61 protein-coding genes (1 of these 61 cut by a window edge) are annotated in these 55669 nt (G+C 73.3%); 44 read left to right on the top strand and 17 right to left on the bottom strand.

All coding sequences use genetic code 11. The features are described 5' to 3' along the window. The 14 genes from OO57_RS45405 to OO57_RS12420 form a co-directional block, all read left to right on the top strand. A protein-coding gene (locus tag OO57_RS45405) for a hypothetical protein (RefSeq protein WP_234337321.1) crosses the window boundary here: on the top strand, positions 1–45 show its 3' end. It extends 357 nt beyond the left edge of the window; only the last 45 of its 402 coding nucleotides appear in the window; its start codon lies off the left edge, out of view; the stop codon is at positions 43–45. Positions 46–175: 130 nt separating this feature from the next. After that, positions 176–1381 (top strand): MFS transporter, encoded by a 1206-nt coding sequence (locus tag OO57_RS12485; protein WP_051777370.1) that lies wholly within the window; start codon positions 176–178, stop codon positions 1379–1381. A gap of 62 nt (positions 1382–1443) precedes the next feature. After that, positions 1444–2103, top strand: coding sequence for an HAD family hydrolase (locus OO57_RS43770; RefSeq protein ID WP_051777367.1), 660 nt, complete (start codon positions 1444–1446; stop codon positions 2101–2103). Between the two features lie 137 nt (positions 2104–2240). Further along, positions 2241–2822 carry a DUF4913 domain-containing protein gene (locus OO57_RS12475; RefSeq protein WP_033252454.1) on the top strand — a complete coding sequence of 194 codons (582 nt, stop codon included), beginning with the start codon at positions 2241–2243 and terminating at the stop codon, positions 2820–2822. Further along, entirely contained in the window at positions 2819–3562 is a 744-nt protein-coding gene (locus tag OO57_RS12470; RefSeq protein ID WP_051777365.1) for a hypothetical protein, read from the top strand. The genes OO57_RS12475 and OO57_RS12470 overlap by 4 nt, the downstream gene beginning before the upstream one ends. Further along, entirely contained in the window at positions 3559–4080 is a 522-nt protein-coding gene (locus OO57_RS12465) for a type II toxin-antitoxin system RelE family toxin (protein WP_033252453.1), read from the top strand. Before OO57_RS12470 ends, OO57_RS12465 begins: the two co-directional genes overlap by 4 nt. Beyond that, entirely contained in the window at positions 4077–4736 is a 660-nt protein-coding gene (locus tag OO57_RS12460) for a hypothetical protein (RefSeq protein ID WP_324606775.1), read from the top strand. Before OO57_RS12465 ends, OO57_RS12460 begins: the two co-directional genes overlap by 4 nt. Positions 4737–4906: 170 nt before the next feature. Beyond that, positions 4907–5716: a winged helix-turn-helix transcriptional regulator gene (locus OO57_RS12455; RefSeq protein ID WP_033252451.1), complete on the top strand. Its 810-nt coding sequence runs from the start codon at positions 4907–4909 to the stop codon at positions 5714–5716. 118 nt (positions 5717–5834) lie between these two features. Further along, complete coding sequence (locus OO57_RS12445) at positions 5835–6611, top strand: DUF317 domain-containing protein (RefSeq protein WP_081973636.1); 777 nt, start codon at positions 5835–5837, stop codon at positions 6609–6611. 15 nt (positions 6612–6626) lie between these two features. Then, the gene (locus OO57_RS12440) at positions 6627–7493 is read left to right on the top strand and encodes a DUF317 domain-containing protein (protein WP_051777362.1); all 867 of its coding nucleotides are present in this window, start codon (positions 6627–6629) and stop codon (positions 7491–7493) included. A gap of 19 nt (positions 7494–7512) precedes the next feature. Then, on the top strand, positions 7513–8346 hold the full coding sequence (locus OO57_RS12435; protein WP_033252448.1) for a DUF317 domain-containing protein: 834 nt from the start codon (positions 7513–7515) through the stop codon (positions 8344–8346). A gap of 19 nt (positions 8347–8365) precedes the next feature. Continuing rightward, positions 8366–9211 (top strand): DUF317 domain-containing protein, encoded by an 846-nt coding sequence (locus tag OO57_RS12430; protein ID WP_033252447.1) that lies wholly within the window; start codon positions 8366–8368, stop codon positions 9209–9211. Then, positions 9208–9438 (top strand): LuxR C-terminal-related transcriptional regulator, encoded by a 231-nt coding sequence (locus tag OO57_RS43765; protein WP_033252446.1) that lies wholly within the window; start codon positions 9208–9210, stop codon positions 9436–9438. The genes OO57_RS12430 and OO57_RS43765 overlap by 4 nt, the downstream gene beginning before the upstream one ends. Positions 9439–9460: 22 nt before the next feature. Next, entirely contained in the window at positions 9461–9940 is a 480-nt protein-coding gene (locus tag OO57_RS12420; RefSeq protein ID WP_033252478.1) for a hypothetical protein, read from the top strand. Positions 9941–9950: 10 nt separating this feature from the next. On the opposite strand, the gene OO57_RS12415 is transcribed toward OO57_RS12420, so the two are convergent. Next, positions 9951–10214, bottom strand: coding sequence for a hypothetical protein (locus OO57_RS12415; protein WP_324606774.1), 264 nt, complete (start codon positions 10212–10214; stop codon positions 9951–9953). Between the two features lie 141 nt (positions 10215–10355). Here OO57_RS12415 and OO57_RS12410 point away from each other — a divergent pair, with 141 nt between their 5' ends. The 11 genes from OO57_RS12410 (at position 10356) to OO57_RS12360 (ending at position 15042) form a co-directional block, all read left to right on the top strand. Next, positions 10356–10757, top strand: coding sequence for a DUF317 domain-containing protein (locus OO57_RS12410; protein ID WP_106973970.1), 402 nt, complete (start codon positions 10356–10358; stop codon positions 10755–10757). A gap of 45 nt (positions 10758–10802) precedes the next feature. Further along, the gene (locus OO57_RS12405; RefSeq protein ID WP_033252445.1) at positions 10803–11213 is read left to right on the top strand and encodes a hypothetical protein; all 411 of its coding nucleotides are present in this window, start codon (positions 10803–10805) and stop codon (positions 11211–11213) included. A 118-nt stretch (positions 11214–11331) separates the two neighbouring features. After that, on the top strand, positions 11332–11691 hold the full coding sequence (locus tag OO57_RS12400) for a MarR family transcriptional regulator (RefSeq protein WP_033252444.1): 360 nt from the start codon (positions 11332–11334) through the stop codon (positions 11689–11691). A 58-nt stretch (positions 11692–11749) separates the two neighbouring features. Continuing rightward, entirely contained in the window at positions 11750–12163 is a 414-nt protein-coding gene (locus OO57_RS12395; protein ID WP_033252443.1) for a hypothetical protein, read from the top strand. Next, entirely contained in the window at positions 12160–12435 is a 276-nt protein-coding gene (locus tag OO57_RS12390) for a hypothetical protein (protein WP_033252442.1), read from the top strand. The genes OO57_RS12395 and OO57_RS12390 overlap by 4 nt, the downstream gene beginning before the upstream one ends. 46 nt (positions 12436–12481) lie before the next feature. Further along, positions 12482–12694, top strand: coding sequence for a hypothetical protein (locus OO57_RS12385; RefSeq protein WP_033252441.1), 213 nt, complete (start codon positions 12482–12484; stop codon positions 12692–12694). 86 nt (positions 12695–12780) lie between these two features. Next, positions 12781–13359 (top strand): hypothetical protein, encoded by a 579-nt coding sequence (locus OO57_RS45400; protein ID WP_063737545.1) that lies wholly within the window; start codon positions 12781–12783, stop codon positions 13357–13359. Between the two features lie 122 nt (positions 13360–13481). After that, positions 13482–13715 (top strand): MarR family transcriptional regulator, encoded by a 234-nt coding sequence (locus OO57_RS12375; RefSeq protein WP_033252440.1) that lies wholly within the window; start codon positions 13482–13484, stop codon positions 13713–13715. A gap of 26 nt (positions 13716–13741) precedes the next feature. Then, positions 13742–13972: a hypothetical protein gene (locus tag OO57_RS12370; protein WP_033252439.1), complete on the top strand. Its 231-nt coding sequence runs from the start codon at positions 13742–13744 to the stop codon at positions 13970–13972. A 37-nt stretch (positions 13973–14009) separates the two neighbouring features. Beyond that, positions 14010–14366 (top strand): hypothetical protein, encoded by a 357-nt coding sequence (locus OO57_RS12365; RefSeq protein ID WP_033252438.1) that lies wholly within the window; start codon positions 14010–14012, stop codon positions 14364–14366. A gap of 277 nt (positions 14367–14643) precedes the next feature. Beyond that, entirely contained in the window at positions 14644–15042 is a 399-nt protein-coding gene (locus OO57_RS12360; RefSeq protein ID WP_033252437.1) for a hypothetical protein, read from the top strand. A 154-nt stretch (positions 15043–15196) separates the two neighbouring features. Here the strand turns inward: OO57_RS12360 and OO57_RS12355 are convergent, their stop codons facing one another. Then, positions 15197–15970, bottom strand: a complete 774-nt coding sequence (locus OO57_RS12355; RefSeq protein ID WP_051777359.1) for a serine protease — start codon at positions 15968–15970, stop codon at positions 15197–15199. A gap of 818 nt (positions 15971–16788) precedes the next feature. Here OO57_RS12355 and OO57_RS12350 point away from each other — a divergent pair. After that, positions 16789–17334, top strand: a complete 546-nt coding sequence (locus tag OO57_RS12350) for an EF-hand domain-containing protein (protein WP_033252436.1) — start codon at positions 16789–16791, stop codon at positions 17332–17334. 66 nt (positions 17335–17400) lie between these two features. Here OO57_RS12350 and OO57_RS12345 read toward each other — a convergent pair whose 3' ends face one another. The 12 genes from OO57_RS12345 to OO57_RS12290 form a co-directional block, all read right to left on the bottom strand. Then, a complete protein-coding gene (locus OO57_RS12345) occupies positions 17401–19560 on the bottom strand; it encodes a hypothetical protein (protein ID WP_051777355.1) in 2160 nt (719 codons plus the stop codon). Continuing rightward, complete coding sequence (locus OO57_RS12340; protein ID WP_033252435.1) at positions 19557–19892, bottom strand: helix-turn-helix domain-containing protein; 336 nt, start codon at positions 19890–19892, stop codon at positions 19557–19559. Before OO57_RS12340 ends, OO57_RS12345 begins: the two co-directional genes overlap by 4 nt. Further along, a complete protein-coding gene (locus OO57_RS12335) occupies positions 19889–21013 on the bottom strand; it encodes a tyrosine-type recombinase/integrase (RefSeq protein WP_033252434.1) in 1125 nt (374 codons plus the stop codon). The genes OO57_RS12340 and OO57_RS12335 overlap by 4 nt, the downstream gene beginning before the upstream one ends. A gap of 152 nt (positions 21014–21165) precedes the next feature. After that, a complete protein-coding gene (locus tag OO57_RS12330; protein ID WP_033252433.1) occupies positions 21166–21558 on the bottom strand; it encodes a hypothetical protein in 393 nt (130 codons plus the stop codon). A 76-nt stretch (positions 21559–21634) separates the two neighbouring features. Beyond that, positions 21635–23401, bottom strand: a complete 1767-nt coding sequence (locus OO57_RS12325) for a relaxase/mobilization nuclease domain-containing protein (RefSeq protein WP_033252432.1) — start codon at positions 23399–23401, stop codon at positions 21635–21637. After that, positions 23401–24066 carry a MobC family plasmid mobilization relaxosome protein gene (locus tag OO57_RS12320; protein WP_033252431.1) on the bottom strand — a complete coding sequence of 222 codons (666 nt, stop codon included), beginning with the start codon at positions 24064–24066 and terminating at the stop codon, positions 23401–23403. Before OO57_RS12320 ends, OO57_RS12325 begins: the two co-directional genes overlap by 1 nt. Beyond that, positions 24063–24287, bottom strand: coding sequence for a hypothetical protein (locus OO57_RS12315; protein ID WP_033252430.1), 225 nt, complete (start codon positions 24285–24287; stop codon positions 24063–24065). The genes OO57_RS12320 and OO57_RS12315 overlap by 4 nt, the downstream gene beginning before the upstream one ends. An 86-nt stretch (positions 24288–24373) precedes the next feature. After that, a complete protein-coding gene (locus tag OO57_RS12310; RefSeq protein WP_033252429.1) occupies positions 24374–25330 on the bottom strand; it encodes a DUF2637 domain-containing protein in 957 nt (318 codons plus the stop codon). After that, complete coding sequence (locus tag OO57_RS12305; RefSeq protein ID WP_033252428.1) at positions 25327–25896, bottom strand: WhiB family transcriptional regulator; 570 nt, start codon at positions 25894–25896, stop codon at positions 25327–25329. The genes OO57_RS12310 and OO57_RS12305 overlap by 4 nt, the downstream gene beginning before the upstream one ends. A 105-nt stretch (positions 25897–26001) precedes the next feature. Continuing rightward, positions 26002–26709, bottom strand: a complete 708-nt coding sequence (locus OO57_RS12300; protein ID WP_033252427.1) for an ATP-binding protein — start codon at positions 26707–26709, stop codon at positions 26002–26004. Next, positions 26709–27758, bottom strand: coding sequence for a hypothetical protein (locus OO57_RS12295; RefSeq protein ID WP_033252472.1), 1050 nt, complete (start codon positions 27756–27758; stop codon positions 26709–26711). The genes OO57_RS12300 and OO57_RS12295 overlap by 1 nt, the downstream gene beginning before the upstream one ends. Before the next feature lies 1 nt (position 27759). Then, positions 27760–28089: a hypothetical protein gene (locus OO57_RS12290; RefSeq protein ID WP_033252426.1), complete on the bottom strand. Its 330-nt coding sequence runs from the start codon at positions 28087–28089 to the stop codon at positions 27760–27762. Positions 28090–28488: 399 nt separating this feature from the next. Between OO57_RS12290 and OO57_RS12285 the strand changes: the two genes are divergently transcribed. The 5 genes from OO57_RS12285 (at position 28489) to OO57_RS40965 (ending at position 33489) form a co-directional block, all read left to right on the top strand. Next, positions 28489–28938 (top strand): hypothetical protein, encoded by a 450-nt coding sequence (locus OO57_RS12285; protein ID WP_051777352.1) that lies wholly within the window; start codon positions 28489–28491, stop codon positions 28936–28938. 268 nt (positions 28939–29206) lie between these two features. Further along, entirely contained in the window at positions 29207–29752 is a 546-nt protein-coding gene (locus OO57_RS12280; RefSeq protein ID WP_051777349.1) for a hypothetical protein, read from the top strand. A gap of 5 nt (positions 29753–29757) precedes the next feature. Beyond that, entirely contained in the window at positions 29758–30969 is a 1212-nt protein-coding gene (locus OO57_RS12275) for an MAB_1171c family putative transporter (RefSeq protein WP_324606773.1), read from the top strand. Next, on the top strand, positions 30966–31583 hold the full coding sequence (locus OO57_RS12270; RefSeq protein WP_033252423.1) for a hypothetical protein: 618 nt from the start codon (positions 30966–30968) through the stop codon (positions 31581–31583). Before OO57_RS12275 ends, OO57_RS12270 begins: the two co-directional genes overlap by 4 nt. 316 nt (positions 31584–31899) lie before the next feature. After that, positions 31900–33489 carry a prolyl oligopeptidase family serine peptidase gene (locus tag OO57_RS40965; RefSeq protein WP_158715102.1) on the top strand — a complete coding sequence of 530 codons (1590 nt, stop codon included), beginning with the start codon at positions 31900–31902 and terminating at the stop codon, positions 33487–33489. On the opposite strand, the gene OO57_RS39390 is transcribed toward OO57_RS40965, so the two are convergent. Then, positions 33479–34717, bottom strand: a complete 1239-nt coding sequence (locus OO57_RS39390) for a helix-turn-helix transcriptional regulator (RefSeq protein ID WP_106973968.1) — start codon at positions 34715–34717, stop codon at positions 33479–33481. The genes OO57_RS40965 and OO57_RS39390 overlap by 11 nt on opposite strands. A gap of 257 nt (positions 34718–34974) precedes the next feature. Between OO57_RS39390 and OO57_RS12255 the strand changes: the two genes are divergently transcribed. The 5 genes from OO57_RS12255 (at position 34975) to OO57_RS12235 (ending at position 42427) form a co-directional block, all read left to right on the top strand. Next, a complete protein-coding gene (locus OO57_RS12255; protein ID WP_051777343.1) occupies positions 34975–35943 on the top strand; it encodes a hypothetical protein in 969 nt (322 codons plus the stop codon). 58 nt (positions 35944–36001) lie between these two features. Next, positions 36002–37510: an amino acid permease gene (locus tag OO57_RS12250; protein WP_033252421.1), complete on the top strand. Its 1509-nt coding sequence runs from the start codon at positions 36002–36004 to the stop codon at positions 37508–37510. Continuing rightward, positions 37507–38865: a glutamine synthetase family protein gene (locus OO57_RS12245; RefSeq protein WP_033252420.1), complete on the top strand. Its 1359-nt coding sequence runs from the start codon at positions 37507–37509 to the stop codon at positions 38863–38865. Before OO57_RS12250 ends, OO57_RS12245 begins: the two co-directional genes overlap by 4 nt. Before the next feature lie 66 nt (positions 38866–38931). Continuing rightward, entirely contained in the window at positions 38932–40434 is a 1503-nt protein-coding gene (locus tag OO57_RS12240) for a Mur ligase domain-containing protein (RefSeq protein ID WP_033252419.1), read from the top strand. Between the two features lie 82 nt (positions 40435–40516). Beyond that, complete coding sequence (locus OO57_RS12235; protein WP_033252418.1) at positions 40517–42427, top strand: glycoside hydrolase family 15 protein; 1911 nt, start codon at positions 40517–40519, stop codon at positions 42425–42427. A gap of 236 nt (positions 42428–42663) precedes the next feature. Here the strand turns inward: OO57_RS12235 and OO57_RS42455 are convergent, their stop codons facing one another. Both OO57_RS42455 and OO57_RS12225 read right to left on the bottom strand, forming a co-directional pair. Continuing rightward, the gene (locus tag OO57_RS42455) at positions 42664–43821 is read right to left on the bottom strand and encodes a helix-turn-helix domain-containing protein (protein ID WP_199811246.1); all 1158 of its coding nucleotides are present in this window, start codon (positions 43819–43821) and stop codon (positions 42664–42666) included. A 3-nt stretch (positions 43822–43824) separates the two neighbouring features. Then, complete coding sequence (locus OO57_RS12225; RefSeq protein ID WP_033252417.1) at positions 43825–44262, bottom strand: NUDIX hydrolase; 438 nt, start codon at positions 44260–44262, stop codon at positions 43825–43827. 173 nt (positions 44263–44435) lie between these two features. Between OO57_RS12225 and OO57_RS12220 the strand changes: the two genes are divergently transcribed. The 8 genes from OO57_RS12220 (at position 44436) to OO57_RS12190 (ending at position 55491) form a co-directional block, all read left to right on the top strand. Next, the gene (locus tag OO57_RS12220) at positions 44436–45221 is read left to right on the top strand and encodes a TauD/TfdA family dioxygenase (protein WP_081973631.1); all 786 of its coding nucleotides are present in this window, start codon (positions 44436–44438) and stop codon (positions 45219–45221) included. A 105-nt stretch (positions 45222–45326) separates the two neighbouring features. Next, the gene (locus tag OO57_RS40955; RefSeq protein WP_081973630.1) at positions 45327–45485 is read left to right on the top strand and encodes an FxLD family lanthipeptide; all 159 of its coding nucleotides are present in this window, start codon (positions 45327–45329) and stop codon (positions 45483–45485) included. Between the two features lie 81 nt (positions 45486–45566). Further along, on the top strand, positions 45567–48476 hold the full coding sequence (locus tag OO57_RS12215; protein ID WP_081973629.1) for a lantibiotic dehydratase: 2910 nt from the start codon (positions 45567–45569) through the stop codon (positions 48474–48476). Then, on the top strand, positions 48473–49726 hold the full coding sequence (locus tag OO57_RS12210) for a lanthionine synthetase LanC family protein (protein ID WP_033252416.1): 1254 nt from the start codon (positions 48473–48475) through the stop codon (positions 49724–49726). Before OO57_RS12215 ends, OO57_RS12210 begins: the two co-directional genes overlap by 4 nt. Before the next feature lie 13 nt (positions 49727–49739). After that, the gene (fxlM, locus tag OO57_RS12205) at positions 49740–51809 is read left to right on the top strand and encodes a methyltransferase, FxLD system (RefSeq protein ID WP_033252415.1); all 2070 of its coding nucleotides are present in this window, start codon (positions 49740–49742) and stop codon (positions 51807–51809) included. A 5-nt stretch (positions 51810–51814) separates the two neighbouring features. Beyond that, positions 51815–52999: a hypothetical protein gene (locus OO57_RS43760; protein WP_033252414.1), complete on the top strand. Its 1185-nt coding sequence runs from the start codon at positions 51815–51817 to the stop codon at positions 52997–52999. A 62-nt stretch (positions 53000–53061) separates the two neighbouring features. Further along, positions 53062–55002 carry an NUDIX domain-containing protein gene (locus tag OO57_RS40375; RefSeq protein WP_063737544.1) on the top strand — a complete coding sequence of 647 codons (1941 nt, stop codon included), beginning with the start codon at positions 53062–53064 and terminating at the stop codon, positions 55000–55002. 60 nt (positions 55003–55062) lie between these two features. Beyond that, positions 55063–55491: a hypothetical protein gene (locus tag OO57_RS12190; protein ID WP_033252413.1), complete on the top strand. Its 429-nt coding sequence runs from the start codon at positions 55063–55065 to the stop codon at positions 55489–55491. Positions 55492–55669: the final 178 nt, after the last annotated feature.

Genomic DNA, 55669 nt, shown 5'->3' with positions numbered 1-55669 from the left:
CTGGCACCGCCGCTCGGCCGCTGCCCGCGGTGCCGGATCCGGTAGCGGCTTCTACCCCGCTTTCCCCGGCCGGACCAAACCCCGCGTTCTCCGGACCCTTCTGCCCGGCAGCCGCACGAACCGGCTGCCGGGCCCGCGCGCTGCCCCGGCGCGCACGACCGAAGGACCTCCGCTCTTGAGCGCCACCCCCGCCGTGCGGGCCCAGGACAGCACCTTCCGTGCCGCCCTGGGCTCGCCGCACGTCGCCCGCCTGCTCGGCGGCACCCTGATCGGCCGCCTGCCCACCGGCATGGCGCCCATCGCGATCCTGCTGCTGGTGCGGGCCGAGCACGGCCCGCTCCCGCTGGCCGGGCTGCTCGGCGCGCTGTACGGCCTGGCAGCCGCGATCGGCCAGCCGCTGCTGGGCCGCCTGGTCGACCACCGAGGCCAGCGCGCCGTCCTGTTCGTTTCCACCCTGGTGGCGAGCACGGCGTTCCTGCTGCTGCCCGCCACCGGCCCGGTACGCCACCCGGTGCTCGCCGCGCTGGCCGTGCTGGTCGCCGGGTTGGCGACCCCGCCGCTGACGGCGTGCCTGCGGGCGCTGTGGCCCCGCGTCCTTCCCGACGCCGCTCCGCGCCGCACCGCGCTGGTGCTGGACAGCAGCAGCCAGGGCCTGGTGTTCGTGGCCGGCCCGCTGCTGGCCGCCGGTATCGCGACCGGGGCCGGAGCGCTCGCCGCGCTGGTGGCGACCGCGGCGCTGGGCCTGCTCGGCTCCGCCCTGGTCGCCACCTCCCCGCCCTGTGCCCGGTGGACGCCGAGCGCCCCGGCCGGGGGCGGGCACTGGGCGGGCCCGCTCCGGGCGCCGGGCCTTCGGGTGCTGTTCGCGGCGCTCACGGGAACCGGTGTGGCGCTCGGCGCGGTGAACGTTTTCGCCCTGTCCCTGGGTGATCGGCACCACGCCGGATGGCTGGCCGGGGTGATGCCCGCGGCCCTGTCGCTGGGCAGCGTGCTCGGCGGCCTGGCCTACGGCCGCCGGGCCTGGCCCGGCCCTCCGGCCCGGCACCTGGTGGCCGCCGCGACCGGCTTCGCCGCCGGGTGGACGGCGCTGCTGTCCGACCCGGTGCCGGCCGTCGCGCTGCTCGGGGTGCTCCTGCCCGGCAGCTTCCTCGCCCCGCTGCTGGCCGCCGCGTTCTTGACCGTCGAGCGCCTCGCGCCCGAGGACACCTCGACGCAGGCGTCCGCCTGGCTCGTCGCCTGCATCGGTATCGGCCAGGCCGCCGGCACCGGCCTGGCCTCCCTCGCCGTCGCGGCCGGGCCGCTGCCCGCCGCCCTGGTGCCGCTCGCCGGAGCGGCTGGCGCCCTGTGGCTGCTGCGGCGCTTCCACCACCTCCTGCCCGCCTGACACCTCTCTGCGAAAGAACCACCGTGAACATCACCCCTGAAGATTCAACTCCCTTCACTCCCATGCACGTTGTCTGGGACTGGAACGGAACCCTCAAGGATGACCTCGACGACCACGTCGCCGCGCTGAACGCGACGCTGCCCGCCCTCGGCGGCACGCCCGTCGACCGGGAAACCTACCGGGCCGAGCGCGTCATGCCGCTCTCGGCCCTCTACGCCCGCCTGCTCGGCCGCGAGATCACCGAACAGGAGTGGAAGTCCAGCGACGCGGCCTTCCTGGCCCACCTGCGTGCGCAGCCCGTGTGGCTCCACGGCCGCGCCGTCGAACTGCTGACGCTGGTTCAGGAGGCCGGTCATACCCAGTCGCTGCTGTCGCTGTGCCCGCACGGGACCCTGCAGCGTGAGGTCGCCGAGGCCGGGATCGGGCACTTCTTCACCCGGATCGACGGTCGCACCGGGCCCTCCGGCGGCACCAAGGCAGGCCCGCTGGCCGCGCACCTGGACGCCCTCGGCCTGACCGGACGGGAGCACCGGGTGCTGCTGCTCGGCGACTCGGCCGACGACGCGGACGCCGCCTACGCCAACGGCGCGCTCGGCGTGCTCCACAGCGGCGGCCTGCACCACCCCGACCGGCTCGCCGCCACCGGCTACCCCCTCGCCGCCACCCTCGCCGACGCCCTCGTCCTCGGCTGCCAGCTCATCCGCTACCGGCCCCTCCTCTAGCACGGACCCGCGGCCCGACCAAGCCGCCGGATCCGCGGATCCTCTTCTCACCCGCACGTCAGGAGCCCGTCCGTGAACCGCCCGATAAGACCCGCGCCGTCCACCGCCCCCGTTCGTCCTACCTCCCTGGATGTGCCATGTCCGACCCGTCCGCGGGCTCCCCCGGGCCCGAACCGATCCGTATCGCCGACGAGGACCTCGACGACCTCGCCAGCACGCTGGCGCGCACCATCGCCGAGGTCCGCCAGCACGGCGTCCTGCTCGACCGCCTCGGCGGCGACCCCGACCCGGGCGGCGCCGAGGAACCGGAGGCCGAATCCACCGACGAGGCTGAGGCCGACGGCCCGACCTCGGTGTTCATCCTGGCCATGGGCGGCGCGGAGTACGCCGCCGAACTGGCCGCCCTGGGCAACTGGATCACCCACGTGCTGCTGCCCGTCTACGGGCGCGAGATCGGCTCCACCCGGCCCTGGTGCGCGCGCTGGTACGAGCACCCGGAGGCCGTCGCCCGCCTCCACGGGCTCTGGCTGGCCTGGCAGCAGCTCACCGACGCGGAGGCCGGCCTCATCGGGCCCTCGACGTGGCACCGCGACCACCTCGACCACGCCCTGGCCCAACTCCGCTCTCCCGACGGGCCGTTCGCCGCGTGCACCACCAGTCCGTCCCGGCCCAGCCACCGCGTGCTGGCCACGCCCGACCAGCTGGGAGCCGCGGCGTGAAGGACACCGACTTCCGGCTCGACGGCCTGGTCGCTGCCGACGAGCAGAGCGCCACCGGCTACGACCGCACCTGGATCTGCAGGTACCAGACGATCTCCCAGCACGACGTGGGCGAGCGCAGCTTCATCGTCGCCTTCGACCCCTCGGCCACCTGGGATGCCCCCGACACGCCCAACCTCTTCTCCTTCGACGTCGTGCGCGACAGCGGGCAGGGGACGTTCAGCCTGCACGGCTCCGGGCACGCCACCTTCGCGTTCGCCCAGAGGTGGCTGATCAACCGCGGCTGCCCGGCGGAGGCGCTCGCGCCGATCGCCGACGTCCCCAAGCCCGCCGACGAGCTGACCGTCCGGGTCGAGGACCGCATCCGGCACTCCGGCGAGCGGCTTGCCGTCGTCGAGCGCCGGGTCATCGACGGAGGCGACGTCGAGGGCTGGAGCATCGCCGTCGACCGCCAGGACAAGGAGCTGCCCGTCCGGCTGTTCCTCGAGTCGCTCCAGCCGGACCAGTACACCTACACGGTGCGCGAGGGGGCGTTCGCTGACTGGACCGCCGTCGACGCCTGGTTGGAGGACCGCTCCACCCCCCTGCCCGAGGCGCCCGAGTACCGCCTGGACGCGGAGGCTCTGCGGACCGGCGCCGCACTCTCCCGCACCACCACCTCGCTCCCCCAGGCCGGCGCTGCTCCGAGCACGCCCGCTGTTCCCGTCAACTCCCCGCAGTCCTCCGGGAGGTCGCTGTGAGCCGCGCCAAGTTCGCCTTCGCCGCACACCCCGACGCCATCGCCGACCTGCGCCGACTGCCCGAGCCCATCCGGGACCAGGCCCTGCTGCACCTGCAGGACCTGGTCCACGGCGAGCGGGTCGCCACCCGGCTCAGCGAGCGGCTGGAGGGCTGCCACAAGATCGTCCTCGGGGCGGGCGGCGACTGGGCCAGCCACCGCCTGGTGGTGCAGTTCCGCGACGCACCGCCCGCCTCCAAGCACTCCCGCGAGGTCTACCTCGTCGCCGCCGGGGCCCGGCACGAGTACGCGGTCTACAACGCCGCCCAGAAGCGGCTGGGCCGCACCGGGCTCAACACCCCTGCACCCGACGCGGACCCGGAGCTGGCAGCCCGCGTCCGGGAAGCCCAGGAAGCCCGCGTCCAAGCCGCCCGCGCCCGCTCCCCCCGCACCGCGCACGCCCGCCGCCAGGGCGGCATCGCCTACACCTCCGCCTCGCCCGGCTTCTCCGCCACTGACGCTCCCCGAAAGGCCCGATGATGACCACCGATGCCCTGCCCAGCCGCTGCGACCTCGCCGGCTGGCTCACCGACGCCGCCCAGGCGATCGCCGGAATCCTGGTCGCCGAGTACGACACCCCGGCCAGCCGCTCCTACCTCACCCCGCTCCTCGGGCCGCTGTCCGCCGGACCCCGCGTGGTCGGCGAGCTGAACGAACGCCTGGAGGACCTGCTCGACGAGCCGCTGCCGACCACCCCCGTGGGCCTGTTCGCCCTGGCCTCCTACGCCTCCGCGCTGGGCTGGCTGACCGAGTCGCTGACCGAGCTGACCACGTCGGTCGACGCGATCTGCACCCGCGCCGGGCTCCCCGCGCTGGAGCCCGGGGAGCACCCCGTGCCCGCCCCCGCCGAAGAGGAGGGCTTCGACCACTGCTTCAACGACGCGGAGACGGCCGCGATCCGCACCGCCGCCGACGCAGCCGGGATGGAGCCCGACGCCTACGTCGACGTCCTCGTCGGCGCGCTGCGGGCCGCCGCCGCGATCACCGACGCCTGCATGGAGATCAGCAGCGGCCTGATCGAGGACGCGCAGTACATCGTCGAGGAAGCCGCCAGCGAGGTCCGGATCGGCGAGGGCCCCGGCAGCCTCCCCACCCTGGTCCGCTCCCTCCTCTCCCGCCTGGAGACGACCCAGTAAACCCCCCACCGTCCGCTGGCCAGCCCCGGAGACCGCCTCATCCACGGACGGCTCGGCACCGACGACCTCGACTCCCTTGCCGCCGTGCCTACGGAGCCCGCCCCGGTCGCGGCTCACCTCTCCCGCCCCTTCGCTTCTCCTCTCCCAGCCGTTGAACCGGAGTACCGATCATGCCCATCACTCCCCCCGCCGACCCGCAGGCCGTCGAAGCCGCCCTGCGCCGGCTCGCGCCGAACTGGACCACCGACATCGTCCGCGCCATCGCCAGGTACGGCCCGACGCTGCAGGTGCGCGAGGTCGCCGACTACGTCCCGGCGCTCAGCGAGTCCTACGCCAGCAAGCGGCTGTCCGCCATGCGCCAGGACGGCCTGGTGGTCCGCGACGACGCCTTCGACAAGCGCGCCCCGTACCGCCTGAGCGAGCAGGCGCTCACCCTCGGCCCCGTCTACCGGTCCCTGGCCCAGTGGTCGTCGGAGCACATCTCCCCGACCATGCTGGGGCGGCCCGGCCGCATCGAGGACGCGCTGCAGCGCCTGCAGCCGCTGGAGACCACCCGGATCGTCCAACTGCTGGCCGAGGGCGGCAGCATGCACTTCAGCCGGATCGCCGCGGAGTCCGGCGTCTACCGGCAGCTGATCACGCCCCGCCTCGCCCGGCTCCAGGCCGACGGCCTGGTGGTCTCGACCGGCAGCCGACACCACGGCCCGTACGCCCTGACCGAAGCGGGCCAGGCCCTCGGACCGGTCTACGCCGCCCTCCAGCAGTGGCACGACCGGCACACCGCCAACGGCCCCGCCCACGCTCCGGCCGCCAAGGTCCGCTCCCTCACCGCCCCGGCCGAAGGAGTGCAGGGCGCGCGCACCGCGGCGGCGCTGCGCCGAAGCCCGGTGCCGCCCTCGCTGTTCAGCCACGCCCCGCAGCCCCAGCCCCAGGTGCCGTACGCCGTCACTGCCGCTTCCCACCCGGCCCGCGGGAGGTGAGCGCCGTGCCCCGCCGCAGACCCGCCCACCGCCGGGCCGCCGGGTCCGCGCGCTGCCCGGGCACCGCGGTGCCCGCTGCGCGGGCCCGGCCGCCGCCGAACTCGACGAGGAACTCCCGGTGCCCTCCACCGCCCCTGTTCTCGTCCAGCCGCTGCGCCTGGCCGGGCCCGGCGACCGCCGACTGGTCACCAGCCCGCTGACCGCGGTCCACGGCTGGACCCCCGCTCCTGCTCCCGCGGATGGAACCCGCTTCACCAGCCCGTGCCGAACAGCGGTACTCACCGTGGACGGCGGCGTCGGCTCCCCCGCCGCCTGGACCGTCCACGGCCGCCACCAGCTCGGCGTCGAACCCCTGTGGCGGGCCTCCTTCAGCTCCGGTACACCCGCCGAGGTCGTCGCCGCCTTCACCACCACGCTCGCCGAGGACCTGCACACCCAGTACTACCTCCACCGGGTCGGCACTCCAGCCTCGGTCCTGGCCGACCGCGGCTGGCGCCCCTGCGACCGCTCTCCCCGGGGCTTCCACGACCAGCTCGCCCCGGACGGCTGGGCCCTCTACCGGCACCGCCTGGGCCACCAGCCGTACGACGACGAGGTCGCCCGCCTGGTCCCGCCGACGTGGAGCATGCTCGCCGGGAGCCCGCAACAGCCCTCCTGGTGTGCAGAGTTCACGATCGGCGTGCCGTTCCACCCGCTCACCCAGGCGGCTGCGGCCTTCAGCGACCCGGGGCCCGCCCTCCGGCGCGCCGACGGGATCCCGGCCCGCCACCTGGCCCGGGTGACGGTGCTGCGACGACCGTCCGTCCGCTCGACCAGCCCGCCCGTTCCCACGGAGGCGGGTCGGCCCCGCCTTCTTCCGCCGTCCCGGCCCGCGCCCGCCCCGCGGCGCCGCTAACCCTGGACTCCCACCATGCCGAACCCCACCGACCACGGGCGCGACTACCTGGTCGCTCCCCGCTTCCTCGCCAACCCCACCTACACCGGCGACGCCGCGCTGGTCCCCCTGCTGGATGCGGGCTGGACCCTGAGCCACGACGAGCTGGGCAACACCTACGTCACCGCCCCCGACTTCACCGTCCGCGTCGGCTACCTGCCCGAGGGCAACCGCGGCGACCTGTGGATGATCGCTGCCCACGACGACGTCTTCGCCCCGGCCACCTGGCAGATGCTCGTCGACCTCGCCGCCCCTCCCGAGATCGTCGCCGAGCTGACCACCGCCCTCGCCGCCGCCCACTCCGCCTCGCCCGCATCCGTGGTCCACGGCCCCACCGGCGGCTTCGGCCTCACCGGCCGCCTCCTCGACGAGCACGGCTGGCAGCAGAAAGCCAAACCCCCGCTGGCTGCCTTCCAGTCACCTGACAGGCTCATCACGCTGCACCGGCGCCTCGGACACCTGGGGCACAACGACGAGATGACCGGCGACCGGGAGCGCTGGACGTTCGTGGTCGGCCCTCCGGGACACCAGTGGTACGCCACCGCCACCTCGGACTTCCCCGACCGGTTCCTGGACACCCTCACCACCTCGATCACCAACCCCGCCCCTGTCCAGCGCTACCTGCGGCGCTCCGAACTCGCCAGGCTCCCGGCCCAGGCCACCGCAACCCCGGTGGCACCAAGCCCGCTGGAGGTCGCCCGGATGAAGGCGGCAACCTCCCGCTCCCTCTCCGTCCCGCGCACCGCACCCGCGCCGCGAGCGGGCGGCTCCGTGCTCGCCTACACCACCGCGACCCGGCCGGTCGCGCTCCCGAAGCCCGCGCCCTCCGGCCGCGCCCGCTGATCCACAACGAGGACGTGCTGTGCCCAACTCCCGTGAAGAGCACCGTGAGTACCAGGTCGCGCCCCGCTACCTGGCGAATGCCGACGCGGACGCCTCCGCGGCCGTCCGGCCGTTGTCGGACGCCGGCTGGTACCTGAGCCGCGAGGAGTCGGGGAACTTCTTCGCCGTCTCCCCCGACTTCACCGCCCGTCTCGGCTACCTGCCCGAAGGGGACTACTGCGGCCTGTGGATGCTCACCGCCCATCGTGACGTCTTCGCGCCGCCCGCCTGGGAGGTGACCCTCGAACTCGCCGCCGCCCCCGAGATCGTCACCGAGCTGACCACCGCCCTCGCCGCAGCGCCCAGTTCGGTGATGCACGGCCCCGCCGATGGCTTCGACCCCGCCGAGCGCCTCCTCGCAAACGGCTGGCGTCTGGAGACCACGCGGTGGGAGAACGTCTACCGCTCGCCCGACGGGCTCGTCACGCTGCAGCAGCAGATCGGACGCCTGGGGCACGGCGAGGAGGCGGACCGGCAGCTGGAGCGGTTCACGTTCGTGGTCGGCCTGCCCGGGCGCTGCTGGTACGCCACCGCTTGCTCGGCGACCCCCGCCTGGTTCCTGGAGACGCTCACCGCCGCGGTCACCAGCCCAGCACCCGTGCAGCGTCGCCTGCGGCCCTCCGAACTCGCGCGGCTTCCGGCCCAGGCGGTCACGACCCTGGCGGCGCCGAGCACGCGGGAGGCCGCCCGGATGAAGGCGGTAACCGCCCGCACCGCCACCGCGCCGAGGACGGGCGGCTCCGCACCTCCTGGCACCACCGCTCCCCGGGCGACGGCCTCCCCGAAGCCCGCACCCTCCGACCGCACCCGCTGACCTGCTGCAAGGACCTGCCGTGCCCAACCCCCGTGAAGAACCCCGCGAGTACCGAATCGCGCCCCGCTACCTGGCCAACGGCGATGCGGACGAGTCCCAAGCCGTTCAGGCGCTGCTGGACGTCGGCTGGGCCCGGAGCCACGACGCCGACCAGAACTTCTTCGTCACCGCGCCGGACCTCACCGCCCGCCTTGCGTACCTGCCCTGGGCCGACGGCCCGATGTGGTGGAAGATCAGCGCCGGGCCGGACGCGTTCGCGCCGCCCGAGTGGCTGGTCACCTTCGACCACAGCACCCCGCCCGAGGTCGTCGCCGACTTCACCACCGCGCTCGCCGACGCCTACGACCAGGGCCCCGACGCCTACCTGGGCGGCAGCCGAAGCAACGGGGCCGAGACAGCCCTCGAACTCCTCTCCCAGGGCTGGACGTTGGACCCCTCGACGCCGTTCCTGAGCTACCGGTCGCCCGACCGCCTCGTCCGGTTCCACTTCCAGGACAGGCTGCTGCGGCACTCCGACGAGATGGCCGGCCACACCCAACGCCTGCTGGTCGAGGTCGGCACGAGGCGATCCTGCTGGTGCGCCACCGCTTCCTCCCACCTGCCCGACCACCTGCTGCAGTCGCTCACCGCCGCCGTCACCGACCCTGTCCCGGTCCGGCGGCCCATGCGGCGCATCGACCTGGAACGCCTGCCCGCCGCCGCCACCGCAACGCCGATCGTGCCCAGCCCGCGGGAGGTCGCGCGCATCAGCGCGGCCACCTCCCGCTCGCCCTCCACGCCTTCCTCCTGCCGGACACCACCGGCCCCGGCGCCCGCCCCCTTCGGGGCGAGCGCCGCCCCGACTCCCCGAAGGAGCCTGTCTTGAGCAACCCCGAGCCCTTGCGCGGCCAGCCCCTCAGCCCCGGCGAGACCACCCTCCTGCGCTACCTCACGCAGGGCTACACCGTCGCCGGCCTCGCCCTGCGGCTGGGCACCCGCGCCGCGACCGTACGCCGCCGCGCTGAGCGCGCCCGCCGGAAGCTGGGTGCCACCACCCTCGACCACGCCGTCCAGCTCTACGCCCAGCAGCAGGCCGCCGCCCGCCCCCGCTGACCACCCCTCCTTGGAGGACACCGTGTCCGACGCGACCGCCCTCGACCACGCCGACGCGATGATCGAGAAAGCCTGGGGCCAACCGATCACCGAACTGGAGCAAGCCGCAGCGCGCGAGCCCGTGGAAGACCCCCTGCTCCGTGCCGCGATGCGCACCCGGGAGCACCTTACGGTGCTCGACAACTCCGCCGTCGTGCTCCAGAGCCGCCTGCACGCACTCACCCGGCCCGGCCGTGTGCCCGCCTTCTACGAACTCGACCGCATCACGGACACCGCGGGCTCCCTGCGAACCGCCTACGCCGAGGCCAGCACCGCCCTGAAAGCGATCCGCACCCTCGCCACCGCCCGCAGGCACACACTCGCCGCCGACGACCTGGCCGCCGAGCGGGTCCGGGCCGCCACCGCCCGCACCGCGCCCTCCCGGCCGCTGGGCCTGGCGGCCGACCGGCCCGCCCCGCCGGTGCCCGCTGCCCCCGTGCTGGGGGCGACGAACCGCCGGTAGGGCGGGGCGGTCAGTCCTCGTCCTGGTCGCGGTGGGTGCCGGGGTCGGCGGCGCCCACCGCGCGGGCCAGCTCCTCCAGCGTCAGCTCCACCCGCCGACCGTCCTGCAGGCGCTCGCGCACCACGTCCTCCTGCGTGCGCTCGGCCCCGCTCGTCGTGGGCACGGCCCACTGCCCGTCGCTGATCATGACGACGTCGCCCATCGTCCACGGCCTGCCCGCGCTGCGGAGCTTGCGCTCCAGCGCTGCCATGTCGCGCCCTCTGCCGAACTCCACTGCTGCTCCCCCCGTCGGGCCCGTGTACGGCCCCGCGCCGTAACCCTTCTTCAGCACCGCCCGAAGCCGGTTGATTCCCACTGATCCGCCGACGGCGAACCGAACTGGTCCCGGAAACGACTACGTACATCGGCACACCGCATGTCAAAGTACTCATGTCGCCGAAACCGCAGGTCAACGAAGGGATCGAACCCCCTGAGCATCTCCACCCCGAACCTCCCCGCTCCCATCGCCCCCGGTCCCGAGGACCGCTCCTGGCTCTCCAGCGACCACTGCGCGGGCCCCGTACTCGCGCTCCTGGTCGGCCTCGGCTGGCCGGTCGTCGACACCCCGGAGGCCAACGTCCACTGCACCAGCCCGGACGGACGGCTCTACGTCGGCTGGCTGCCCGAAGACCCGGACGCCTGGGCACGCGGCATCCTCTGGCGCCTCCAGGTCCGCCCCGCCCACGCCGAGCCCTGGACCCAGGAGTTCGGCCTGCACACCCCCTCCGAGGCCGTCGCCGGGTTCCTCGCCGCCCTCATCACCGCCTCCACCCGCTGACCGACCGGGCGAACACCCGCCCGACTACCCCGAGGAGAAGCCCCTTTGCCCTTCACCCGCACCATCGAGTCCGCCCTCACCGACCCCCTGCCCGAGGGCGAGGCCCCGATCGCCGGGCGCGCCGCCTATCAGGCGCTGCGCGAGCGCGGCCTGCCCTTCGTCCCCGTCCACACCGGCGGCGGCTGCTTCGCCCTGTCCCTCGCGCTCCCCAACGGGGAGGTCCTGGTCGCCGACGACGGGCAGATCGCCCACGACGCCGCCGACCACGGCGCCTGGCTCGCCTGCTTCTACGCCGCACCGTCCTCGCCCTACGACGCCGACGAGGACGACGTGACCGAGGTCTACCTCGGCGACGGCACCCTCTCCTTCGCGGACGACTGCACCGCCCTCGCCGACGCCCTCGCCCGCTGGGCCGCCGCCCGCCACGCCGACACCGGCTTCGTCCTCGCTTCCTGAGCCCTACTCACCCGCCCCCGGGTGCCCGGCCGATCCCGGGCACCCGGCCCGGCCTGCCCTCCTCCCTCCTTCCCGTCATCGTCAGCCAGGGCCCGGACCGGCCCGCCGAGAGGACCCCGTGAAGATCTCCATCGACCCGAACCGCATCCCCAGCCCGGGCATCCTCGCCATCGGCCTGTTCAACGCCTTCACCACCCACAACCCCACCGTCCTCGGACTCAGCATCTGCGTCGCCTCCAGCGGCTTGCTGCTCGCTGCCGACGACGTCCACGCGCAGGGCCTGCGCCGTGACCGGAAGGTCGTCGCCCACCTCGCCAAGCAGCCCGACGGCGCCCGCCTGCGCCAGATCGGCAACGCGCTGGACCTGCCCGACTCCGTGGTCGCCAAGTCCCTGGCCCGCCTGACCGCCGACGGCATCGTCGTGCGCGAGTACGAGGGCGAGTCCCTGCCGATGCGCTCCTACCGGCTGGCCGACTGACCCGCCCTGCTGCTCCGCCCCGGGCCGTCCGGCCCGGGGCCCACCACCCGGCAAGGAGATGCCCACGAACGCCCACCACTTCCACGACGCCGCCTTCCACCCGGTCATCGTCACCGCTTCCACCGAGCACCGCGCCAGCCGCCGCGTGCTGGCCAACCCGCTGCTGCGGATCGTCCGGGCCGCCGAGGTCCGCCCCGGCGACCTGGTCGTCTCCGCCTTCGATCCGCAACGCCCGGGCCGGATGCCCCGCAGCGGCTTCCTCGCCTCCGGCCCCTACCCGGCCGAGCCCACCGCCTTCAACCGGGCCTGCGGCTGCGGGGTGTGCGAACTCCCCGAGGTCCGGGGCCCGAACGGGACCGTCGTCCTCACCACCGGCTGGCCGTGGGACGCCTGCGACCCCTGGCCGGTCGACGAGCCCGTCCTCGTCCTCCCCCGCCTGCGCCTCTTCCCTCGACCGAACGGCACCCGATGACCGCCTACCGCGCCCCGCTGACCAACCACCACGCCGACGGCACCCCCTGCCCGCCCGAGCACAAGCACGCCGTCACCGGCAAGCCCCTGCACCCCGACTGCCCCGGCCGCTCCTACTCCCAGGCCGTCTGCACCTGCGGCACCTGGGAGTTCAGGGGCACCGGCAAGGGCTACGTCAACGACTCCCGCAGACGGCACCTCGCCACCCACCGGGCATCCGCCACCGCGCCGGGCCCGCTGGTGCGCGACGCACTCCCCTTCAGCATGCGCTGAACCCGACGCCCGCCCCTTCTCCCCTCGCCCCTACCCGGAGGTTCCCGTGCCCCACTACCTGACCGTCGAACAGCTCATCGCCGCGCTCCAGGGCCTCGACCCGCACCTGCGCGTCCGCCTCGCCGTCAACCCCGACTGGCCCTACGCCCACTTCGTCAGCACCGACGTCGTCGTCCACGACGGCATCGCCTACATCGGCGAGGACGGCCAGGACCACTACCTCCCGCCCGCCGTCACCGAACACCTCGCCTGGGCCTGACCACCCCCGCCGACCCGAACAAGGAGAACCGCATCAACTCCCACCACCCCGCCGCCCAACCGCTCGACAGCCTCGCCCTGCGCCCGATGCCCGCCGCAGTCCGCGGCGCCCTCGTCCGCAGCGCCCCCTCCGACCCCGGCCGCCCGATCGGCGTCCTGTGGCTGCCCGCCGACGCCCCCCGCCTCCCCCTCGGCCGCATCAGCCTGCGCTGGGAGCCCGCCACCCGCTCGGGCTGGGACGTCACCGCCCACCTCGGCCTCGCCACCACCGAGGTCCACCTCGCCTCCTGGCACGCCGCCCCCGACACCTGGCCCCACCTCGTCCGCCCCACCCTCCACGAGGTCACCGGCCTGTGCTCCGCCCTGGCCCTCGCCACCACCGCCCTCAACCTCGCCCTCGGCCTCCCCGAACCCGGCCCTCACCTCGACCACGACCAGGACCTCGACGAGATGGGCACCGACGCCACGCACACCGCCCTCACCGACGCCGTGAACACCCTCGCCCCGACCCACCCCGTCCGCCAGCTCCGGGAGCACCTGGACACCACCTTGACCGCCGGTGGCGTCGACTGCCTCCCGGCCCCCTGGGACGACTGGGCCGACCTCCCCCACCAGTGCCAGGGCCACCCCATCGACGCCCAGCGGTGCGACTGCCTCGACCTGTAACCGGCGCCCGCACTCGCGCACGACACGAGGCCGCCCCTGCCCACCGGCAGGGGCGGCCTCGACGCACGCCCACCCCTTCCGCCCCGCGTACCCTCGTGAGCGGACCACCGAGGAGGAACACCATGGCCGACGACCAGCAGCTCTGGGGCTACGCCGAGGTCGCCGCGCACCTGGGCATCAGCGTCGGCGCCACCCGCAGCCGCAAGAGCCGAGGCGCCCTGCCCGCCCCCGACGACGAGAGCATCCCCGACCGCCCGCGCTGGAAGCCCTCCACCTTCACCAACTGGAAGCCCCGCGGCCAGGGCTACCGCAGCGACCTCGCCGCCCGCCCCGCCACCGAACCGCCCACCGCCTGACCCTCCACGCCCTACGCTCTGCCCTCATGAGCACCTCTCCGATGCCTTCCCCGCCGTTCCCGCCGCCGGACTCCGCCGTACTGCGCGTCATCGTCCACAACGCCGTCGAGTCCGTACACTCCGGCGAGGCGAGCATCGAGGAGGCGATCCTGCACGCAGCCGTCCACGGCTGGTACGAGGGGCACATCCAGGGCGAGGACGAGTGCCCCGGCTGCGACTTCCGGGGAAAACTGCCCAAGCCGGGCCCCAGCAGCTGAAGCCCGCCGCCCGGCCAGGAAGGACCGCTTCACCACCATGCCCGACCAGTCCACCGACCCCCGGCCCCTCACCACGGCCGGCTTCGGCCTCCTTGCCGCACTCGGTGCCGCCACCGCGATCGGCGCAGCCCTCTCCCACTCCTACGCGGGCTACGCCGTCGGCCTGGTCGTCCTCGGCGCAGCCGCCCTCGCCGCGTACCGCGCCGCCCGGACCGCTGAAACCCGCACCGACCAGCTCGTCCTCCACCGACTGCGGCAGGACCCAACCCTCGACGAGCACACCCTGGCCGCCAGCCTCGGCCTTCGCCCGGCCCCCGTCCGGCTCAGCCTCCACCGGCTCTCCCGAAGCGACAGCCTCCCCCAGGCGGGAGGACCGCCGAGCGACAGGAACTGATCATCCGACAGCGAAGAGGGGCACCACCGAATCGGTGGTGCCCCTCTTCGCTGTGCTCCTATACCGGCGGAGAGTACTTATTCCGGGAGTGCGGTATTCCTCTGCTCGACTCGAACCCTGCAGGAGCCGCGAAGCCCGAGGCACAACCGGCTCACCTCTCGACAGTGGTGCCGCCGTCCGCCCGCGCAAGCCGCTTCGAAGCCGTGCTTCACCCCGCGCCGCTGAATCCTGCGGGCCGTTCAGGAGCGGTCGGCAGGATTCAGCGAAGACGCGGTCCGTGCTGATCCTGCCGGATCTGCTGCGGGCACGGCTGGACCATCTGCTGCCCGGTCCGGCAATGAGCCGGGGCTTGGCGGTGGTCGCCGGGCTCGACCTGGCGGTTCGGCGTGGTCCGCGCGGTGCGGATGGGCTGTCCGCCGCGCTGCCGGAGCTGGTCGCGGTGGGCCTGGCGCTCGGCCAGGCGGCCGGCTCGGCGAGGGTCGGTTGGCGGCGCTCCTCCGTGTGCGGCTGCCCGGGCTGGACCGCCTTGGCCGTGAGCTGGCGGCGCTCGGCGAGCATCGTGCTGACGTGTTCGGCGACGTTCTGCTGGGCCGGCGCGGCGTCGTCCAGGCGCGGCCGACCGGCGAGCCAGGACGCACTGGTCCGAGCGACGACGATGCGCAGGATCGCGGCCTGATCGGGGTTCGATGCTGCTGCCGGCCCAGACCTTTGGCGGTCTGGGCGGGCGGCAGTGCAGGTGACGACTTCTGCGTGGTCTGGTGGCCGGTACCGGGCGCGAGTGCTTGGCACCGCCGATCAGCCGTCCGGATTCGAGCCCTGCCTCGATGGCCTTACAGGCCCGGCTGCGCCGGGGCGGTGTCGGTGGCGGTGATGGTCGTATCGATCCAGGTCCTGAACTTGGCGACGTCCGTGTAGACGCCGGGTTTGCCAGGCGATGCGCAGCCGAGGCCCCAGGAAATGACTCCGACCAGGGTGTTGTCTTGGAGGAGCGGGCCGCCGCTGTCCCCATTGCAGGCGTCCATGTGCCCCTTGGGGTCAGCCGCACAGAGCATCTGGTCGGTGATGTCGCCGGGGTATGCCTTCTTGCAGGTGCTGTGGTCCAGGACAGTGACCTGCGCGTACTGCAAGCGCGCGGGGGCAGAGCCGCCTTCCTGGAGGACTCCCCAGCCCGCGATGTCCGCGACGGTTCCTGCGGGAACTGTGGCGCCGGCGGCAGGCAGGTCCGCCGGACGAAGCCCGCTCACTGCACCGTTCAGCTTGATCAGGGCGATGTCGGAGTCCATGGTTCCGGGGTTATATGCCGGGGCCTGCACGATCTTCGATGCGCTAAATGACTTGCCGTCGTGGGTGGTGGAGGACGACCCGGCGTAGATACTCAGTCCACGGCCGCCGAGGCCGTCCCCTACACAGTGGGCTGCGGTCACTGCCCAGCCGGGTTTGATCAGGGTCGCGCCACAGAAGTACTGGTTGTGGAGCCGCAGGCTCAGCATGAAGGGGAAGTCCCTGATGCTGGCGTCCTTGCCTCCGACGATGGCATGCGCCCCGGGCGCCGTCGCGAAGGTCAGCAGCAGGGCCGAGGTGAGGGTGAGGCATGCGGAATGCATCCCCCGCCACCTGGCACTCTGGGTAGTCTTGTGATTCCTCAGTGTCATGGAGTGATCATGGCATTCGACCCTCCGCCATCGAGGGGGCTTGGTCGGATCTCACCCCGACGGGCTCCTGCGACTGATCAGATGTGCGAGTTTCGGGAGAGGCCCGAACTGTGTCTGATTCGCCCCGGTCCGCTCTCGCGAAACGCTCACCGGGACCCCCGTCGCGCAGGCCAGGGCTGATCTGTTGAGAGTGACGGCGTGCTGACGGTTCGTCATGGGAAGATCCCCTGCGAGTCGGCAATGAGCCGGCCAGAAGAGGAGATGACCATGTCTGACGATAGGTCCAGCGACATCATGGACGCGGGCATCGGCCTCGCCGACTTCGAGGATGTAGCAGAAGCTCCGGAAGCAGACGAGGAAGAGGACGAGGCGTAGTCCTGTCGACTGACCCGGAGCCGCTCCGGGCACGGCCCGCACCCGCCCACTGGCGGGTACGGGCCGATCAAGTTCCGCTGCTTACCGACGAGCCAAACCCGCGCCGCGAGCGGCTGGTTGTGCCGGGCCGGGCGGGACGACCCGTCGCCGGGCTCGCCGCAGTGCCCACGGCGGCCGGTAGGCCGGGCCGGGGCCGCCGCGTGGGGGAAGCAGGCCCACAGCCGGCCCCCGCTCCACGCCGCCGGCGGGACCCCTCGTCCCCGACATGTGTTCCGAGCGTCACTCGTCGGGATGGCACCGGTGCTGTTCGGCGGGTCCGCCGGCGGCGGGGCCTCTAGCGTCGCGATCACCGCCGCCCCGTGAGCAGGGCGGCCTTGATCCGAGGAAGACGTCCCATGACGAGTGCCGTGAAGAGCCGGAAGTTCTCCAGCATGTTCGACTGGTTCGACCAGGACCAGGACGGGCAGCTCACCCAGTTGGACTTCGCGGCCACCGCGGGCGTGTTCTCCCGCGCCGCCCGAAAGGACGACCACACCAACATCCGCGCCATCCACACCGCTTTCGACCAGTGGTGGCAGCTGCTGCTGGAGCACGCCGACACCGACGCTGACGGGCAGGTGTCCCGGGACGAGTTCATCACCGTCATGGAGGACAACGTCACCACCGAGGCGCACTTCGAGCCGGCGGTCATGACGATCGCGGACGCGGTCATGAACGCCGTCGACACCGACCAGGACGGTGTCCTGAGCCTGGAGGAGTACGTCCGCCTCTACGACACCCTCGGCGTCGAACGGGAGGTCTCCACCGCCGCGTTCCGCCTCGTGGACCGCGACGGCGACGGAGTGATCAGCTTCGCCGAGTACCGGGCCGCGATCGTCGAGTTCTACCTCAGCACGGACCCCGACGCCCCCGGCAACCACCTCCTCGGCCCCGCAACCTGAAGCGCGTAGCCGCGCACCGTGCTCTGCGCTGACATCGCGGCGAGCTCAGCTCAGCGCCAGCGTCCCTCATGATGTGAAGGTCACCGTCGGCGCTTCGCCTCGGCGGGCTTCGAGATAGCTGGTCCAGTCGCGGCCACCGCGCTTGCCCCAGTGGACTGCCGTGTTGATGTGCAGGTCCAGCAGTTCGCTGATCACCGGCGCCGGGAGGTCCTGGGCGAGGGCGAGGACAGCGGTGTTGCGGGCCGCCCGGACCCCGATGCCATGGGCGACGAGCCGCTCACCGAGCCGGTGGGCGCTGACTGGGCGGCCGGGCAGTGCACCTGGGAACAGCCACTGCCGGGACAAAGCCTCGGCGTGATGCCGGGTCAGGTGACGGGGACGGGTGGCCGCTTGGGTGGTCAGCAGTCGGGCGACGGCCGGCGGCAATGGAGCCGGCTGGCCGCCGAAGGTGACGAACGCCTGGTCCCCGTCCTGGGTGAAGTCCCGCATGGGCAGTCGGGCGATGCGGGTCAGCTTGGCACCGAAGAGCAGCAGCAGCGCGCCGGCGGCGCGCACGTCGTCGGGCAGGCCCTGGTCGTGGACGCACCTGTGGAGCAGCTCCACTTGGAGGTCCTCGTCGAGGAAGGCGACCGCCTGGCTGTTGGGCATCGCGGGAACGCGGAGGTCTCCGCTGAGCTTGTGGCGCGCGCTCCAGCGCAGGAAGTCGCGCAGCCGCCGACGGGTGGTCGCCCCGCCGGTGAGCCAGCGGTCGACGTCGTGCTGGGCGGCCCGGTCGAGGGTGAGGGATTGCTCGTCGAGCCAGCGCAGGAAGGCGAGTGCGCAGCGGGCCTGTTCGCGGGCATAGGTGACGCTGGAGTCGGTGAGGCCGTGGGTGTCGGCGCGGTGACGTAGGCGGCGCAGGATCAGCCAGGTGGTGTAGGGCTGCAGCAGGTGGCGGTGTTCGGGGGAGGCGTCGGCGAGGAGGCGGTGCATCCAGGTTTCGGTGCGGGCGAGGCGTTCGTCGCGCTCAGGCAGGATCTGGTGGGTGACGAGGAGTTGGCGCAGGTGGACGGCAGCGGTTCGTCGGGGGAAGGCATCGAGGAGTTCGTGAGTGGGTTGGTGTCCGCTGGCGAGCAGTTGGCGGAGGAGGGTGGCGGAGCTGTCGGGGCGCTGGAGCCAGTGGAGGACGTTGTCGGGGCGCTCGCTGGCTTCGAGGCCGGCGATCAGCGGGGCGAGGAGGGGGCCAGTGCCGAAGTGGCGGCGCAGTTCGTCGGCACTTCGGCACCGGGCGCACTCGCCGGGCCGGCCGGGGCTGTCGGGTCCGCCGCAGCGCGGGCAGGCGTAGCGGCGGTCAACTCCGCTGCAGGGGCCGCACCGTGGTGATCCGTCCGGGGTGGTGCCGATCATGGGCTGGCGGTCGCCGCAGGCTGGGCAGGGTGTGGGGTGGCGGCGGATGAAGCCGTAGCAGGAGCTGCAGACCGGGCCGATGGGCCAGCGGGTCTTCACGTCGCGGACCTTGCCGCATCGGGCGCAGGCGGCCTGGGGGCGCGGGGCGCACGACAGGCACAGGTAGGTGCCGGTGCGTACCCCTCGGCAGGTTCGGGTCTTGCCGCAGCGCGAGCACGGCCTTCGGGGGCCGTTGTAGCAGCCGGCGCACAGGTCCGGGTGGGAGGCGCTGGCCTTGATGGCGATCTGGCGCTCCTGGTGGCAGCCGCCGCAGGTGCGCGGACTGCGGCTGTAACAGCCTTTACATACTGGGCCGTTGGCCGTGTGGGCTTTGACGGGGCGGTCCTGTCCGCAGCCCGAGCAGGGTGTGGTGGGGCGTTGGTAGCAGGTGTCGCACAGGGCGGTCGCGTCCGCCTGGCGGGCGGCGACCCGGCGCAGGCGGCCGCAGCGCTGGCAGGTCTCGCTGGAGCGGGTGGATGCGCAGGAGCGGCAGATCCGGGAGCCGTCCTCACGGCGGCCGGTCAGTGCCCTGGGCCTGGAGCAGTCCGCGCATCCGGGCACCACGGCCTCGGCGGCGCCGGCGGCGCGGAGTTCGGCCAGCAGCCGCAGCACCGTCCTCGGCAGCCGCGGGTCGCCGGCGGTGAGCCAGTCGCGGTGCTCCTTGAGGTAGGCGAGGGTGGAGCGGCCGGTGCGCGGCGCCACCGCGCCGGCCACCGCCTGTGCCACCACCTGTTCGTCGAGCAAGTGGAGTGCGGCGCTGACGAGTTGCAGCACCTCCTGGCGGGCCTCGGTGCCGTTCACGTCTGGCCGGGGCGGCGGATCGTGGTCCGCCGTGCCATCGGCGCCGGGGCTGCCGGGTCCGCTCCGCCGCCGGTGCCGGTCTTGCGGACCTGCTCGTCGACGATGACCACCTCGATCAGGTCCTGGACCCCGCAGCCCAGGATGTCGCACAGCGCGGCCAGGGTGTCCATCGACAGCCGCTGCGGCGGCTGGGTGACCAGGCGGAACACCTGCTCACGGGAGAGGTGAACTCCGCGCTCGGCCAGCTTCGGCACCAGGTCCGCGGTCTGGAACATGTCCCGCTGGGCCATCAACTGCCGCAAGTGCCAACGGAAGCCCATTTTCCTGATCACGTACCCACCTCCCACAACCCGGCGTGCCGCGCCTTGAGGGCACGCTGCACCAAACGAGTGCGGTAGTCGTCGGACACGCCCGTGTAGATCGCGGTCGTGGAAGCGTACGCGTGGCCCACCTGCTCCTGCACGAAACGCTCCGGATAGTCGAACTCCACCAGGTGTGTGACGTAGGAGTGCCGCAGGCAGTGCAGGTCCAACTCCTCCGGCAGCCCGGCCAGGCGCTGGGCCGTCTCGAACGCCTCGTCAAGGCGCCGCAGGGAGAGCCGGCCCACCCGCTCGGTCATCCACAGCGCCGGATGCTTGCCCGGTGCGAACGCGGGCCGCACCTCCTGCAGGTAGTACTCCAGTACCTCCACGATCCAGTCGAACTCCGGGACGGTCAGCACCGTGCGGCGTTTCGGCGGCCCGCCACGGGACGCCTTCCCGTAACGCACGAACAGTGCGCCCAAGCGCCTGTACTGCGGGGCTTTCGGGTTGCGCCGAAGGTCCGGAAGATCCAGGCAGCACGTCTCCTGGCGCCGCAGCCCGAAGGCATACACCGTCTTCAACGCGACCGCGTCCCGCAGCGCCGCGAGCGCCCCCTTGCGCCGACGGGCCCGGATCTCCTCCACCCGGCCGTCCGCCGCATCGAACAGCGCCTGCACCTCGTCGTAGGTCAGCGGACGGCGCCGAGGACTGCCCTCGTAATCGCTGGTGTGCCTGACGGTGTTCCACTCGTGCAGGATCTGCGCCGGCACGGTCCCGAAGAGATCCAGGCACCGCGCCGGCCACCCGTACCGGCCATCGGTCGCGTAGCCGCAGAACAGCCGCAGCGCGTCCTGGTAGCTCCGCCCCGTCGACACCGCCAGACCCTGGCGGCGCGACCGAAGGCTGTCGATGAACGCCTCCGCCTCCAACGGCGTCCACTGCCACGGATATTCGTTGGTGAACTCCGCGAACCGCCGAACCAACCGCAGCCTCGGCGCGATCGTCTGCTCAACATCCAGAAACCGGGCCCGCTGCTGCAGCGCCCAGCCCTCCAACATCGCCTCGAAGGCGGCCGGCTCCGGATCGAGATAGGCAACCCCGGAGGCCAGCACCAGATGGGCCGCTCCCGGCAGGTCCAGCACCCTGTCCATGTTGCATCTAACGCAACATCGTTGCATCGGTTACGCCCGGCTAAGCAGGAACGCCGACCGGGGGACCAGCCTCAGCCGATCCCCCGGTAAAGTCGCAGCTCACGACCATGCGCAGCGCATGCCGGATGTTGCATCTGATGCAATTCCGCGCATTACTCCAGGTAGATCCCGGCAAAGGAGCCGTCGAACCCGAGTGCGATCTCGCCTTCGCGGACGGTCGGGTAGTGCGTCCAGTTCGGGTCGGTGATCATCGTGTCGAAGTCGGCACGGGTGATCTCGGGCTCCAGCCACTTGTGCCCGCAGCGGCAGTGGATCCATACGTGCTGGCGGTAGTTGGTCAGCAGCCAGTCGCGCTGGGCCCGGCACTTGGTGCAGTAGACCGGCATGCCGCGCAGGTCCAGTGCGCGGGGGCACTGCAGGCCGCGGGTGGTTTCCGGCCCGCTGGGCGGGGCTGTCTCGTGCTCCAGCCGCAGCAGCGGGTCGCTGGCCGTCGGCTGTGTGGCGTGCGCGGTCGGGGTGGTGGGGTCTTCGGTGTCTCTGGGCACGGGCTCTCCGTTCGTGCGGTGCGGGTTCTTGGGTGACACCTGCTGGGAGTGGGTGTCGAGGGGTTTCGGATGCCGGTCAGCGTCGGGGTGCTGGACGGCGGGGGTCGGCGACCGGACGGGCGGGTGCTGGAGTTGCGGTGCGGGTGGCCGGGCGGCCGGGTGCGTGCTTGGTCGGGGTGGTGCCGGCCTTCGGCTTGCCGGTGCCGTTGGGGAGGGCGGGCAGGTCGGCGAGGCGGCGGATGCGCCAGATCAGCACGGCGTCCGTGTTGCGGGCGCTCTCCAGTTCGCGGCGGTCGACGGCTTCTTCGAGGAGGGCCTTGGGGTCGTGGCCGGCCTTCTCGGCTTCGGCGAGGGTGGCGGCCAGGGCGTCGAACCGCTCGGCGGTGCCGGCCTGGTGGCCGGTGCGGGTGGCCGGTTCGCCGAGGGCGGCCCGGATGGTGGCTTCGTGGCGGCGGCGTTCGGGTTCGGGCAGCGCCTGGGCCCTCTCGCGCATCGCCCGCAGCGGGGTCGCGGCGGCTTGCCGGTAGGCGGCGCGCAGGTGCTCGGCCGCCTGGCGGGAGGCTGCTGCCTGCTGGGCGTGGCCGCGGGCGGAGTGCCAGCGGGCGGCGGCCAGGGTGAGCAGGACGAGGGTGGACAGGACCATGGCGGTGGCGCCGCCGTCCTCTCCTCGTCCCAGCGCCGTTCCGGCGTGGACTATTCCGCGGGCGGCCGAGCGCAGGGCCCGGATATCGGCGTTCTCCGCACGGACGTGGGAGCGGGTGGCGCGCTCGAACGCGCGGGCGGCATCACGCAGTTCGGCCCGGGTGGCGGCCGGGGAGGTCTGGGCGAGCGCGTCAAGGAGTTCACCGGCACCGACAAGCTGGGCGGCGGCTTCACCACCGTCTTCGTCCAGGACCGCGGTGACGCGTTCGGCAATGCCAGCGGCGTCCCGGCGGGTGCGGGCGGGCCCGGACCGGTCGGTGCGGGACGTGCCGGGGCGGGGAGGTGCAGTGTCGGTGGGGCTGTCGGTCAGGCGGCGGCGGATCCGCGGCAGGGAGAGGTCGGGGGCGAGGGTGGACCCGGCGAACCAGACAGGCTCGCGGTCGCGGTTGCGGTCGCCGGGCAGGGCGACGTTGTAGCCGAGGACGTCACCGGAGGGGGCGTGGCGCAGCTTCACCCGCAGGCCGGCCTCGCGCAGCCGGCCGAAGAACTCGGCCTCGTCCGCGGCTCCGGCGACGGCTTGGCGCACGGCTTCGCGCAGGCTGTCGCGCGGGGTCTCGGTGCGGCCGGTGCGCTCGGCCTTGAAGCGTTCGGCGCTGGTGGGGTTGGCGGCGGCGGTGCCGTCGCCTGGCTTGAGCTGGCGCAGTCCCATCTCCTTCTCGATGCGGCGGCATTCGGCCTGGGCCTTCTTGAAGTCGTAGTTCATCCGGGGCCTGCGGAGGTCGCCTCGGACCATGGTGGCCAGGATGTGGATGTGGTCTTCGGCGTGGCGGACGGCGACCCAGCGGCATCCGTCCGGGTCGTCTTCGGGGGCGAGGTTGACGGCGTGGACCAGGCGGCGGGCGACGGTGTTCCATTCCGCGTCGGTCAGGGTGCGGTCGCCGGGGTCGGTGCGCACCGAGCAGTGCCAGACGTGCTGGGCCGGGGCGGCGGTGCCGGCCTGCTTGACCCGCAGGTCGAGGGCCGCCACGAGGCGGGTCATGGTGATCTTCGGGTCGGCATCGGCGTCTCGGCCGGGGTCCGGGGCGAAGCCGTCCCAACTGCCGACGAGATGGGGGTCGGTGTGCTCGTCGCGTTTCCCGGGGCCGTAGAGGTAGGCGAGCAGGCCGTGGGTGCGCGAGCCGCGCCGGATCTTGGGGATCATCAGAGCCGCTTCTTCACCAAGGCGTCGGCCACATCGTCGATGCGGGCCAGGGTTCGGATCAAGGCGGCTGTCGCATAAGCGAGTTCGCCATCGCGGGGCTGGCCGCCCGCGTTGAAGTAGTGCGCGATCTGGTTGACGTTGTTGCCGATCCGGGCGAGGGCGGTGCGCAGGGCGGCCAGCTCGTCGATGGCGGCGTCGAGCTGGTCGTTGCTGTGCACGGTGGTCGAGCCGCGGGCGACGGCGAGGGCGGAGGCGGCGAGGAAGCGGGCGACGGTAACGGCGCGCTGTGCGGCGGCGGCGGTGATCTCAGCTTTCTCGCTGTCGGACAGGCGCGTAGTCGTCTTGTGCGTGCGTTCGCGGGGGTCGCGGCTGCGGCGGCGCGGCTTGCGCTCGGGAAACGGCGGGGCGCTCGGCTGCTGGCGGTCGCGGACGGCGGGCGGGTCGGGAGCTTCTCCTTCGAGCAGCGCCCCCTGGTGCTGCTCGCCCGGTTGGTCCCCGAGCGCCCTCGCTCGGGGACCAACCGGGCCTCCCCCGCCCTCCTGGGCGGGGGAAAGTGCGTGCGACGGGCCGTAGGACCGTCGTAGGCGACAACTTGCTCCGCCAGGAGCCTGATCGGGGTCACCGGCCGCTCGCGGGGTGGTCGGCTCCGGGTCGGTGTCGGTCATCGGCGCGTCTCCGTGTCGCGCTGCTCGATGTCGCGGACGAGGTCCTCGATCCAGTCGAGGGCGAGGACCGGGTGGTGGAGGGTCCAGGGCCGGGCGTGCCGGCCTCGTTGGACGGTCCAGGCGCTGTCGGTGCCGGCTTCGGCGCGGTGGAGGTGGCCGCGCTGGTGCAGGACGGTCAGCCAGGCGTCCGCCTCGGTCCAGGTGGCGGGGGTGGTGCGCATGACGGTGCTCCACTTCGGTGGTGCGGTGGCGGGTGGGTGACCGGCCGGGGTGACCTCCTCGGTCAGCCCCGGCCGGTCGGTTCCGGTCAGTTCCGGTCGGCGTCGGCGAGCTGGTTCTTGCGCTGCTGTTCGCGGAGCTGGGCCATCAGCTGGGTCAGGGTGTCGCTGGACAGCGGGATCTGCTGACCGCGGATCGCGGTGGCGACCACGGCGCGGGTCAGCTTGTTGTCCGCTTCCGCGACCGCCTGCCTGGCGATCTCCAGCAGTTCCTCGGTGTCCCGGTCAGCCACCCGGTCAGTGACCGGCAGCGCGGTGACCGGACTGACCGGTGAGCCGGTCACCGGGACGACCTCGGCCGGACGGCCAGTGACCGGCCCACCGCTGACCGGCTGACCCCCCAGGTCAACGGCCCCGGTCACCGCCATCGGCAGCGCGGTGACCGGGCTGACCGGCGAGCCGGTCACCGGAGCGACCTCGGCCGGTAGGCCGCTGACCGGAAGGACGGCCTGCCGAGCGGCTTCGCGGTCACCGGCGGCTACCGGCGCACTGTCCGCGGTATCGTCCGGCACGGCCGGACGGTCGGTCGGGCTGTCCCGGTCAGGCGGGTTGACCGGCCCGCGGGCGAGGAGGATGTAGAGGTGGACGGCACCGGCCGAGGCGAGCGGGGCGATGGTGGAGAGCACCGCCACCACCGTGTCGGTCAGCCGCAGGCCGGTCGCGCTGCTCTGCTCGTTCATCCTGACCGCATGCAGGGCGTTGGCCCACAGGCTCGTACCGGTGGCCGCACCGAAGAGCAGCCACACGTAGGCGCGGGCGCGCAGCGGGGCGTCGCGCATTACCAGCAGCGCGCGAATGCTGTAGGCGATGAAGCCGTCGACGATGAACGGGAAGAGGTAGGTGAGGAGGCCACGGACGTGGACGGCGGTGGCCATCTGCTGAAGGGAGTCGTAGGAGAGGGCGAAGCCGGTGGCTCCGAGGGCGATGACGGCGGTTCGGTCCCAGCCGGTGACGTGCGCGGCGGCGGTCGGGGTGGTGGTGCTCATGCAGCCGTCCCGAAGTCGTCTGGGGTCAGGCGGCTGGTGTCGACACCGACCGGCTGACCGCCGGTGCGGGCGGCTTGCTGGAGTTCGCGGTTGCGGATGGTGCGGCGGATCTCGCGATAGAGCTTCTGGACGTGGTCCTCGGTGACCTTGAGGAGGTGGGCGATCCGTTCGGCGCTGACGCCGTGCCGGTATCCGGCGAGGACGACGGCGTGGCGCTCGGCGGAGGTGAGGTGGATGTCGCGCCCGGCAAGGGCGGCGTTGACCCGGCCGTAGTCGAGGCGCTTGGCGATCTTCTTGTGCAGGGGCGCGCGCTCCTCCTCGGTGAGTCCGCCCCGGATGCCGTCGGTCTCGCCGCCTTCGAGGGCGGCGTCGAGGCAGGCCAGGCGGACGGGGCACTGGCTGCACAACGACAGCGCGGTGGCGATCTTGTCAACCTCGTCCGGCCCGGGGAAGAACACCTCGGGGTCGACGGGGTTGTACTCGCTGGGGTGGCAGACGGCCTGGTCCTGCCAGGTGTGGTCGCCGAGCGAGCGGTAGCGCTCGGCGGTGGTGGGCGTGGTGTTCATGCGGAGGTACTCCGATCGCTCTCCGCGCGCGGGGCGGCGTCGGCGGAGGGGTGCGCTGGGTCGGTGGGGGGCGGCGCGCTCGGGGGCGCGGCCGGGAGGGGCGGTTCAGGCGGCGCGCTGGGGGCGTCTGCGGTCGATCGGTTCGAACTCGACCCGGGTGGTCATCTCGGCGAGGCGGGAGGTGACGCGGTCGCCGAGGCAGGTGCGCAGGTCCTTGATCGCCAGGTTGGTGGTGATCAGGGTCGGCAGGCAGTGGTTGTAGCGGCGGTTGATGAGCCGGTAGGTCTGCTCCTCGACGAACTCGCTGGTTTTGGCGGCGCCGAGGTCGTCGAGGATCAGCAGCGGCATCCGGCTGTAGGCGGCGAGCACCCGCTCGGCGTCCGTGTCCGAGCTGGGGCGGAGTTCGGCGTAGAGGTCGGCGGCGGTGGTGGCGCGCCAGCGCACGCCGATGCCGGTGCGCACCAGGACGCGGACCGCGCCGTACGCCTGGTGGGTCTTGCCCGCGCCGGTGACTCCGGCCATCAGCAGGCTGGGGCCGCGGGTGACCTGGCGGCGCGCTCCGGTGCTGGGGGCGGTGGCCTGGGCGGCGACCTGCCTGGTCCAGGCCAGGACCAGCGGGTGGTCGGCGATGGCGTCGCGGTAGCGGGGCGGCATCCCGGCGGACAGCTCGGCCTCCGGCGAAAACGGCTCCGGCTCGTCGGGGAGGGCGTCGACCTGGGCGTGGTCGATGCCCCGGGCGGCGAGGATCCGGGCCATCCGGTCGAGGACGGAGGGGCCGTCGGCGAGGGTCCGCGGGTCGCGGTGGGTGCGCATCACAGCTCCTCGGCGTAGGCGGTGGCGGCGTCGACCGGGTTGGTCCACGCCTGGTGAGCGGGCAGGTTAGGGCGGGATCCCGGCCGGGCCAAACCGGCACCCGGGGCGTTCATGGCGTCGTTGACCAGGCTCGGCAGCCGGGAGGGGTGGCCCTGGATCTCGGCGAAGCGCCGCAGCCCGGCGCGGACGTGCTCGGCGTCGATGCCCTCGGCCAGCAGGCCCTTGACGGTCTTGCCGAGGTGGCCGAGCACGCTGCCCGGTGGGCGCCGCTCGCACGCGGCGACGTACTCGCCGACGAGCTGGCCCGCCGAGACGGCCTCCGGCTCGGGCGCTTGCCGCCCCGTAGGGAAAGAAGATCCAGGATCCAAGATCCTAGATCCAGGCGTCGAGGGCTCTGCGACGGTTCGGCGAGCCTTCGGGGAGGCTTCGGCGAATGGCTTCTGACCTGCGCTTTTTCCGGAGGTGGCGACGGCCTTGTGCTTCTCGTCGACCGTCGGGGCGGTGGTCGTGCCGCTGCCGGTGCTGCCCTGCGGGGACGGCTTCGCGACGGGTCCGGAGAGGGGGTCGAGGGGGGAGGGAGGGTTCGCCGAGGATTCGTCGAACACTCGGGGAGCAGTCGGGCTCGCCTCGGGGACGGGGGTCGGCGCTTCGGCGAGAGCTGCGCGCTGGATGCACGGGCCCTTGCAGACGCCGCACCGCTCCGGCTCGCAGTGCGGGCACGCGGGCAGCCGGGACAGCGACGGCTTGTCGATCTTCTGGTGGCTGCGCCACGTCGGGTAATGGAAGTACTTCCGGCCGTCGCAACCGGTGTAGCGGCACACGGCCCCGGCGGCGGCGAGCTGCTCGAGGTGGTCCTCGACGTCGGCACGGGTGATCTCCTCGCGCAGCGGCCACACCAGGCCGCAGACGATCGCGGCGTTGTCCCGGTGGCGGCCGTGGTCGTCGGCGTGGTTGGTCATGCCGAGGAAGGTGACCATCGCGGGGATGGAGACCTCGGCGAGCGTCTCGCTCACCCAGGTCTCGGGCTTGACCGAGCGGATGCGCGCCATATCAGCGGCCCCGAGCGGGGACGCCTGCACCTGCGGTGAGTTGTCCGGTGGCGAGGTCGAGAGTGTGGGGCTCCGCCCACTCCGCCTCGGGCCAGGTGCGGACCACCCAACGCGCGACGACCTGGGAGGTGGCTCGGGTGAGGGGCACCCATTGCCCGTCCGTGTCGATCGCCACCGCCCGGGGGTGGGGCCACTGGCGGCGCGGGTCGGCCAGCCCGACCTGGACCGCGGCGACGCCGGGCAGCATGACGGCCAGTCGCTCGGCCAGCCGAAGGCGCCGATCGGAGAGGCGAGGTGACGCATTCTCGGTTTCCGTCGTGGGTACGCGCATGCGATACTCCGTGCTTCGTAGGAGCGCGCGCGGTGGTCTCGTGCAGAGAAGTCCCGCCGAGCGCGTGGTAGTGAGTCGGCTCCCTTCGGGGTGCCGTCCGGCGTCCAGGAGTTGGTAGCTCCGGGGCGCCGGTCCCATGTCCGGCCGATGCGGGCAGCGGCCCCTCGGCTCGGCCGACCGCTGTACGCGGCAGGACCAGGACCATAGGGCGAGCGGGGGTCACACATCCACCCCCTTTTACTCCCCTGACCAGCTGCGACGGACTTTGGTGCGTCACAACCGCGATCAACGTACACTAAAGTCCGCACCATCGGGAGACTAGAGTCCGCGATGCGGTCGCCATGGCAGGCAGTCGGCGGACTATAGTGCGTCCATTGCCGCACACCGATGGAGCACTCCATGACCGCCACCGTCCAGTCGAGACTCAACGACCTCTTCGCGGCGCACCGCCACCCGAGCGAGGGCCGCGAGTTCACCAACAAGGAGATCGCGGACAGGACGGCCGCCTGGGCGGAGGCCAACGGCGGGACCGCGGTCAGCGCGAGCCTGATCCAGAAGCTCCGCGTCGGCGGCAAGACGAACCCGACGGCCAACACCCTGTGGGCCCTCGCCAAGGGCGGCTTCGGCGTGCGCCCCAGCTTCCTCCTGGGGGACGACGAACCCGAGGAGGCGCCCGCCGCAACCACGCCGGCCGCGCCCGAGGACGTAGAAAAGATGATCAAGGATGGCCCTGCGGCCAACCTTGCCTTCCGGGCATCCGGACTGTCGGTCGAGAGCCTGTCGACCATCGCCCGCATGGTCGAGATCGCCCGAGCCGCAGAAGGACTGGACAGCGGCTCGACCGGCTGAGCCCGACACCATCGGTGATCATCTAAATCCCACTCAGATAAATTTCCGATAACGCGCCGCACTACCGAGCGTAGTCCGAACGTGACGAAACCTCCGCAGTTCCCGCCCTGCGGCGAGTTCAGGATTACGCTCCGCAGCGAACGGGAACCCTCCGAGAATCTCGGCAGCAATGCAGTCCGTTCGTGCGCATATGCTTTGATCCCCCTGGGGCACGAGGAAATCACTGGAACGGACAAGGGTCATGCGAAGCTGGCGCAGGAGAAGCCAGGTGGGCGGGTTCAACGATCACTCCGCCGTCGCGGAAAGTCTGGAAATACCTTCCCCGTTCACCATTGAGAAGTTGTGCGACAGCATTGCGGAGAAGCGCGGCCGCAGGATACACATCCACGCCATCGAGCACGAGGGGGCAGCGAACTCCGCTCCCTGCGGAGCTTGGATCGCCATGGAGAATTCCGACCACATCTTCGTGGAGAGCGCGACCAGCCCCTTGCACCGCGACCACATCATCCTTCACGAGCTGTGCCACATGCTGCTGGGCCACTCCTGCCTTCCGACCGAGGTGCATGCCCAGCCCCCTGCGCAGGACGGCCCGCGCCGCAGTGTCGGCGAGGTACTGAGCGTCAAGGAGTGGGCCGGTTTCCCGATGAACCGGATCGTCAGCCTCCTCGGCCGGACCAGCTACACGCACGAGGACGAGCAGGCAGCCGAAGGGCTGGCCGGTCTGCTCGCACGGCGGATTCATCAAACGGCCGAAAAGGCCGACAGACCGGTCGACCCGCTCGCGGTGCACCTCCTGTCCGCCCTGATCGAGTAGCCGGTATGCGCGTCATCAATCTGAGCGTCTGTGCAATTCTGTGGGCGATAGCGGTGTGGAGGGCTCCCGGAGCATTCCGACACAAGGAGAAAAGGGTCCTCTGGGCGGCCTTCTTCGTCCTTGCCGTGGAAATGTGCTTCGCCAACGACCCGGCGGTCCTGTGGCTCGACGGAGCGATCGGCGTGCACGGCTTCGCGGCGCTGCTCAAGCATGCTTCCGCAGTCTCGGCCGCCGCCTGCGTCCTCGTCTTCCTCTCGCGTGCGGCAGCCAGTTCCGCTCCCGCGGCACGGCGAGGACGGCTGCGCCCCGGCACGGTGGTGCCCCTGGTCACCCTCGCCGCCATGGTGGTCCTGTTCTTCCGGACCGACCGCCCGCAGGAGGCGGTCGATCCGCTGACGGCCTACCCCGAAGACCCGTGGCTCCTGGCCTACACCCTGCTGTGGACCACGTACTTCGGCTGGGCGATGTTCACGGCGTCCCGGCTCTCCTGGCAGTGGTCGCGCCGACCGGGCCCGGACTCGCTGCGCCGCGGGCTGCGACTGATTTGCCTCGGCACCGGCATCGGCATCGCGTACACCGTCCACCGGGCCTCGATGCTCGTGGTCGGCCGCCTCGGGCTCCACCCGCTGTCGGCCGGGACGGAGCAGCTGCTGAACCGCCTCCTGGCGCTCGTCCCGCTGCTGCTGATCTCCGCGGGCAGCACCATGCCGATGGTCCCGGTGGCCGTCCGGGCCGGCCGGCAGCACTACCGCCTCGTCCGGCTGTACCCGCTCTGGGCGCACCTGAGCGACGCCGTCCCGCAGATCCGCTACGGCGCGGCACGGCACCCGCTCGCGGATGCGCTCGACCCGCGCGGTGTCCGCGACCGGCTCTACCGGCGGACGATCGAGATCCGTGACGCGATCCTCGTGCTGAACGGCGCCGCCACCGTCCCGATGCGGCTGCGCGCGGCCGACCACGTGGAGGAGGCCGGGCTCACCGGCATCTCGGCCACCGCCGCGGCCGAAGCCTGCTGGCTGCGCGCCGCCCGGGAAGCCCAGGTCTCCGGGCACGCCCGAACCGGGCACCTCGAAGCACCCGTACACTCCGGGGCCGACCTCGACACCGAGGCCGACCTCCTCCTCACCCTGTCAAACGTCTACTTCTCCGACCTCGCCACCGCCTTCGCCCGCGCGCACCTCGCGCGCCTGACCTCCCCCGCCGGAGCCACCCCGTGACGTTCCAACCGCCCACCCCGCCCGCCTTCGCCGACAGCACGCCCCGTCAGAAGGCCGCACGGATCATCACGGACGTCCTCGCTCCGGCCAACCTGGTCGTCGCGCTCCTGCTGCTGATCGGCTGGCACAGCACCAGTTCCTGGTCCGGCCTCGGCTGGGGGCTGCTGGCCGCGCTCTTCTGCGGCGTCATCCCGATCGGCATCGTCCTGCTCGGCGTGAAGCGCGGCGGCCTCACCGACAAGCACATCCGCGTCCGCCGCCAGCGCATCCTGCCCATGGCCCTCAGCCTGGTCTCGGTCGCCACCGGCATCACCCTGCTCTACACCCTCGGCGCCCCCGCCGACGTCTCCGCGCTGGTCGTCGCCATGCTCGTCGGGCTGGTCTCCACCCTCCTGGTCACCGTCGGCTGGCAGATCTCGATCCACAACAGCGTCGCGGGCGGCACCGTCATGATCCTCGTGCTCGCCCTCGGCCCGTGGATGCTGCTCACCGCGCTGGGTGCCGCGGCGATCGGCTGGTCCCGCACCGTCCTCAAGGCCCACACCCTCGCGCAGATCCTGGCCGGCACCGCCCTCGGCGGCGTCGCGGCCCTGGTCTTCGCACTGCTGCGCTGAGCCGCTGATCCGGCTCGGTACCGACGACGTGTGCGAACTCGACCGCAGAACCACGGCCTTGACCGACCGGGGCCGCCCTGCGGGTAGCCTACGAGCTGCCAGGGACGGTGGCCGGGAGGACCAGGACGGCATGATCGAGGACGGCGGGATACTGCCCGAAGCCGCGGCTCGGGCCACGGTTGCCCGCGATGAGCTGGTGGCGGCCGACGGTTTCCTCTGGTGGCTGGAGTCCGATCCGGATCGCGGCGGCACGAAGCGGCTCGTCCGGTCCCCACCGGCCGGTCCTGCAGCCCCGGTCACGCCGCCCAGCCTGGCAGTGGGCGGCTCGCTCCACGCCTACGGGGGCGGCAGCTTCGCCGTCGCCGACGGAGCGGTCTGGTTCCTCGGGCCGGGAGACGCGGTCCTCCTCCAACCACTCGGTAGCGATCCCGTCGTGCTGCTGGAGGGCGACGGTTGGGCGTACGGCGACCTGACGCCGGGGCCGGACGGGCGGCTGCTCGCCGTCCGCGGCAACGCCGAGCGGGACGAGATCGTCGCCGTCGCCGAGGACGGCCGGGTGGAGGTGCTCGTCGGTTCTTCCGGCTTCCTGGGGCATCCGCGTGCGGCGGGCGACCGGCTGGCCTTCCTGGAGTGGGACCGCGACCGGATGCCGTGGGACGGCACCCGGCTGATGCTCGCGCAGACAGGTGCCGGACATCCTCCGCTCCCGGTCGCGGGCGGGGCCACCGAGTCCGTGGTGCAGCCGACGTGGGGGCCGGACGGTCAGCTGCACTTCCTGTCGGACCGTACGGGGTGGTGGAACCTCTACCGCCTCGCCGACACCGGCGAGGTCGAAGCCGTGGCTCCCCTCGACGCCGACTGTGCGCCGGCTCCGTGGGAGGGCGGCTACCGGTCCTACGCGCTGCTGCCTTCCGGTGAGGCCGTCCTGACGGTCACGGACGGCATCAGCAGCGAGCTGCTCGTGGTGGGCGGTGACGGCCGACGACGGCGCATCGGGACCGACCTCAGCTCGGTGAAGCCGTACGTGGCCGTGCTGGACAGCAGCGTGGTCGTCATCGGGTCGACGCCGACGAGCGCTCCGGCGCTCCGGGCGTGCGACCTCGACGGCCGCTCCGATGCCGTCCCCTTCCCGGCCGCTCCCCCGGCGCCGACGCCGGAGCCCTGGCACCCGCTTCCGCCCTCGGTGGAGTCCGTCCTGGTGGCCGGGGCCGAGGTGCGCTATCTGCTCCACCTGCCCCGTGCCACAGGGCCGGTGCCGACCCTGGTCCGCGCGCACCCGGGCCCCACCGACGGGGTGCCCCTCCGGCTGGACTGGTCGGTGCAGTACTTCGTCAGCCACGGCTTCGCGGTCGCGGAACCCCTCTACCGCGGGAGCACCGGCCGCGGCAGGTCGTTCCGGAAGCAACTGGACCGCCGCTGGGGCGAGTTGGATGTGGACGACTGCACGGCCGTCGCCGAGCAGCTCGTCGTGCGGGGGACCGCCCGGGCCGATGCGGTCTTCATCAGCGGAGCGAGCGCCGGCGGGTACACGGCGCTCCGATCCGCCTGCCGCCCGGGCCCGTTCGTCGCCGCGACCGCCGTGTCGGCGATCATCGCCCCGGAGCGGTGGGAGCGGTCCGTACCGGCGTGGCAGCAGCCGCACGCCGCTGCCCTGCGGGGCCCTGCCGGTGCGGTTCGCCCGGAGCGGGTGCGGTGCCCGGTGCTCGTGGTCCACGGTTCGGACGACACCATCACCTCCGCCGAGGACGCCATGGAGTTCGGTGCCGCCCTCGCCGGGCGCGGCGCCGGCGAGACGCTGCTGCTGGACGGCGGCGACCACTACCTGTCCGATCCCCGGCACCGGGCCGCCGCGCTGGCCGCCGAACTCCGGTTCTACGGAACGGTGGTGCCCACCCTCACCCGGTGAGCGCGGCGGGCAGGACCGCTTCGGTGAACTCCAGGAGTTCGTGCACCGCGGGGTGGTCGGCGTGCGGCCGGAGCGCGTCCAGTACGTCGGTGACGCGGGCGACGCAGCGGCCCGACCCGGTGCGCGCGGCGTACTCGACGGCTTCGGTGCCCGCCGCGCACGCCTGGTCGAGGTCGCCCGAGGCGACCCAGGTGGTGGCGAGCAGGGCCGCGTCGATCGCGCGCCGCCGCACCCGGTCCGGGCCCACCCCGTGCAGGGCGTCCACCAGTTGGCCGCGCGCGGCCGGTGGCCTGCCGAGGTCGTGGAGGCAGTGGGCCGCCTCGTCCGCGAGGTACGGGTGGGTGAAGTAGCGGATCCAGGCGGGTTCGTCCGCGTCGCCGCGGTCGAGCAGCTTCTCGGCCTCCAGGATCAACTTGGTCGCCTCGTCCTCCCGTTGGAGGCGCGCGTTGGCCCGGGCGACCACCGCTGCGATCGCGGCCCTGGTGAGCGGGCTCGCGGCAGTGCCCGCCGCGGACCTGGCCGCCGAGGCCCAACGCAATGCCGTCTCGGGCTGCCCGCAGTGCAACGCCAGGTGGCCCAGGTTGACCGCCGTCAGGTAGGCCCCGTAGGGCCGGTCGCCGGCCACCGAGGTCAGGTGCAGGGCACGCCGGTAGTACGTCCGGGCCTTCTCCGGCTCACCGTTGTCGACGGCCTGGTAGCCCGCCAGCTCGCAGAACTCGGCCGTCAGCAGGGCCCTCTGGTGCGCGATCTCGGAACTCGCCGCCGGACGCTGCTGGAGCTCGTGGAGTTGCCGCTCGATGTAGTCGGCGACCTGCCCGGCGTTCTGCCGGGCGCCGTAGGTGTGGTCGAACTGCCGGAACGTGGCGAGCGCCTGACCGGCCATCGCCAGGTCCTGTTCCGTGATCCACAGGGCCCGTACGGGTTCGGTGGTCGGTGACAGCCCGGCCCAGTCGGCGACCGCGGTATCGAGGTCGTCCAGCGAAGGTGCCGCAGGCGTCGGAGCGGGACGCGGGTCGCTGCCGGACGCCCGGCTGAGGAGGACGTCGAGTTCCTCGACGCTGATCTTCAGGACGGCTGCGAGACGGGGCAGTTGGTAGGCGTAGGGGGTGGCCTCGCCCCGCTCCCAGCGTCCCCAGGTCCGGCGGTCGACCCCGGCTTCCCTGGCGGCGTCCTGCTGGGCGTAGCCGATCATCCTGCGTCGCGCCGCCAGCGGCGAGGGGTCATTCATCGGCGAACTCCCAGACTCACTCCCGAAGAACCGCAGCTCAACGCTGCGATGTCCCAGCGGTGTCCCACGGATGTCCCCAAGTCTGACCTGTTCAAGGCCAGTTCGCGGCTGATTCTCTGTACTCACACCCGGTTCCGGGCAAGTCCGCGGTAGGCGGGGCAGGCGGGTGCCCGCCAGTTTCAGCCGCGGGCGTCGACCTCCGGGAATCGAATCGAGCCCATCTATGTCATGAGCATGAAATTCTGGAGGCGATTACCGTGCTCGCTTCTCGACTGCTGTACCACCCGGCCGGGTTCGACGGACCGCTCCGCACGGCGGTGGACGACCTGCTGGCCGGGCGGTGGCTGTCGGCGGAGCGGCTGCTGGCGAGGACGGAGCGGCCGTCGGGCTCGTGGGTGTCCCGGACGCAGGTGCTGGCGCTGGCTGCCGCCCGGTCGACGGTGCTCACTGCGTGGGCCCGTGAGAATCCGGCGGCCTCGGGCCTCGGCGTCCTGCGGATGCGGGTGTTGGTCGAGCACGCCCTGCTCGCCGCCAAGGAGGCGAAGCGGGAGGCCGGGCAGCTGGAGCAGGAAGCCCGCGAGGCGTGCTGGGCCGCAGCCGCGGAAGACCCCTCCGATCCGGTTCCGTGGGTGTGCCTGCTCGCCCTGGCCGAGCTGGACCGCGGCCAGGCCCGGCCCGAGCACCGGGTGCGGTCGGGCGACCCGATGCTGCCGCCCGGCCCGTGGGAGCTGCTCGACGGGGCGCTGCGCCGCGACCCCGGGAGCCGGGAGGCGCACCACCGGGTGTACCGGTACTGGCGACGGCGCAGTCGTGCTGCCGCTCTCGACTTCGTGCACACCGTGGCGACGCGGGCACCGTCCGGTTCGCCGCTGGTGGCCCTTCACCTGTACGCGGCCGTCGACCAGTACCGGAGCACGTCGGTCCGGGACGCGGTGACGCGCGGGCAGTGGCGGCGGGAGCCGTACCTCTCCCACACCCAGCGCGCCTACGAGAGCTGGTCGGTGGCGGAGCCGGGGTCGTGGCCGGTGGCGGACCTCAGCCACCTCGCGCACGCCCTGTGGGCGGCGGCGCAGATGGGCGCGGCCGTCAGGGTGTTCGAAGCCCTCGGGCAGTTCGCGTCCCGGGTGCCCTGGTCCCACGTCGCGGACTCGCCCGCGCAGGGCGAGGAACTGCTGCTGACCGCCCGGCAGCAGGCGTTCGCGGGCCGCGCGACGGCATTCGCCTGAACCTCCCTCCTGCTCCCTCTTCCGTTTCCTTCTTCTCTCCGTACGGAGGTTGTCCCCGATGTCCCCTGCCCACGCCGCACCGCCGCCCACGAGCGACGAGGAGCACCTGCGGCAACTCGGCTACGAACCCAGACTGAACCGCCGGATGGGCGAGTTCGGCAACTTCGCCAGCTCCTTCTCCGTCATCAGCATCCTGTCCGGCTGCATGACGATGTTCGCGTTCGGGATGAACGCCGGCGGTCCCGCGGTGATGTTCTGGGGCTGGATCGGCGTCGGTGCGATGGTGTTGTTCGTCGGCGCCGCGCTGGCCGAAGTCACCTCTGCCTACCCGACGTCCGGCGCGCTGTTCTACATGGCGCACGCCCTCGGCGGCCCCCGCTGGGGTTTCCTGGTCGGCTGGCTCAACCTCCTCGGCCTGATCGGCGGGATCTGCGGCATCGACTACGGCGCCGCCAGCTTCGTCGGCGCGCTGTTGAACATGCAGTTCGGCTACGAGCCGACGGCGCTGGGCCTGCTCGGCATCTTCACGGTGGTCCTGCTGCTGCACGCGGGGTTGAACCTGCGCGGCGTGCGGCTGGTGTCGGTGCTCAACTCGGTCTCGGTCTGGTGGCACATTGGCGGCGTGGCGCTGATCGTCGGGGCGCTGGCCGTGGTGCCGGACCAGCACCGCAGCACCGGCTGGCTGATGACGCACTTCGTCAACAACACCGGCTGGAGCAACCCCGTCTACGTCAGCGCGCTCGGCCTGCTGCTGGCGCAGTACACCTTCTCCGGCTACGACGCGTCCGCGCACATGTCGGAGGAGACCACGCGGGCGTCGGTGGCAGCACCCCGGGGGATCGTGCGCTCGATCTGGGTGTCCTGGATCGCGGGCGCGGTGCTGCTCGCCGGCCTGCTGCTCGCCATCGGCGACTACGACGCCGTCCTCAACTCCCCGACGGGCGTGCCACCCGCGCAGATCCTCCTCGACGCGCTCGGCCCGACCGGGGCGAAGGCGCTGCTGCTGGTGGTGATCGTGGCGCAGTTGTTCTGCGGCAACGCGGAGACCGCGGCCAGTTCCCGGATGGTGTTCGCGTTCGCGCGGGACGGGGGACTGCCCGGATCCGGGCTGTGGAGCCGGGTCTCCGAGCGCACCGGTACGCCGGTGGCGGAGGTGTGGCTGTCGGTGGTGGCGGCGTTCGTCCTGGCGCTGCCATCGCTGTGGTCGCCGGTCGCCTACGGGGCGGTCACCGCGATCAACGTGGTGGGGATGACGCCAGCGTACGCGGTGCCGGTCTACCTGCGCCTTCGCAAGGGCAGCCCGTTCCGGCCCGGCCCGTGGAACCTGGGCCGCCGGGGGCGGCTGGTGGGCTGGGTCGCGGTGGGCTGGGTGGCGCTGGTGACGGTGCTGGTGTGCCTGCCGCAGTCCTACCCGGTGAACGTCTCCACCTTCAACTACGCCCCCGTGGCGCTGCTGGTCGCGTTGGCGCTGGCCGCGCTGTGGTGGCGACTGCGGGGCCGGTACGACTACGCGCCGCCCGTGCAGCAGTCGGCCGAGCTGGTCGAGTTGTCCGAGGAGGTCGTGTGAGCACGCCGGAGGGCTCGCTGGTGGACCTGATCGACGGTGGCGGCGTCGACTCGGTGGTGGTCGCGGTGGCGGACGTGCAGGGCCGGATGAAGGGCAAGCTGTTCGACGCCGGCACCCTTCGGACGCGCCTGGAGCGGGAGCCGGTCTCCAGCGAGGTGTGCGGCTACCTGTTGGGCACTGACTTGGGCATGACGCCCGCCGAGCGCGGGACGTGGTCGTGGGAGTCCGGGTTCGGCGACATCGAGCTGGACTGGCACGTGGAACGGGCGCGACGTCTGCCGTGGCTGCCGGACACCGCCCTGGTGTGGGCGACGCCGATGCAGAACGGCCAGCCGCACCCCCTATCCCCGGCGGGCATCCTCGCCAGGCAGGTGGCCGGGCTCGTCGGGATGGACCTGACTCCGATGGTCGGGCTGGAGTGCGAGTTCGTGCTGGTCGAGGGTAGTGAGCGGGACGCCGAGCGCTCGGGGTGGCGCCCGCGCCCGGCGACGCTCGGCAACCTGGACTACGCGCTCGACCTGCCGGGCAACGTCGCCGCCTTCCTGCGGGAGCTGCGGCGGATGCTCGCCGAGGCGGGTCTGCCCATCGAGGCGCTGAAGCTGGAGGGCGCGCCGGGACAGGTGGAGGTGACGTTTCCCTTCGGGCCGGTCGAGCGGGCGTGCGAGCAGCACCTGCTGCTCAAGATGGCAGCGAAGGCGGTGGCCGATCAGCACGGGATGTCCGCGCTGTTCATGGCGGCCCCGTTCACCGGCACCGGCTCGGGTCTGCACCTGCACCTGTCGCTGCACCAACTGGACGGTGGTGCCTCCGTGTTCACTCTCGGCAGCGGCGAGGAGCTGCTGTCCGAGACAGGTCGGCAGGCGGTCGCCGGGCTGCTGGACGTACTGCCGGTGACCGGCCCGCTGTGGGCGCCGACGGTCAACTCCTACCGGCGCCTCGCCCGCGACCATGGCTTCGCTCCGAGGAGGGCGACGTGGGGGTGGGACAACCGCTCCTGCGCGGTGCGGGTGGTCGGCCACGGCGGCAGTCGGCGCCTGGAGGTGCGGGTGCCGGGCGCGGACGCCAACCCGTACCTCGCGGTGGCCGCCGCCCTCGCCGGCATCCGGCACGGCATCGCGGGCGGCCTGGTACCGCCCGAGCCCGCCCGCGGCGACTCCTACCAGGACGCGAAGGCGTGGCCCCTGCCACGCGATCTCGCCTCGGCGGTCCGGGAGTTCGAGACGGACCCGGCGGTGGCCGAACAGTTCGGCGTGCAGGTGATCGCGCACCTGGCAGCCCTCGCCCGCCTCGAACTGGACCACCACGCACCCCTGGTGAGCGCCGCCGAGGTCGCCCGCGGTTTCGCCCAGTCCTGAGCCCCGGCCGGGCCGAACCACCCACTTCCTCCCTTCCCAGCACGGATCAGCACGTTGGAGAGCAGCATGGCCACCGCCGTCACCCCCACCCCCACCGTCCCTGTCGGTCTTCTCCCCGTCCTGTCGACGGTGCACCTGATCGACGTCACCGACCCGGGTATGGAGGGCCTGGCCCTGCACCTGGCCGCACGCGGCGCTCGGGTCAGCGGCAGCACCCGTCACGACGAGGTACACGGGCCGGTAGCGAACCGGCTCCGCGCGGCCGGGGTGAGTGTGACGGAGGGCCTGGCACCGCAGGAGATCAGCGAGTTGAGCGCGATGGTGTGGTCGCGGGCAGTCGTCGGCCCGCACCCCGAGCTGGACGCGGCTGTCGAGCACCGCGTCCCGGTGCTCGCCCGTACCCACGCCCTGGCACTGACCGGTGTCGGGTTCGGCGGCGGCAACGGGCTGGCGGCGGTGTGGGGCAGCCACAGCAACGCGACGGCCGCGGCCGTTCTCGCGCACCTCCTCGACGACGGCCGCACCGGCTGGATCCTCAACACCCCTGCGCTCGGCAAGTCGGCCGGGCACTACGGTGCCGCGCGCCTGGTCGTCGACCTCTCGCCCGACACCGCCACCCACGAGACGGTCCCCACCTCCCCGATCCGCCTGTCGCCCGGTGCCGTCGCCCGTCGAGCGCTGGCTCCCGCCGCGATGCTGGTCACTGCCGTCGACCCCAATCACCCGCACCACGAGGACCTGCCGACCGCGCTGGTCGCGGCCGAGCACCAGGCCCGCACCGCGGGTACCGTCGTCGTCCCGGACCTCTCCTGGTGGAACAAGCCTCTGGTGCTGCTGCGCGAGCGGCTGGCCGACCGGCCGGGCCCGGAGGTGGTCACCGTCGGCCCGTCCTCCCGCTGCGGTGTGCGGATCATCGAGCTGGAGGCGGTCGGCAGCGGGGGCTACTGGGCGGAACTGCGGCACGGCAACCGCCGGTTCCGGTCGGTGGTGCCCGCGATCGGGCTGCACCACGCGGTGATGACGGTCTGCACGATCGGCACCGCCCTCGTCCTGGGAGAGGACCCGGACGCCGTCGCCCAGCGTGCGTCCCGGTTCGACGGCGTCGAGGGGTCGATGCAGCACCTCGGCACCCGGGGCGGCGTCAGGGTCGTACGCTCCCGGGCCCGCCACGTCGCCGAGGTCGCCCGCGACCTCCAGGCCGCGGGTGAGCTCGTCGGCCGGGGAAAGGTGATCGCGGTGCTGGAACCGGACGGCTACGTCCGCACCCGCGCCCAGGCCCGCTCCCTGGGCGCGGCGCTCGCCCGCTGCCACCGCGCCGTGCTGATGCCGGTGGTCTGCGGGCTGCCGACGCTCGGCATCGCCGATCCGTTGGAGGCGCTCACCGAGGCAACCCGCGAGGGCCTGCCCGCCGAACGGGTGCACACCGTCCGTACCGGCCCGTGCACGCAGGCCCCCGAGGAGATCGCCTTCGGTCACGCGAAGGACGGCGACGTGGTCCTGATCATCGGAACCCACCGGGCGCCCGCCGTCGCCGAGCGCCTGCTCGCCCTCCTCGAAGCCACCCGCTGACCGCCCCTCACCCGACAAACGGTCCCGTGGCCACCGAGCTCCCCGTCCCGTCCCTGTCCACTCTCCACGTCAGGACCCGTTCATGCCCACCCGTACTACCGACACCCGGAACCTGATCGAGGACCACGCGCTCCTCGGCAACTGCCGCACCGCTGCCTTGAGCACTCCCGACGGCACGATCGACTGGCTCTGCCTGCCCGGCTTCGACTCGCCCGCCGTGTTCACCTCCCTGCTCAGCACCGACCCCGAGAGCCACGGTTTCTGGCGGGTCGGCCCCGCTTCGCCCGGCGCCACGCCGCCGCCCGCGGACCTGCGAAGCTACCTCGGCACCAGCACGGTGCTGGAGCAGACCTGGCACGCTCCCGGCGGAACGCTGACCGTCACCGACTTCCTCGTCGCGCCCGACGCCACCGGCTACGCGCCGGCCCAGTTGATACGCGTCGCCACCTGCACCGAGGGCGTCGTCACCGTCGCCTCCGAGACGGCCGTCCGGCCCGGCTACGGCGCGAACACCCCCACCGCCCGTCAGGTCACCCACGGCACCCCGCGCACCCAACTCGTCGACGGGGCCGACACCTACTGGCTCGACGGACCCGCCCACTCCACCCTCTTCGACGTCCAGTACGCCGAGGCCACCCTCAGGGCGGGCGAGCAGCGGGTGTTCGCCTTGACCTGGTCCGCCACCGGCGAGCCCGTGCCCGCCCCGCCGACCGGCCGCGAACTCGCCACCACGCTGGCCTGGTGGGAGGGTTGGGCGAGCGCCTGCACCTACAGCGGCCCGTACCGGGACGCCGTACTGCGCTCCCTGGTCACCCTCAAGGCCATGCAGGACGTCGCGACCGGGGCGTTCGTCGCCGCCCCCACCACCAGCTTGCCCGAGCGCCTCCTGCACGTCCCGTCCCAGCACCTGCCCGGCACCACCGACTGGAGAACCTGGGACTACCGCTTCTTCTGGCCGCGCGACACCGCCTGGTACGTCCGCGCCTTCCTGCACTGCGGGTTCGTCGAGGAGGCCCTCGCCTGGCGCGAATGGGTCCTCACCCACACCGACCCCCGGGCCCTGCGCCCGCTCTACCGGCTCGACGGTTCGACCGACACCGCCGAACGGATCCTCGGCCACCTCCCCGGCCACCTCGGCGTCGCCCGCCCCGTCCGCGTCGGCAACGGCGCCGACGGCCAGCTCCAGCTCGACGTCCCCGGCGAACTCCTCAACGCGTTCTGGCAGATGGAGCTGCACGGCCTGCCCGGCGGCACCGAGGTGGTCGAGTACGCGCTCCAACTCGCCCTCCAGGTCGAGCAGACGTGGCAGCAGCGGGACAGCGGCATGTGGGAGAGCCGCGGCGAGCCGCAGCACTACACCTCCTCCCAGACCTGGTGCTGGGTGGCCCTCGACCGCGCCGTCCTCCTGCTGCGCCGCTACGGCATCCACCCGGAGACCGCGGAGCGGCTGGAGGCCCTGGCCGCGTACGTGCGGATCACGGTGCGCGCAGCTGGCGCCGACTCGCAACGCATCACCCTCACCCAGGTGTACGGCGGCCAGGACCTGGACGCCTCCGTCCTGCACGCCGTCACCACCGGGCTCCTTGACCCCGCGGACCCCCTCGCCACCGGCACCGTGCAGGCGGTCGCCCGCGAGCTCGGCGGCGGCCCGCTCGGCCTGGTGGGGCGCTACCCCACCCGCGACACTGCGGTGAACATCGACGGCCTGCCCGGCCGGGAGGGCACCTTCCTGCCCTGCACGGCTTGGCTCGCCACCGCCCGGGCGCTCACCGGGGACGTCGACGGGGCCCGCGCGAGCATCGACGCGCTGCTGGGCGTCCGCAACGATCTCGGCCTGCTCGCCGAGGAGTACGACCCCGTCGACCGGCGCCACCTCGGCAACTTCCCGCAGGGCATGACCGCCGAGGCCGTCGTCAACGCCCTCCTGGCGCTGGACGCCGCGGAGAGGCACGCCGCGCCGGAGGTGCCCGTCCTCGCCGACATAGCCGTCTGACCCCCTTCCGGCCTGGCACACCACCGGACCGGAGCCGGCTCACCACCCAGCCCGAGAGGCAGAGACCCGTGCTCGACCTGTCCGACCCGCCGGTACCGTTGACGGTCCCGTCGCCGCTGTCGTTGCCCCGCTCGACGGGCCTGCCCGTCGCACGGCTGCTCGGCGCGGACGCCTGCGAGAGCGCCGACACGGACCGCGCCCACCGGAACGACCACTCGCACCACGGCCCCGGCCGCTCAGGCCGCTATGGCGGCCCGCAGCTCGCGCAGGGAGGCTTCGGCGCTGTCCCGGACGTCGGGAAGGGTCGTGCTGGCGCGCAGGATCCGCTGGAGCTGGTGCGGCAGCCGGTGGGCGGAGGCTCCGTCGACGGCGGCGTGGAGCTGTTCCCGTGCGCCCGCCCGGTCGCCGCGGCGCAGCAGGACCTGGCCCGCGGTGATCGCGGAGATGATCCGCCACTGGGTGCTGGCGTTCAGGCCCGGGTTCGGGGCGTGGTCGAGCAGGTCGGCGGCGACGTGGACGCGGGAGGTGCCGAGCAGTCCGCGCAGGCGGACCTCGTGGAGGGTGAAGGCGGAGAAGAGCGGGGTGGGCGCGGTTTCGTCGAGCAGCCGCTGCCCCTCTTCGACGGCGTCGTCGAAGGCCGCCGTTCGGCCGGCCGTTCCGGCGGCGCGGGCCAGCAGGACGACGGCTTCGGCTCGGGCGGCGGGCGTGGGGGCGAGGTCGCGGGCCTGGTGCAGGCGGTCGAGGGCGCGGGTGTGCAGGCCGGACTTGCGCAGTTCGTTGCCGTGGTGGCGCAGGGCGTGGGCGTGCAGCGTGGGGTCGTCGAGGCGGCGGGCGACGGTGAGTCCCTTGCCGGTCCAGCGGGCAGCGGCGGCGAGGCGCTCCTCGGGCAGGACGTGGCCGAGGGCGACGCCGAGGCTGGTGCGGGCCCGGGCGAGCAGGCGCAGGACGTCGAGGTCGGTGTGGCCGTCGGCGACGCGGGCTTCCAACCGGGCTACCAGCGGCCAGAGTTCGGCGACCGCGGTGGTGGCCTGGCCGGACCGGCGGGCGATCTCGGCCAGGCGCAGGACGCTCTCGGCGAGCTGGATCACGAGGCGGTGGTCTCCGTCGGCTTCGTCGGCGACGCCGAGGCAGTGCGGCGGCAGGCCGAGGCGCTCGGCGAGGGCGAGCAGCGAGCGGGTGTCGGTGATGGTCCGCGATCCGGTCCGGATGCGGGAGATGTAGCTGCGGGAGTAGCCGAGCAGGTCGGCGAGGTCCTGCTGCGTCAGGTCGTTGATCTCGCAGTAGAGCTGGAGGATCTCCGGGAGGCTTCGGCGGCGCAGGGCGCTCTGGGCCCTGGGCGTCGTCCAGTGCCAGCGGATCCCGTCGGTGAGCAGGCCGGGCTGCGGCGGGGGCACCGGTCACGCCCGGTCGAGGCGCTGGTACCAGCGGGCGACGGATTCCTTGTAGCCCCGGGGCATGGTGAGGGCGTCGACTTCGTCGCGGTGGAAGCGTCCGGCTTCCTTGTGCTCGTGGCTGACGACCGGTGCGCGGTCGCGGTCGTCGGCGGCGAGGGTGCAGCCGTAGGTGACGATGAAGACCTGCCGCCCGGGCAGCGGCTCGTACATCCACACGTCCAGCAACTCGTCGGCGGTGGCGTGCAGGCCGCACTCCTCGCGGATCTCGGTCTCGACGCGCTCGACGGGGGTCTCGGTGCCTTCGAGCTTGCCGCCGGGCAGCTCCCACTCCTCGCGCTCGTTCTTCAGCAGCAGCACGCGGCCGCGGCCGTCGACGACGACGCCCTTGACGGAGATCGGGAACCGGGCAGGAACGTACGGCTGCTGGGGAGGGGCGGTCATGCCTTCTTCCACGCTGATCGGTCGGGCACGGGCGCTTCGACGCTAACAGCTCGACCAGGGCGCGGAGCCCGGAAAACCCATGATCACTGTGTGACAGTTTGTCACTTTACGTGCAGCGTACGGGCCGTGACAGTGGTCGTCACCCATCTCGCCTGTCCGCTCAGGGGATTCGCATGTCATCGAACGCTTCCGTGAACGGCCTCACCCCGTTCGCCCTCGTGACCCCCGGCGGCGCCCACGAGGTGCGGGCCGTGTCCGAACGGCTGCGCGAGCACGGCGCGGTGTTGCTGGACGGCCTCCACGGGAGGGACGGCGTACGGGCGGTCGCCGAACTGCTGATGGACCCGGTCCTGCGGCACCGTGACAGCGGCCCGGACGGTCTGACCGCACTGCGCGACCTGGGGGCCTCGATCGCGGGGCGGTCGACCTTCGCGGGTCTGGGCAGGGGCGCCTTGGCTCCGCACACGGACTGCACGCAGGCGCAGGACCCGCCCCGGCTGCTCCTGCTGGCCTGCCAGCAGGAGGGGGCGGTCGGCGGAAGCAGCATCCTGGTCGACGGACGTCGGGTGCTCGGGGACGTCCTGCGGTTGGGCTCCGAGGTTCTCGCCGCCCTGAGTGCACCCCGGGCGGCGTACTTCGGCGGTGTCGACGGCCGGTTCGGCCCGGTCCTGGAGCCGCTCGGTGACGGCCGCTGGCACCTCAGGCACCGCGAGGACGCCCTCGCCCGGTTCTCGCCCGACGCCGTGCCGCACCTGCCCGCGCTGCGGGAGGCCGTGCGGCGCAACGCCGTCACCGTCCGGCTGCGGCCCGGGCAGGCCCTGCTCGTCGACAACCACCGCGTCCTGCACGGCCGCAGCGCCTTCACGGGCGAGCGGCTGATGCTGCGGGCCCTGGGTGCCGCGGCCGGGTGGCTGGAGCTCGAACCGGGCTTCGCCGCACCGTCGTCCTCCGCGGCCTGACCCGCCCCGGGGCCCAGCGGCCCCGACCACAAGCTCCTGGTGATGCGGTGCGCACTCCGCGCGCCGACGCCAGGTCCCGCAAGGGAGATCCGAAGGAGGAGCCCGATGGCTCAGAGCATCACCGCCCAGGTCCCGGCAACGGCCGACGGCGAGTTCGACCTGGACGTGACCGTCGTCGAGACCGTCGACGCGGCCAGCCTGCAGGTCCTCACCGACGACGGCTGCGGCAGCACCTGCGGCGCCTGCACCACCGGCCTGCACTGACCCCCGAAGCCGTCCGTGCGCCGAGGGAAGTTCCCCGGCGCACGGGCGGCACCACCCCGCCAGCACCGAAACGAGGTCACCGTGCCCCTCTCCCCGCCCTACCGCGCCGCCGCCGTGGCGCTCGTGCGTGCCGTCGCCCGGCCCGATCTGCCGGCGCACGCCCTGCCGGACCTCACCGCGGGGAGCGGTGGTTCGAGCGGTGAGCAGGAGCGCTGGCTGCGCGAGGTATGGGCGGACGGGCGGTTGGCCGAGGCCGTCGAACTGGCCAGTCCGGCGCTCGCCCGCAGCGTCGCCGACCTGCTGGCCGCCGAGCGGCCCGCGGCCGACCGGGTGCGGCGTGCGGCGCTGTCCACCGCCCGGTACGTCCTGCGGGCCCAGGGGCGTCCGACGCCGTTCGGGCTGTTCGCCGGTGTGCAGGCCGCAGCCGTCGGCGGCGCGGCCCGCGCCGACTGGGGCACGAGCGATCGGAGGAGCGCCCGGGTGCCTGCTGCCGGGCTCGCCGAAGCGATCGACCGCCTGGAGCGGCGTCCGGAGGTGTTGGCCCGGCTGGAGGTGGTGGCGAACAACACCGTCCAGGTCTGCGGGGACCGCCTCGTCGTCCCGCACCGCAGCCTGCCCGGGCCGGACGGCCGCGCCGTACCGGCCGAGGCCACGCTGCGCCGCACCGGGCCGGTGGCCTTCGCGCTGGCCACCGCCCGCCAGCCGCTGCGCTTCGGTGAGCTGGTGGACAAGACCGCCGCCGAGTTCCCGACCGCGTCCGTCGGCCAGGTCACCGGCCTCCTCCGCGAACTGCTCCTCCAGGGGGCCTTGGTCAGTTCGCTGCGCGCCCCGGCGACCGAGACGGACCCGCACGCCCACCTGCTGCGGGCCCTGGAGCGGGCGGGCGTCGGTCAGGTACCCGAAGTCTCCGACGCCGCAGGAGCGGTGGACCTGCGGCTGGACGCCGGCCTCGTCCTGCCGACGCGAGTGGCCGAGGACGCGGCCCGGGCGGCGGAACTGCTCGCCCGCCTGAGCCCGCTCCCGAAGGGCGCGGCGGCCTGGCGCGCCTACCACCAGCGGTTCTACGAGCGCTACGGGCGCGGCGCGCTGGTGCCGCTGCTGGACGTGGTGGCCGACAGCGGCATCGGCTGGCCGGACGGCTACCCGGGTGCCCGGCCGACCGAGCGGGCGCGGTTCGACGCCCGCGACGAGGCGCTCGCCGCCTTGGCGCAGCGTGCAGCGCTGGCGGGCGAGCGGGAGGTGCTGCTGGACGAGCGGGCGCTCGACGCCCTGGGCACGCCCGAGGGCGAGACCCGGTTCCCGCCGCACCTGGAGGTCCTGGCCCGGCTGCACGCCCAGAGCCCGCGGGCGCTCGACCGGGGCGAGTACCGGCTGGAGGTCACCTCCGTCTCGCGGTCGGCAGGCGTGTCGGTGGGCCGGTTCCTGCACCTGCTCGAACCCGCGCACCGGAACGCCTTCCTCCAACTCCTGGTCACCCTGCCGACGGCGGACGAGGACACCGTCAGCGCGCAACTCTCCTTCCCGCCGCTGGATCCGGCGACCGGGCACGTCGCCCGCAGCCCCGCCACCGGGCAGTTGGTGATCAGCCTCGGCGAGTATCGCGCACCCGCCGAGGGCGTCCTGGGCCCGGAGGACCTGGCGGTGGGCTGCGACGGCCGCCGCATGTACCTGGCCGCCCCCGAGCGGGGCGTGCGGATCGAAGCAGCCGCCACCCACGCGCTGAACCTGCGCACCCACACCCCGCCACTGGCCCGGCTGGTCACCGAACTCTCCCGCGCCCACACCGCGCAGACCACCCGCTTCTCCTGGGGCGCCCTCGCCGCCCTGCCGTTCCTGCCACGGCTGCGCTGCGGCCGGATCGTCCTGTCCCCGGCCACCTGGCGGATCATCGCGGCCGAACTCCCGCCTGCCAACTCGCCTCACCAGCAGTGGGACCAGGCGTTCACCGCCTGGGCCGAGCGCCACCGCGCACCCCGCTACGCGACGCTCGCCGCCGACAGCCAGGGGCTGCCGCTCGACCTACGCCACCCGTCCCACCGCGTCCTGCTGCGCGAGCACCTGCGCGCCGCGCCGCACGCCGTCCTGGTGGAGGCCCCGGAACCGGCCGACCTCGGCTGGACGAGCGGCCGCGCCCACGAGATCGTCTTCCCCGTCACCGCCACCCGGCGCCCCACCCTGTGGCCCGCCTTGCCCCGGCCCACCAGCGCCCGCCGACTGCGGCGCGGCCACGGCGACGCCCCTGGCACCTCCCGCGTACTGCTCGCCGCTCTGTACGGGGACGTGGAGCGCCAGGACACCGTCCTGGTCCGGCACCTGCCGGAGCTGCTGGCGCGGCTCGGGCAGCCGAAGTGGTGGTTCGTCCGCTTCCGTAACCCGCGCCAGCAGCTCCGCCTGCGCATCGCCCTCCCCGACCCAACCGCGTTCGGCCCCACCGCGGCCGTCGTCAGCACCTGGGCCGCCGAACTGCACAAGGCCGGGCTGCTGTCCGAGATCGAGTACCCCACCTCCTACCGGGAGAAGGGCCGTTGGGGCGACGGGACGGCGTGGGACGCCGCCGAGGAGGTGTTCCGCGCCGACTCCGCCGCCGCCCTCGCCCACCTCTCCACCCCCGTACGGCCCGGTCGGCACGCGCTGCTCGCGGCCCACGCCGTCGCCATCGCCGCCACGGCGCCGACTTCCGTCCCCCGGCCGGTGTTCACCGAAGCAGTGCGCCTGGCCGACCCCGCCGAAGACTTCGCCGCCCTGCGGGCCGAACCCGGTGGCACCGCGGTCGCCGACGCCTGGACGGCCCGGCACCGGGCCCTGGACGCCTACCGCCGCCACTTCCCCGGCCCGCACACCCACGGCGTCCGGACCGACGACGTCCTCGGCTCGCTGCTGCACTGCTCCTACGTCCGCGCCCACCGCATCGACTTCGACGACGAGGCGATCGTCCTCTACTTGGCCCGCGCCACCGCCCTCGCCCGCCTGTCCCGGGACGGTGACCGGTGAACACCCCGCACCCCGCGCTGCACCTGTCGGACCGGATCGCCGAGCTGCTCGCCGACCCAGCCGCCCTGCCCAGCACCTGGACGGCACACCCGTCCTGGCGCCAGTCCCTCGCCCACGGCGCACCCGGCATCGCCCTGCTGCACGTCGAACGGGCCGCCACCGGCCGGGGCCGGTGGGAGACCGCTGCCGCGTGGCTGTCGGTCGCGTCCTCCGGCCCCGTCACCCGCGGCCCGGACAGCTACCTCTACTACGGCGCCCCCGCGCTCACCCACGCCCTCGACTGCGCAGCCCGCGCCCGCCCCGGCGCTTACCGGACCGCCCTCGCCCACCTCGACCGGGCCGCTGCGGAGGACGCCCTGCACCGCTGCGCGCAGGCCCGGGCCCGCCTCGCCCGCGGCGACCTCCCGGCGCTCGCCGAGTTCGACACCATCCGCGGCCTGGCCGGCCTCGGCTCCCTCTTGCTGCGCCGCGAAAGCGGCGGCCGAGCCCTGCGGGAGGTGCTGGCCTGCCTGGTCCGGCTCACCGAGGACACCAAGGACGGCGGCGACGTGCTGCCGGGCTGGTGGACCCCCGACGGGCCCTCCGGGAAACCAGACGCACGCTTCCCCGGCGGGCACGGCAACAACGGCCTCGCCCACGGCATCGCCGGACCCCTCGCCCTGCTCTCCCTCGCCCTGTGCTCGGGAATGGAGGTGCCCGGACAGCAGGAGGCGATCCGCACCGTGCTGGCCTGGTTGGAGCGCCGGCGCAGCGGTCACACCTGGCCCTACTGGACCACCCGCAATCACCTACGCCCGGGGCTCAAGCTGTCCGCGCAGCGCCCGAGTTGGTGCTACGGCACCGCCGGTGTCGCCCGTGCCCAGCAGCTCGCCGCCCTCGCCCTCGACGACCAGCGGCTGCGTCACACGGCCGAGGACGCGCTCGCCTCCGCGCTGAGCAACACCGCCGCGCTGGCGGCGACCACCGACCTGTCCGCCTGCCACGGCTTAGCCGGGCTCGCCCACATCGCCCACCGGGCCGCCGCCGACGCCGACCCGCCGGGCGCTGCCCGGCTGCGGGCCGCCACCGCACTCCTGCTGGACACCGCCCACCCGCCGCGCACCGACCCCGACCGCCAGGCCCGGCACCTGCTCGACACCGCGGGGCCCGCCCTGCTGGAAGGCGCCGCGGGCACCGCACTCGCCCTGCTCGCCCCCGCCACCGGCACCGCCCCTACCACCGGCTGGGACTCCTGCCTCCTGACCGCCTGACCAAGGACGACCGATGACCACCTGGATCCAGCACGACCTCGCCTTCGCCGACCCCGCCACCGTCGAGCAGACCGCCGCCCACCGCCTCGCCCCCGTCCTCGCCTTCGCCCAGGACTCCGGCGAGCTGGAGGGCTGGTGGTACATGCGCAAGGCCGGGCTGCGGCTGCGCTACCGCGCCGACGCCCCCGTCCCCGCCGTCACCGCGCTCTTGCACAACCTCACCGAGACGGGGCTCCTCACCGGCTGGGCCACCGTGGTCTACGAGCCGGAGACCACAGCCTTCGGCGGCCCCGCGGCCATGGACGTCGCCCACCGCCTCTTCCACACCGACAGCCGCCACCTGCTCACCCGCGCCGCACAGCCCGGACCGCCCGCCCTCGGCCGGGCCGAGACCTTCACCGTCCTGGTCTCCGCCATGCTCCGCGCCGCGGGCCTCGACCAGTACGAACAGGGCGACGTCTGGGCCAAGTTCGCCGAACTCCGCGACACCCCCACGCCCACGGCCCCCGAACAGGCGGCCCGCCAGGCGGCCGCCACCGGGCACCTGATGCGCCTGAACACCCGCGCCCTCACCCACCACGACGCGCCGCTCGCCGACCACACCGCCTGGGTCGACGCCTTCGAGCAGGCCGGACAGGACCTCGCCCGCCTCGCCCGCGAAGGCCGCCTGGCCCGCGGGCTGCGCGCCGTCCTCGCCCACCACCTCCTCTTCCACGCCAACCGCGCCGGACTGCCCACCGATCACCAAGCAGCCCTCGCCGCACGGGCGTTGGACGCCGTCTTCCACTCCGACGAGGGCCCCGCGCCCTCGGCCACCACCCACACCCCAACCCCTAAGGTCACCCACATGACTACCCTCAGCAACCAAACCGGATCCGCCGAGCTGCTGCGCGACGCCCTCACCAACCGCCTGCTCGACCAGCACGCGATCCGCACCGCCCCGGTGGAGAACGCCTTCCGCGCCGTCGCCCGCGAGCACTTCCTGCCCGGCTTCCCCCTGCCGACCGCGTACGCCGACAACCCCGTCTACACCAAGGCCGACGGCTCCGGCGCGCAGATCAGCGCCGCCTCCCAGCCCGCCATCGTCGCCCTGATGCTCGAACAGCTCGCCGCCCAGCCCGGCGAGCGCATCTTCGAAGCCGGCGCGGGCACCGGCGTCAACGCCGCCTACCTCGGGCACATCGTCGGCCCCACGGGCCGCGTGACCACCGTCGACGTCGACGAGGACCTGGTCGACGGCGCCCGCAAGCACCTCGCCGCCGCCGGAACCACCAACGTCGAAGCGCTGCTCGGCGACGGCGCCCTCGGCCACCCGGGCGGCGCCCCCTACGACCGGATCATCGCCACCGTCAGCACCAGCGAAATGCCCACCCCGTGGCTGGAGCAGGTCAAGCCGGGCGGCCGGATCGTCCTGCCGCTGCGCCTGCGCGGCACCGCTTCCCGCACCATCGCCTTCGAACGCTCCGCAGACGCCTGGGTGTCCGTCGACGACCAGCTCGCCGTCTTCATGCCGCTGCGCGGCAGCATGGACGACGCCCGCCGCACCATCGACCTCACCGGGGACGGCGCCGTCACCCTCCAGGTCCACAAGGACCAGAGCGCCGACGCCACCCTGCTGTCCGGCGTCCTCGACACCCCGCGCCACGAAACCTGGACCGGAGTCACCATCCCCGGCGGCACCACCTACGAGTACCAGGACCTGTTCCTCGCCCTGACCCTGCCCAACTCCCTGCTGCGGATGGCCGTCAGCGCCGCCGCGCGCGAACGCGGCACCGCCGCGCCGATGTTCGGCTGGGGCGCCATGGCCACCGTCCAGGGCGCCTCCCTGGCCTACCTCACCCTGCGCCCCGGCGAGCCCACCGCCGAGGGCCGCAAGACCTACGAGACCGGCGTGATCGGCCACGGCCCCGACGCCGCCGCCCTCGCCGACCTCGTCTCCCAGCAGATCCGCACCTGGGACACGAACTTCCGCGACCGCACCCCGCGCATCGCCCTGCCCGACACCCCGCCCACCGCCGACCCGGCCGCCGGACGCTTCGTCCTGGAGCGCCCCCGCCACCCGATCACCGTCACCTGGCAGTAGCCGCCGTGCACCCGACCGGACCCACCGCCCAGCGCTTCCCACTGGTCCCCAGGATCCGGCCCGCGTGCCTGCTCCTGAACGCCCGTGTCGGCCGGCTCACCGAGCTGGCCGACACGGCCGCCCGGCAGAACGACGCGGGCCTCGCCTCCACCGTCCTCAACCAGGCCGCCCTCCTCGCCTCCGACCTCGACCTGCCCGCCGACGCCCGCGCCCTGTGCCACCGCCACGCCACCCTCCACCTCACCCGCGGCCCCCTGACCTCGGCGGGCGCCATCCGCGGCCTGGAACCCCTCGTCAACCTCGCCCGCCTCCACCTGCGCGCCGGCCGCCACCGACACGGCCACCAACTCCTCCTCGACCTCTACCGCGCCGTCACCACCGCCACCGAAACCACCCTCGACGGCATCACCGTCCCCGCCCGCCTCACCGCAACCGACCAGCAACGCAACGAAGCCCGCCAGTGGCTCTGGCGGGTCGTCCTCGCCGACGGCACCCGCGCCCTCACCGCCGCCGGCCGCTGGCAGGACGCCCTGCACCATCTCAAGGAGCACCGCGGCATCGGCCGCCGCCTCCTCGACGGCCGCCAGACCGCCGTCCTCGCCGCCGCCACCACCGGCGACCACCCCGCCGCCCTCGCCCTCCTGCACGACACCGAACCCGGCGCCCCCTGGGAGGACGCCGTCACCGCCGCCCTCACCGCCCTGTGCCGCCCCGGCGACCAGCACGCCGCCGACCACGCCGCCGACCTGTGGACCGACCTCGAACCGGGCGACGGCCTCGCGGTGTTCACCACCCGCCTCGCCCTCACCGTCCTCGACACCATGCCGTCCGGCGCGTCGGTTGCCCGAAACCTCGTTCGATCCATCATCAGTCGAACGAATGAAACAGGCGACGGCTACGCCCTGCGCGACCTCCTCGCCCATCCTGGCGCTCGCGCCGCCCTGGACGCCGAGCAGGCAACCGCCCTCGAACAGGCTCTCGCCGCCTGCGCGCTGGGAAGCCGCAGCATGCCCGAGAAGGTCCGTAGGCAGCTGGATACCGCGGTGGACGGTGCTGCCGGGGTGCTCGAAAACGCACCCTTCGACCCGGGCACGCCCGGAAGCGACCCGCTTGAACGGCGCCCGTCCGATGCCCGACCATCGGACCCCCGAGCACTCCCGTCGAGCACTGAACACGCCTTGGAGTACTGAGACTTGCCGTCCACGGCCGACGCGGCCGGTCCGTCCCGTGACACCGGATTCGGAGCCCCGATTTGCCTGCCACCCCCGCGGAGATCGCCGCAACGACCCTCGCCTACCTCCAGCGCCACCCCGGTGAACGCGCCCGGCTCCAGCCGCTGCTGGACCTGCTGGCCACCGCGCCTGAACCAACCAGCCGCGCCACGCTGCCCGCACACGTCACCTGCAGCGGCGTCGTCGTCGACCGCGACCTGCGCGTCCTGCACATTCACCACCGGGCCACGGGGCTGGTGCTGTGCCCGGGCGGCCACGGCGAACCCGCCGACGGGAGCCTGCTGGCGACCGCGGTCCGCGAAGTCGCCGAGGAAGTCGGAATCCCACCCAGGGCGCTCTGCCTGACGCCGGAGCTGCTGGACGCTCCCGTGGACATCGACGTCAATGAGATCGACGCGAACCCGGACAAGGGCGAAGGCGCTCACCGGCACTACGACTTCCGCTTCGTCTTCTACCTCGCCGACAGCCAGCTGTCACCCGTCAGCCTCCAGGGGGCGGAGGTCACCGGGGCCGAGTGGCGCCTGCTCGCCGAGACCTCCTCGCCCGAGCTGCGCGCCAAGCTCCTGGCTGCGGGCCTGACCGGTCGGCCCGAGCCGGTGAACGCCTCTGCCGTCGTCCACAACGGCCGCGGTGAGTACCTGCTGCACCTGCGCGACAATTTCGCACATATCTGGGCGCCTGGTGAGTGGAGTCTGCTCGGCGGCGGCCGGGAGGCGGGCGACGACACGACCGAAGCGACGCTGCGACGCGAACTCGCCGAGGAAGTCCCCGGGCTGCACCTCGGTGCGGTCGAGCCGCTGACCGTCGAGTGGACCACCGACCGCCGCGGTCTGGCCGTCCCGATCCAGATCTTCACCGCCCGCTGGGACGGCCACCCCGACACCGCGGACCTGCGCGAGGGCGTCCTCGTGCACTGGTTCCGCCCCGACGACCTGCACCGCATCCACCTGCGCGACTCCACCCGCCACCTCCTCCAGGAGCACGCCGCCACGCGACCGCCCGCGCCCCGAACCCGGCCCGACGCACGCCCAGCCTTCGACCCGCTCGACCGGGCCCGGGCGGAGGGCATTGAACGCACCTCCAGCAGCGTCCTGCTCACCGACCCGAACGGGCGCGTCCTGCTGCTGCGCCGCGCGCCCGGCGCCCTGCAGGCGGGGCTGTGGGAGCCGCCCGGCGGCGGAACGGAACCGGGCGAGGACCTCGTCGCGGCCGGACTGCGTGAGCTGGACGAGGAGGCAGGCATCGCGCACGTCCGCGTCACCGCCTACCTCGGCTTCGAGGACTACACCAACTCGCGTGGAGCCCGCACCCGCGCGTTCGTGATCGCCGCCCACCTCGACCACCCCCGGGAGGTGCGGCTGTCGCCCGAGCACGACCAGCACCGCTGGGTCCTGCCCTCCGACCTGCCGGAGCCGATCGCCGCCCACGAAGCGGACCTGATCCGGCGCCACACCGCGCCGCCGCCCGCCCTGCCCGGGCACCGGCCGCTGCCCGCCTACCTGCCCACCATCCCCGCCGCCCCGATGTGGGGCTCCGTCTTCTTCACCACCCAGGACGGCAAGGCCGTGCTGCTGCGCGCCACCGACCCGGCCAAGGGCCTCCAGTGGGCGGGCGGCGACGTCGAGTTCACCGACCCCAGCCCCCTGCACACCGCGGTGCGCGAGTGCTTCGAGGAGACCGGCATCCTCCTGCCGCCCGACCCGGACCGGCTGCCCCTGCTGGCCACCGTCTTCGAACAGCCCGGGGGCGGCTGGCCCGCCAAGGTCGGCTTCGCCTTCCACGGCGGCACACTGACCCCCGCACAGCTCGCCGGGATCCGCCTCGACCCCGCCGAGCACACCGAAGTCGTCCTGCTGACCCGCGACGAACTGGCCGCCCGGACCGACCCCCGCCGCACCCAGCTCACCCTCGCCGTCCTGGACGCGGTCCGCACCGGCGTACCCGCCTACGTCCTCCGCTGACACCGGACCGCCCTGCCGCTGCCGCACACCCGACCCGCTGCTGTCCGGAGACCCGATTCGATGACCACTCTGTCGCCCCCGCCCGAGCTGCCGGCCTGGGCCACCGGGTGGCTGCCGCTGCCGCCGGGCGCGCCGCCCGGGCCGGGCCGCCGCCGCACCGCGGTCCTCGCCTCGCCCGTTCCGGCGGAGCGCGGCTTCTGGGTGGCACTCGGCCACCTGCTGCCCGGGGTGCGGCGCCACTGGCGGGCGCCGGGCACCGACGAGGAAGCGGTGATGCTCGTCGACGGCGCCGGCTCGCGGGCCGGGGTCGCCCCGGACGGCTCGCAGGCCGTCGAGTGGAGCTCGCGCGCCCTGTGGGCGGAGACCGAGGCGGTGCACGCGCGGTGGGCGGCGGCGGGCAGGCCCGCCGTGTACGGGGTGGAGTTCGCCGGTCACCGGATACGGGTGGCCGGCGGAACGGGTCTGTCCTGGGAGCTGCCCGTGGCCTGAGAACCCAGCAGCCCGACGACCCGCTTGCCCGTTGGAGGACCGAGCAGCCGTCGGGCGTCCGGAATCAAGAACCCCCTCTTTACTGGTCATTTCAAAATGAGTTTGACCGAGGGCTTGGCAGTTGAGGGGCGAGGCGGCAGAGTGCTGCATATGCCGGATGATCTTGTGCCAGATGACC

It is taken from the genome of Kitasatospora phosalacinea (assembly GCF_000717185.1).
Lineage (GTDB): Bacteria > Actinomycetota > Actinomycetes > Streptomycetales > Streptomycetaceae > Kitasatospora > Kitasatospora phosalacinea_A.
Note: the sequence above shows the minus strand (reverse complement) of the source record. Positions and strands in the feature narration are given on the sequence as shown.

Excerpts from the sequence above, each read along its gene's own strand:
- OO57_RS12410 (WP_106973970.1), top strand. The coding sequence starts at position 10,356 with ATGTCAAAGTACTCATGTCGCCGAAACCGCAGGTCAACGAAGGGATCG.
- OO57_RS12275 (WP_324606773.1), top strand. The coding sequence starts at position 29,758 with ATGCGCGTCATCAATCTGAGCGTCTGTGCAATTCTGTGGGCGATAGCG.
- OO57_RS12295 (WP_033252472.1), bottom strand. The coding sequence starts at position 27,758 with ATGGCGCGCATCCGCTCGGTCAAGCCCGAGACCTGGGTGAGCGAGACG.
- OO57_RS43770 (WP_051777367.1), top strand. The coding sequence starts at position 1,444 with ATGCACGTTGTCTGGGACTGGAACGGAACCCTCAAGGATGACCTCGAC.
- fxlM (WP_033252415.1), top strand. The coding sequence starts at position 49,740 with ATGACCACCTGGATCCAGCACGACCTCGCCTTCGCCGACCCCGCCACC.
- OO57_RS12325 (WP_033252432.1), bottom strand. The coding sequence starts at position 23,401 with ATGATCCCCAAGATCCGGCGCGGCTCGCGCACCCACGGCCTGCTCGCC.
- OO57_RS12350 (WP_033252436.1), top strand. The coding sequence starts at position 16,789 with ATGACGAGTGCCGTGAAGAGCCGGAAGTTCTCCAGCATGTTCGACTGG.
- OO57_RS12235 (WP_033252418.1), top strand. The coding sequence starts at position 40,517 with ATGCCCACCCGTACTACCGACACCCGGAACCTGATCGAGGACCACGCG.
- OO57_RS12285 (WP_051777352.1), top strand. The coding sequence starts at position 28,489 with ATGACCGCCACCGTCCAGTCGAGACTCAACGACCTCTTCGCGGCGCAC.
- OO57_RS12220 (WP_081973631.1), top strand. The coding sequence starts at position 44,436 with ATGTCATCGAACGCTTCCGTGAACGGCCTCACCCCGTTCGCCCTCGTG.
- OO57_RS39390 (WP_106973968.1), bottom strand. The coding sequence starts at position 34,717 with ATGAATGACCCCTCGCCGCTGGCGGCGCGACGCAGGATGATCGGCTAC.
- OO57_RS12390 (WP_033252442.1), top strand. The coding sequence starts at position 12,160 with ATGACCGCCTACCGCGCCCCGCTGACCAACCACCACGCCGACGGCACC.
- OO57_RS12365 (WP_033252438.1), top strand. The coding sequence starts at position 14,010 with ATGCCCGACCAGTCCACCGACCCCCGGCCCCTCACCACGGCCGGCTTC.
- OO57_RS12370 (WP_033252439.1), top strand. The coding sequence starts at position 13,742 with ATGAGCACCTCTCCGATGCCTTCCCCGCCGTTCCCGCCGCCGGACTCC.
- OO57_RS12455 (WP_033252451.1), top strand. The coding sequence starts at position 4,907 with ATGCCCATCACTCCCCCCGCCGACCCGCAGGCCGTCGAAGCCGCCCTG.
- OO57_RS12475 (WP_033252454.1), top strand. The coding sequence starts at position 2,241 with ATGTCCGACCCGTCCGCGGGCTCCCCCGGGCCCGAACCGATCCGTATC.
- OO57_RS12250 (WP_033252421.1), top strand. The coding sequence starts at position 36,002 with ATGTCCCCTGCCCACGCCGCACCGCCGCCCACGAGCGACGAGGAGCAC.
- OO57_RS40955 (WP_081973630.1), top strand. The coding sequence starts at position 45,327 with ATGGCTCAGAGCATCACCGCCCAGGTCCCGGCAACGGCCGACGGCGAG.
- OO57_RS12240 (WP_033252419.1), top strand. The coding sequence starts at position 38,932 with ATGGCCACCGCCGTCACCCCCACCCCCACCGTCCCTGTCGGTCTTCTC.
- OO57_RS12395 (WP_033252443.1), top strand. The coding sequence starts at position 11,750 with ATGCCCACGAACGCCCACCACTTCCACGACGCCGCCTTCCACCCGGTC.
- OO57_RS12300 (WP_033252427.1), bottom strand. The coding sequence starts at position 26,709 with ATGCGCACCCACCGCGACCCGCGGACCCTCGCCGACGGCCCCTCCGTC.
- OO57_RS12310 (WP_033252429.1), bottom strand. The coding sequence starts at position 25,330 with ATGAGCACCACCACCCCGACCGCCGCCGCGCACGTCACCGGCTGGGAC.
- OO57_RS12225 (WP_033252417.1), bottom strand. The coding sequence starts at position 44,262 with ATGACCGCCCCTCCCCAGCAGCCGTACGTTCCTGCCCGGTTCCCGATC.
- OO57_RS45400 (WP_063737545.1), top strand. The coding sequence starts at position 12,781 with ATGCCCGCCGCAGTCCGCGGCGCCCTCGTCCGCAGCGCCCCCTCCGAC.
- OO57_RS12315 (WP_033252430.1), bottom strand. The coding sequence starts at position 24,287 with ATGCGCACCACCCCCGCCACCTGGACCGAGGCGGACGCCTGGCTGACC.
- OO57_RS12335 (WP_033252434.1), bottom strand. The coding sequence starts at position 21,013 with ATGGACAGGGTGCTGGACCTGCCGGGAGCGGCCCATCTGGTGCTGGCC.
- OO57_RS12290 (WP_033252426.1), bottom strand. The coding sequence starts at position 28,089 with ATGCGCGTACCCACGACGGAAACCGAGAATGCGTCACCTCGCCTCTCC.
- OO57_RS12375 (WP_033252440.1), top strand. The coding sequence starts at position 13,482 with ATGGCCGACGACCAGCAGCTCTGGGGCTACGCCGAGGTCGCCGCGCAC.
- OO57_RS12355 (WP_051777359.1), bottom strand. The coding sequence starts at position 15,970 with ATGCATTCCGCATGCCTCACCCTCACCTCGGCCCTGCTGCTGACCTTC.
- OO57_RS12190 (WP_033252413.1), top strand. The coding sequence starts at position 55,063 with ATGACCACTCTGTCGCCCCCGCCCGAGCTGCCGGCCTGGGCCACCGGG.
- OO57_RS12440 (WP_051777362.1), top strand. The coding sequence starts at position 6,627 with ATGCCGAACCCCACCGACCACGGGCGCGACTACCTGGTCGCTCCCCGC.
- OO57_RS12305 (WP_033252428.1), bottom strand. The coding sequence starts at position 25,896 with ATGAACACCACGCCCACCACCGCCGAGCGCTACCGCTCGCTCGGCGAC.
- OO57_RS12460 (WP_324606775.1), top strand. The coding sequence starts at position 4,077 with ATGATGACCACCGATGCCCTGCCCAGCCGCTGCGACCTCGCCGGCTGG.
- OO57_RS12320 (WP_033252431.1), bottom strand. The coding sequence starts at position 24,066 with ATGACCGACACCGACCCGGAGCCGACCACCCCGCGAGCGGCCGGTGAC.